This is a genomic window from Streptomyces sp. NPDC050619 (assembly GCF_040654815.1).
GTDB lineage: Bacteria > Actinomycetota > Actinomycetes > Streptomycetales > Streptomycetaceae > Streptomyces.
This window is the reverse complement of the sequence record NZ_JBFAIR010000012.1, coordinates 230,687-282,021: the sequence shown is the minus strand read 5'-3', so window position 1 is coordinate 282,021 and position 51,335 is coordinate 230,687. Positions and strand designations below refer to the sequence as shown.

The window sequence follows — 51,335 nt, the reverse complement described above, 5'->3', positions numbered from 1 at the left end:
GGCGTCCTCGCGGTTCACCTCGGCGTCGGGGTAGGCCACCGGCTTCCCGCCCCGCAGTTCGGCGACGGTGAACGGGACATCGTCACCCCAGCGGGCGGGCAACGACCTCGTAATGACCGGCTGTTGAACCGGAAGGGGATGCGGAGGCGTAGGCGGGTCCGGCGAGTTGGGCGGCGGCCAGCGACGCGGTGGTCGCCATAAGGAACGTACGTCGTTGCATGCGAACGTCTCCTGCTGGGTCAAGTCGCTGGAGAGCGCGGCGAGTTGCCGCATCACCTCGCGCGTGGAGGGGATCGGCCGGACGCTGCTTCTCCTCAAGTCCGCCGGGCGGCCGGCTGGGTCAGCGGGACCACGCGGCGATCCCCGAAGGTGACCATCGCGTGCACGGGCTCGGCGCTGGCGCGCATGAGCGCTCCCACCCGCGCCCGGTAGAACAGCGCGTACGCGTCACCCTCGCCGGTCTCAGTGTGGAAGCGGATGTCCTCGACCGCCGTGAACGCCGAAGTCAGGAAGTCGCGCAGCTGGTCAGGTCCCTCGAAGCGGAACTGCTCCCGGTGCCAACGGCGCGATTGGGTTTGCGGGTGGCGGGCTACGGGTGTCAGCCGGCCAGCTTGTTCAACTTGCGGATCTGCTTGTCCAAGACCCGGGCGGGAACAAAGCGGAGTAGGCGCGCGCGTCCGGCCATGGGGCCGGCGGCGTAGCGCAGTTTCGGCTTCGCGTCGGTCGCTGCCACGACGACAGCCTTGGCGACGACGGCGGGGTCGTCGCCGGCCTTGATCGCCTCCGCCATCAGGCGGTCGAACACGTGCCGCTGATCTGGGACGCCCTTACGTCCTGGGTGAGCCCGGGTTTTGATCGATTGGCCAGGGTTACTGGTTGCGGGTGCGGAGGCCGTTGTACTGCTGGTCGGTGACCGGTTCTGCCCAGGCCGTCTCGGGTGTGCCGTCGCCTGTGCCCTCCCACAGGGCGATGTGCTCCATGAACCGGTCGGGGGCGGCGCCGTGCCAGTGTTCCTCGTTCGGCGGGCAGGCCACGGTCTCCCCGGGGTGTGCTTCGAAGACGGTGCCGTCCCGGGTGCCGATCAGGGCGATGCCGGAAACCACGTGCAGGGTCTGGCCCAGGGCGTGGGAGTGCCAGTTGGTGCGGGCGGCCGGCGAGAAGCGGACCAGGTTGGCGCGCATCCTCGACGGCTCCTGGCCGGCCACGATGACGTCCCACCACACGTCGCCGGTGAACCAGTCCGCCGGGGCCTTGCTGCTGGGCTGCTGCTCGATGAATTCCATGGCGTCTCTCAGCTCTCCTTCGTGCGTGGGCTGTCTTCAGCGGGCGACGTAGCCACCGTCCACCGGGAGGGCGACACCCACGACGAAACTCGCCCCGGGGCTGCACAGCCACAAGACCGCCTGGGCGATTTCCTCAGCGGTGCCGAGCCGGTTGACGGGCTGGTTGGCCTCGGCTTCGGCGCGGTCGAGTTCCCCCTTGGCGATCATGTCGCCGACCATGGGTGTGTCGATGGTTCCCGGGCAGACGGCGTTGATGCGGATGCCGCGCGCGGCGTATTCGAGTGCCGCGCTGCTCGTCAGGCCGATCACTCCGTGCTTGGAGGCATGGTAGGAGGCGCGGCCGGGGAGACCGACCAGGCCGCCGAGGGAGGAGCAGTTGACGATCGCGCCGCTGCCCTGTGCGCGCATGTGCCGCAGTTCGTGTTTCATGCAGGCCCAGACGCCGCGGAGGTTGATGGCGTTGACACGGTCGAACCGTTCGGCGGGTTCGTCGGCGGCGTCGCTGGGCGGGATCTGGATGCCGGCGTTGTTGTAGGCCATGTCGAGGCGGCCGAAGGTCTTTACGGTGTGGTCGACGGCGGCGGCGACCTGGTCCTCGTCGCTGACGTCGCAGGTGAGGGCGAGGACTTGGTGGCCGGCGGCGGTGAGTTCCTTCGCGGCCGCGTTCAGGGCCGCTTCGTCGACGTCGGTGAGGGCGACGGCGGCTCCGGACGCGGCGAACGCGCGGGCGGTCGCCAGGCCCATACCGGCGCCGGCCCCGGTGACGAGGGCGGCCTGGCCGGTGAAGTCGTACGTGGGGTTCACGTCGTGTTGTCCCTTCGGGTGCGGAGGTGTGGCGATGCGAGTGACGTCGAGGCTGCCCGGATGGGCTGCGGCGGCACGCGCCTTGTCATGAGCCGCTGTCAGACGGTTCGGCCGCCGTCGGCGACGAGGGTGTGGCCGGTGGTGACAGAGGCGGCGTCCGAGCAGAGCCAGAGCACGGCGGCTGCTCCCTCCTGTGCGTGGGAGCGCTGCTCCGGGCCACGATCTGGCCCTTGCGGGACGGGCCGTGGACGGCGAGGACGATCAGGGGCAGCAGGGTGAGGGCGGCGATGACGGTGCCGACCAGGGGCGGGCCGGTCAGTCCGAGGGAGGAGCCCAGGGCCGTGCCGGCGAGCGCCGATCCGGCGGCGATGCCGGTGTTGAAGGCGGACGTGGTCAGCGCGGAGGTGAGGGTGGGGGGCGTCGCCCGCGAAGCGCATGGCGAGGACGGTGACGACCGGGTTGACCGTGAAGCCGGTCAGGCCCATGAGGAAGACGAGGAGGGTGGCTGTCACCGGGTTGCCGGACAGCGGGATCATCAGGAGCAGGACCAGGGCGGTGGCCGCGGCGGCCGTGATGGTGGTGACCATCGGACGCCGGTCGCCCAGGCGGCCGCCCGTGGCGGTGCCGCCCAGGGCGCCGACGCCGACGTACTCGTGCCCCATCGGGTGCGGGTCGCCGATGGGTTCCGCGCCCCGGTAGGGCCACAGGTCCGAGCCGCACACACAGGTGGCGACCGTGCGGATCACCGCGTCTGTCGGATTGATGATCTTCGGGTCGTCGAGGTTCTCGAAGCGCACGTCTCCGGGGGCGTAGATGACTGCTCCGCGCATGGGGGGTTGCTTCTTTCGGTGCGAGGTCGGTGTCCCGCAGCCGGGGTCAGGATCGGCTGCTCGACATGGAGCCTCACACGCGAGGGCGAGCGCGAAAAGCGGAGAAAATCATCCTGGGAGGGGAACATCCTGGGAGTAAATTCTCCCCCCTTCCCGAGGTGAGACCGGTGTCATGCTGGGCAGCATGACTGCCAACGTTCCCCTCAACGAGCTGGGAGAATTCCTCAAGAAGCGCCGCTCCGAGCTGAGCCCGCGCACGGTCGGCCTGCCCGAGACCGACAGGCCCCGGCGGGTGGAGGGGCTGCGCCGCGAGGAGGTCGCCCAGCTCGCCAGCATCAGCACCGACTACTACACCCGCCTCGAACAGGGCCGTATGCAGGCATCGGCGCCCGTGCTGGATGTCCTCGCCCGGGTACTGCACCTGGACGACGACGAGCGGGGCTACCTCTTCCAGCTCGCCGGCAAGACCACGACCCGCACCCGGCGTCGCGGCCGGCAGAAGGTCCAGCCGCAGTTGCAGCGGGTCCTGGACGACCTCACCGCCACCCCGGCCATCGTGCAGGGCCGGCGCGGGGACATCCTGGCCTGGAACGCGCTGGCCGCCGCGCTGGTCACCGACTTCTCCCGCGTCCCGGAGAAGCACCGCAACTACCCGCGGATCATCTTCACGGACCCCGCCATGCGCACCCTGTACGCCGACTGGGAGAGCTCCGCGCACATCGCCGTCGCCCAGCTCCGGATGGAGGCCGCGAAGTATCCCGAGGACCCCCGCCTGATCGAGCTGGTCGGTGAACTGTCCCTGCGCGACAAGCAGTTCGCCCGCTGGTGGGGCGATCACCACGTCGCCGCCCGCACCGTAGGCACGAAGACCCTCAACCATCCCGTCGTCGGCGAACTCGTCCTGGACTGGGACACCCTCACCGCCAACACCGACCCCGACCAGCACCTGACCGTCTGGACCGCCGGGCCCGGCTCCCCCACGCACGAACGGCTGCGCATCCTGGCCTCCTGGGCCACCGACCATGAACTGCCGGCCTCCTCCCCCGTCAGCTGACCGCGACGGGCCGCCGCCATGAAGGCGGCTGGAAGAGACAATCCGAACGCCGACGGTGCCTGTCCTGTGACATCGGATCCTGAGCGTCTGCCGCCGGACCTTGACCGGCGCGAGTCTGTGACGCCGAGTTTGAGGACCTGCACCTTCTGCCCGAGGCCGGCCCGTACGCGGTCAATCCGGAGGCGGGCGCGGATTCCACCGGCCTGGCCTTCGTGGCCGAGCGCAGATGTGGACTCCTCCGGGCAGGCCGAGGTGCACGGCCCGCCCGGAGTCCCCGAGCGGACGGGCGATGACCGGTCAGCCGCCCGCGAAGGTCACCTGCCGGATGTCGAGGGTCTCCTGCCCTCTGATCGAGGTACGGCCCGGTGATGCTGGCGGACCGGCCGACCACGGTGTAGGTCCCGCTACAGCAGGTGCCCTTGGAGCCGAAGACGCGACGACTCGCCGATGCCGAACGGCGGCGACGACGGCACCACCAACAGCAGTGGTCGTGGCGATGAAAGTGCGCCGGGTGGGTCCCGGTGACGTCATCTCTCGCACATCGCCTGGAGCCGGGAGCGGTTGGCCGGAAAATGGTGCCCCGATCCGTGGAGTTCCGCGAGGAGTTGCCGCTGACCGCCACGGGCAAGGTGTTGAAGGACCAACTGTGAACCTTCGAACGGAGATGCATCGTGCCGATGAACCACGCCGCCGGGCTGACGGCGGAGATGTCCCTGAGCCGCATAGCCCGTCTCGACGAGGAGATCATCACGCTCCTGGCCCGGCGCCGGGCAATGGCGCAGGAGCTGCCGCCTCCGGCCCGCGCCCGCGCCGTCGACCCCGAATTCGCGGAGGCCGTACGGGAGATCACGACCCGCTACCGGCAGGAACTCGGCGGGGCCGGCGAACTCGTCGCCCGCGCGGTCATGGTGCTGTGCCATCCGGACCGGCGGTCCTGAGGACGGTCGGCCGCTCGCCGCAGTGGTGCCTACAAATATCGTCGCAATGGTGCGCACACATACGGTGCGTACCAGGTACCGGCGACGAGGACCGCCGTTGACACGTTCCCGGATTTGGCCGTACAAATGGGCGCCATGAGCGTCCCGCAGCTTCCCTTGTCCGGGATCACGGTGGTCAGCCTGGAGCAGGCCGTCGCCGCGCCCTTCGCCACCCGGCAGCTCGCCGACCTCGGTGCCCGGGTGATCAAGGTGGAGCGGCCGGGCGACGGCGACTTCGCGCGCCGGTACGACACGACCGTGCACGGCCACTCCAGCTACTTCGTCTGGCTCAATCGCTCCAAGGAGTCCCTCACGCTGGACCTGAAGGACCCGCGGGGCCGGGGGATCCTGCACCAACTCCTCGGCGGCGCCGACGTGTTCGTCCAGAATCTCGCGCCGGGCGCCGCCGACCGCCTCGGCCTCGACACGGCCGCCCTCGCCGAGCGCTTCCCCCGGCTGATCCCCTGCACGATCTCCGGCTACGGCACCTCGGGCCCCTGGGCCGACCGCAAGGCGTACGACCTGCTCGTGCAGTGCCAGACCGGTCTGGTCTCCCTGACCGGAACCGCCGACGAGACCGCCCGCGTCGGCGTCTCCGTCGCCGACATCGCCGCCGGGATGTACGCCTACAGCGGCATCCTCACCGCCCTGTACAGCCGCGCCACCACCGGCACGGCGCATCCGGTGGAGGTCTCCCTGTTCGAGGCGCTGGCGGAGTGGATGGGCCAGCCCGCCTACTACACCCAATACGGCGGCACGCAGCCCGCGCGCCTGGGCACCCAGCACGCCACCATCGCGCCCTACGGCGCTTTCACGGCCGCCGACGGCCTGGACGTGCTGTTCTCCATCCAGAACGAACGCGAGTGGGTCGCCCTGTGCGCCGGCTTCCTCGGCCGGCCCGAACTCGCCGACGACCCGCGCTTCGCCACCGGCTCCGACCGGGTCGTCCACCGCGAGGAGCTCAACGCCGTGGTGGCCGCACGCTGTGCCCGCTCGGACGCCGCGGAGATCCTCAAGGACCTGGAGGACATCGGCATCGCCTGCGCCGGGGTCAACGACGTCGCCGCGTTCCTCGACCACCCGGTCCTGGCCGCCCGCGACCGCTGGCGCGAGGTGGGAGTGCCGGGCGGCGCCACGGTGCGGGCGCTGCTCCCGCCGGCCGACCTCGCGGGTGTGCCCGCGCGCATGGACCCCGTACCGGCCGTGGGCGAGCACACCGGGGCGATCCTCACCGAACTCGGCCGCACCCCCGACGACATCGAGGCGCTGCGCGCCGACGCGGTGGTCTGACACCTGACCGCGGAGGGGACACGAGCGATGAGCGTGACGAGGGCGGCGCGGCCGGTGGGGCGGGGTGGGCCGCATGGCTGAGCCGGCCCAACACGAGAGCACCTACCTGCGGCTGGCCCGGGAGTTGCGGACAGCGATCCTGCGGCACGACTACCCCGAGGGCGTACGGCTGCCCACGGAGGCCGAGCTGGCGGACCGGCACCGGGTCAGCCGGCAGACCGTGCGGCGGGCGTTCCAGGACCTGGTCGCCGAGGGCCTGGTCCACCGGGTGCCAGGCCGCGGCACGTTCGCCGCGCCCCGCGAGGAGCGGTACCTGCGCCAGTTCGGCTCGGTGGACGACCTGATGGGGCTGTCCATCGACACCCGCATGGACGTCGTCACGCCCCTGCACCGGCGGGTCGACGTCGACGCGGCGGGCCTCCTCGGCCTGCACACCGACCGGGTGTACGAGCTCGCCTTCCTCCGGCTGCACGAGGACACCGCGTTCTGTCACACCTCCGTCTTCCTGCCGCCCGACGTCGGCCGGCTGCTGGAGCCGCTGCCGGAGCTGACGGAGCGGGGCACCCCCAGCGCCTTCACCGTCATCGGGCTGCTGGATGAGCGACTGCCGGAGCCGATCGCCGAGGCCGAGCAGAACATCACCGTGGCCGAGGCCACACCACAGATCGCGGGGCAGCTGGGCTGCGAACCGGGCCGGGCGCTGCTGCGCATCGACCGCGCCTATCAGTCGGCCGCCGGACGGCGCGTGGAGCTGGCGATCAGTCACTTCCTGCCCGAGCACTACTCGTACCGCGTACGGCTGCGGCGTAGCGGTCGCTGACAGGGAAACAGCCCTCCGCGAACCCGAACCCGAACTGAGGCTGTCCGGGTCAGTACGACCTGGGCAGCCCCAGCACGGGCTGGGACACGTAGTTGAGCAGCATCTCCTGGCTGGTCGGGGCCAGCCGGAGCAGCCGGGACTCACGGAAGTACCGTTCGACGTGGTACTCACGGGCGATCGGGTTCACCGCCGAGCATCCGCTGCACCGGCAGGTGCGCCGGGCCCTGGTTCTGGGCGGACTGCTGGGCAGCTCACGGAAGTTGACCCGTCAGGCCGGAGCCGCGGCTGCGGGCAGAGGGTGCGGTGCCCCGGCTGGTTCAGCTGTGACTCACCAGGGCAGCGGGCCGTAGGCGTCGAAGTAGCCTCCGGTGGGGCCGTCGGGGCCGATCCGCGCCATGCGGACGATGATCTCGGCCGCCTGCTCGACGGTCTGCGTGCCGGTGTTGCCGTTGAGGTCCGTCTTCGTGAAGCCGGGCTCGACGGCGTTGATCCGCACGTTCGGCAGGCCCTTCGCGTACTGCACGGTGATCGCGTTCACCGCGGTCTTGGACGCCGGGTAGGCGACGCCCGGGTAGAAGTGCCCGGGGTGGTCCGGGTCGGAGAGATGGGTCAGCGAGGCCAGGCCGCTGCTGACGTTGACCACGACCGGTGCGGCCGAGCGCAGCAGCAGCGGCAGGAAGGCGTGGGTGACGCGGACGACGCCGAAGACGTTCGTGTCGAACACCGACCGCATCTGGTCGGCGGTCACGTCCGCGGCGCCGGGCACGCTGTTGCCCTCGCCCCGCACTTCGACTCCGGCGTTGTTGATCAGTACGTCGAGTCCGCCGTCGGCCTCGACGGCCTGGGCGGCGGCCTCGACCGTGGCGTCGTCGGTGACGTCGAGCAGGACGAACCGTGCGCCCAGTCGCTCGGCGGCGAGGCGTCCGCGTTCGGCGTCTCGGGCACCCACGTAGACGGTGTGACCCGCGGCGATGAGCTGACGGGCGGTCTCGTGGCCGATGCCCTTGTTGGCTCCGGTGATCAGTGTCGTTGTCATGCGTCCAGCCTCCGGCGCGGCGCCGCGATCAGCCAGGAGAGCCTTCTTCCTGGGACTACGGGTACCAGGCACGTCCCCGGCCGACGGTGTTCACTGGGGGGCATGACGGCGACGGAACTGGGGCAGGCGCTGCGGCGCTGGCGCGACCGGGTCTCCCCGGACACGGCCGGGCTGCCGGCCGGCGGACAGCGGCGCGCGGCCGGGCTGCGGCGCGAGGAGCTGGCCCTGCTCGCCGGGATCTCCGTCGACTACGTCACTCGCCTCGAACAGGGCCGGGCGGCCAACCCGTCCGGGCAGGTCGTCGAGGCCCTGGGCCGGGCGCTGCGGCTGTCGGGGGACGAGCGGGCGTACCTGTTCCGGCTGGCCGGGCTGGTGCCGCAGGGGCCCGAGATGGTGCCCGCGTACATCCCGCCCAGCGTCCAGCGGATGCTGGACAGGCTGGTGGACACGCCCGTCGGTGTCTCCGACGCGGCCCTGACCCTGCTGCTGGCCAACCCGATGTACGCGGCGCTGATGGGCGATCAGTCGGGCCTGCGCGGCTTGGAACGCAATGGGCTGTGGCGCAACTTCCTGGGCGGGCCCACCAGGGTCCGGCACACACCGCAGGAACGGCGCGCCATGGAGGCCGGCATGGTCGCCGAACTGCGCGCGACCGCCGCCCGGTATCCCGCCGACCGGCAACTGCGGCGCCTGATCGCGGAGTTGCGCGGCGGCAGCGAGCGGTTCGCCGAGCTGTGGGACGCGGGTGTCGTCGGCCGGCTGGAAGCCTCGCGCAAGACGATCGAGCATCCGCAGGTGGGCCTGCTGACGCTGGACTGCGATCTGCTCCGAGTGGAGGGCAGTGACCTGCACATCCTCGTCTACTCGGCCGAGCCGGGCACCGAGGCCGCCGAGAAGCTGCGGCTGATCTCCGTTCTCGGCACCCAGAGCCTGGTCGAGTAGGGCGAGTTCGGACACAGCCGTCGTCAAGTAGTCGGCGTACTTCACGCGCCGGGACGCCGGTAGGCTTCCTGATCATGCTCACAACAGCGCGTAGATCTGCCCTCGGTGCCACCGCTCTCGTCGTGTTCCTGGCCGCCGGCACCGGCTGCTCGTCCGACTCCGGCAGCGGCGACAGTGGTTCGAGAGTGGTGAAGGGGTTGGGCGCCCTCGCCGACGACAACGCCACGAACGGCGTCATCTACCTCGACGCCGCGAGCGTGCGTGAGCTGAGCCAGGGCGACGAGAAGCGGTTCGCCTCCGTCGGGCGGCCCGGCACCAGCCTGCTGGGTGGGTACACGCCCGGGGCGATGGGTGAGGCCCTGAAAGTGACCCAGATCGACACCGCTGTCGACTCCAAGAGCGCGGGCCGCTGGGAGGGTTCGTTCGACACGGCGGCCATCACTGCCTCGCTGAAGTCGAACGGCTACCAGCGCGGCGAAGACGACGAGACCTGGACGCGACCCGGCCGCACGGGGATGTCGTTCCAGGTCTCGAAGGACGAGATCCTCTACTCCGCCCAGGACGACACCCCCATGTCGGCCGTCCACCCGGAGAAGGGAGCCTCGCTGGCCGACCGGAAGGAGTACCAGCGCGTGTCCGAGTGCCTGGGCGACGTCTACCGGGCCGACTTCAGTCCCCTCACCTCCACCGAGCCGGTACGACTGTCCGCCGTCGGCCAGCAGGCCGCCTCCGCCGCCGAGAACACCGAGGTGCTGTGCCTCGTGGTCAAGGACGAGGCGACCGCCAACCGCGCCGCGGGCAAACTGCGTTCGGTCGTCGCCGACAAGTCACCGAAGTACGACGGCACGAAGGTGACGGTGGAGAAGGGCGACCAGCCCTTGGTACGGGCGGTCGTGCCGGACACGGCAACTCAGCGACCAGGACGCCTGATCCTCTTCGACGTGGACCTGTGGATGGCCGTCACGGACCTGTGATGTGAGCCGAGAGGGCCGCTCCGCCAGCGCCCATGAGGATTTCGCCGTGCTGTTCGGTCGATGAGTCGCGTGCGAGGATGTCGCCCGTGACCAGTTCGTCTTCCTTGCCTGTCACCGAGGGCACGCCTGGCAGCTACGGCCTGGGTCCCCGTGCCGCCGCCGTGCTTGTGTTCGGGGCCTCGGCCGCGGTCCTGGTGGTCGAGATCGTCGCTCTGCGGCTGCTGGCTCCCTACCTCGGCCTCACCCTCGAGACCAGCACCATGGTGATCGGCATCGCGCTCACCGCGATCGCCGTCGGCTCCTGGCTGGGTGGGCGCATCGCCGACCAGGTCGATCCCCGCCGGCTCATCGGCCCCTCGCTCGGGGTGTCGGGAGCGGTCGTGGCGCTCACCCCTGCCGTGCTGCGCACCACCGCGGAGTGGGCGGCACCGCTGCTCCTGCTGATCGCGGCGCTGACCATCCTCGTGCCGGGCGCGCTGCTCTCCGCGGTGACGCCGATCGTGACCAAGTTACGTCTGACCAGCCTCGCCGAGACCGGAACGGTGGTCGGCCGGCTGTCCGGCGTCGGCACCGTCGGCGCCATCGTCGGTACCGTCCTCACCGGCTTCGTCCTGGTGTCGCGGTTGCCGGTCAGCGGCATACTGATCGGCCTCGGAACACTCCTGGTGGTCGGCTCGGCGCTGGTCGAATGGCGAACGCGCGGGTGGAGCGGCACCCCTGCGCTCACACTCGTGGTCGTTGCCGGCGGTCTCGCCACCACGGTCGCGCCCGGTGGCTGCGACGCGGAGACCAGATATCACTGCGCACGGGTCCTCGCAGACCCCGACCGGGCGGGCGGTCGCACACTCGTTCTGGACGGCGTGCGGCACTCCTACGTCGACATCGACGACCCGACCTTCCTGAAGTTCGCGTATGTGCGCGCCATCGCGTCGGTGGTGGATGCCGCCTTTCCCGAAGGCGAGCCACTTGCCGCCCACCACCTGGGCGGCGGCGGGCTCACCTTTCCCCGTTACCTGGCGGCCACGCGGCCCGGGACGCGCAGCCTCGTATCCGAGATCGACAGCGGAGTCGTGCGCATCGACCGCGACCAGCTCGGTCTGAGATCAGCAGCCGGTATCGACGTACGCACCGAGGACGGCAGGATCGGCCTGCGGCGGCTGGACGCCGGCAGTCGTGACCTCGTCGTCGGCGATGCCTTCGGGGGCGTCAGTGTGCCGTGGCACCTCACCACGGTGGAAGCGATGACCGACGTACAACGGGTGCTCGACGAGGACGGCCTGTACGTCGCCAACCTCCTCGATCACGGTGGGCTGGCCTTCGCACGTGCCGAAGTGGCCACCCTCAGCGAGACTTTCGAGCACGTCGCTCTCGTCGGCGAACCCGCCGACATCGGCCTCGACCCGACCGCCGGCTCCGATGGCGGCAATCTGGTGGTGCTCGCCGCCGACCGGCCAGTCGACCTCCGCGCGGCCCAGGAAGCGCTGGACGCCCGGAAAACCGGCTGGAAGATCGCCACCGGCGACGACCTCACCACCTGGACCGGCGATGCCCAACTGCTCACCGACGACTACGCACCCGTCGACCAACTCCTTGAGCCCTACAGCCCACCGGCGCGGAGGTGAGCTGACCTTCGACGCCGAAGTCGAGGCCCTCCGCGCCGAGTCACAAACAGAATTACATTCTCCTACCGTGCGACTCTGGGTCTTCCTCAGATCGTCGGAGGTGCCCAGACTGGGCACGCAAGCCTGGTCGGAGGAGAAACGGACGCGCTGATCCGGGTGGACGGCGGGCTGTACTGAGCCTGATTCGGATGGTGGAGCATCGGGGGCCTCGCGTTTGCCTGGCACATGGGCCACCGGCGGCGTCCCAGGACCCGCTCGCGGGGAGCTCGGCGGGCCGGCTTGAAGTCCTCGTACGGCACGTTGCGGTACCACGGCCCGCCGCTGTGCTGCGGCCACTGCAATGGCACGGATGGAGGAGAGCAGCGGGACGGCGACGGGCATCAGGCCCATCGCGACTGCGGCGCAGGCCGCGAGCAGGGTGGGAGCGCCCCACAACGCCCCACACCAGGGTCGCTCACATCGTCCCTGCGGCCACCGCTCCCTCGCCCCGGGGACCTACTTCGTCAGGCCTGTCGCCGCGCAGTCGGCCGCGAGTTCGGGCGTGCATATGTCGGAGGTTTTGTATATGCCGTCCGTGATGACCGTGTCCTTGATGTTGTCCTTCGTCATGGCGACGACGGGCACGAACTGCGCGGGGATGTTCTTGTGGGTGGGGCTGTCGACTCTTTCGCTGGTGAGGGCGTCGAACTGGATGCCCTTGCCCTGGGCCTTCGTCACGGCCATCTCCGCAGCGATCTCGGCCTCCTCCGGGTACGGCTTGTAGACGCTCATGTACTGCTCGCCGGTGACGATCCGCTGCACCGCCGAGAGCTCCGCGTCCTGCCCGGTGATCGGCGGCAGGCGGGTCACGCCTGCGGCCTTCAGCGCCTTGACGATGCCGCCCGCCAGGCCGTCGTTGGCGGCGTAGACGGCCTGGATGTTCTTCTTGCCGATTTCGTTGATCGCCTCGGTCATGTTCTTCTCGGCGTTCTTCGGCTTCCAGTCCTTGGTGTCGAACGACTTGGCGATCGTCACCTGGCCGTCGAGTACGTGGAGCGCACCCGCCTTGAACTGCTTGGCGTTCGGATCGGTGGGCGAGCCGTTCATCATGACGATCTTGTCGGAGACGCCGACGTCCCCACCGAGGGCTTCCAGCAGGGAGCGGCCCTGCACCTCGCCGACGAGCTCGTTGTCGAAGGTGATGTACGCGTCGATCGGGCCCTCGGCCAGCCGGTCGTAGGCGATGACCGGGATACCGGCCTCCTTGGCCTTCCTCACCCCGCCGGCGATGGCGTGCGCGTCGACGGGGTCCAGCAGGATCACGTCGACCCGCTCGTCGATCATCCGCTGTAGCTGCCGGGCCTGCTTGCCCGCGTCCGCATCGGCGTTGGCGTACTCGACCCGGCCATGGCTGCGGGTGAGGGACTCGACCTTCGCCTTGATGATGGGGTAATGGAATCGCTCGTACTGGGGGTTCGACCTTTCCGGCAGCAGCAGCCCCACGGTGATGTCGTCGCCCTTGGCCGGGCTCGCGTCGTCGCTGCTCCCCGTCGCGTTGAGCGCGCCGCAACCGGCGAGCGAGACGGAGATCGTGGTAGTGGCCACGGATATGGCGATACGACGCATCGGGAGCTCACTTCAGGTGCGATCCGGACGTGGGCGCCGCGTTGCGGCCCACCTGACTGAAAAGCCGACGCGGAGACGACCCTCAGCGTGGACGGAACTACCTTACGACATGCGAGATGACATCTCGCTCACTGCTGCGCAGCTGCCGGGAGACCTGAAGGCGGGCCATCCGCAGCCGGTCCGCGAGGTCGGCGGTGGTCATGGCCCGACGGGCGATCAGCCGGTACAGCCGTACCCGGCGCGGACCGGTGAGCCCGAGCATGCGGCTGCGGGCCAGCGTGACACCCACCTCCGGGGTGTCGACCGGGAAGTGCACGACGAGCGGCGGGCCCGGCTCGTCCTTCACGAGCAGGCGCGTCCCCAGCACGGGTCCCGTCGGGCCGGGAGCGGATCGTCCACGAAGGCGCCCACTACCGGATCCCGCTCCCGCCCGAGCAGGGCACCGGACTCGGCAAACCGCTCAAATTCATCAACCACCCGGCGATCGACTCCCGGCCGGCAGTCGCACCGCCTCGATCGCTCCCACTCCTCCCGCAGCTGCTGCGAGGACAGGTAACCGTTCCCTCAGCGGGCGCCGCCGACAGCGCCGTGCGCCTCCAGCGGATCAATGGTCGTGACACGGGCAGGTCGATGGCCGAGCGGGTAGTCGTTGAACATGGTGGGCGAATCAGGTGACGACAGGTCGGCGCGGCGCCAGGGTGAGAGCGGGCACCGGCTGGTGCCGCACACGGCGGACGTGCGCATCGAGGCCTGGGGAGCGAGCCGCGAGTGCTGCCTGGCGGAGGCCGCGCTGGGATTGGTGAGCTCCTTCGCCGCCGTCTCCGCGGTCCGCCCCACCGCCGTGGAGCGGGTTCGCTTCACCGAGGACGCCTCAGACGACGACCTGCTGGCCGCGCTGCTGGACGAGGTGGTCTACCGCCTGGAGGTGCACGGCCAGGTGCCCGTAGACGTGGCGGCGGACGCGGCCGGCGGCGGCCTCGACGTGCGGCTGGCCGTCGCCCCGCTGGCGGACGTGGAGATCACCGGCGCGGCACCGAAGGGCGTCTCGTGGCACGGGCTGCGCATCGGGCCGGACGCGTATGGCTGGTCGTGCGCGGTGACCGTCGACGTATGAGGCACACGGTCGTATGAGGCACACCGTCCGGTCACCTCGGCCGTCGAGGGCGCCGCATCAGCCCTTGACCACGCCGAGCGGAACCAGCCGGGCGACGGTACGGCACAGCCCCGCCGCCTCGCTCGCGGCGACCACTTCGCCGACGTCCTTGTAGGCCTCCGGGGTCTCCTCGGCCAGCCCCCGCCACGATTTCGGGCGCACCGCGATGCCGTCCGCCTCCAGCCGGGCCCGCAGTTCCCTGCCGGTGACCGTACGCCCGGCCTGGTGGCGGCTCATCACCCGGCCGGCGCCGTGGCAGGTGGAGAAGAAGGCGTCGCCGTCGGGCACGCCGGTGAGGACGTACGAGGCCGTGCCCATCGTTCCCGGGATGAGGACCGGTTGCCCGAACTCCCGTAGGTCTTCAGGCAGTTCAGGATGGCCGGGCGGGAAGGCGCGGGTGGCTCCCTTGCGGTGCACGCACAGCCGGCGCCGTGTTCCGGCCACCGCATGGGTCTCGGTCTTGGCGAGGTTGTGGGACACGTCGTACACCAGCGAGAGGCCCACGCCCGCGGCCCGCCGGAAGACCTGGCGTGCGGCGTGGGAGAGCAACTGGCGGTTGGCGCGGCCGTAGTTGGCGGCCGCGGCCATCGCGCCCAGATATGCCTGCCCCTCCGGGGAGTCGACCGGGGTGCAGGCCAGCTGCCGGTCGGGCACGGTGATGCCGTACCGGCTCATGGCGTGATCCATCGCCCGGACGTGATCGGTGCAGATCTGGTGCCCCAGACCGCGTGAACCGCAGTGGATCATCACGCACACCTGGCCGACGGCGAGTCCGAAGGCGGCGGCGACGCTCTCGTCGGACACCTCGGCGACCTCCTGGACCTCCAGGAAGTGGTTGGCGGATCCCAGGCTCCCGACCTGTCCGAGGCCGCGCTCCCGCGCCCGCGGGCTCACCTGCGTCACGTCGGCGTCGGCGACCGCCCCGCCGTCCTCGCAGCGGGTCAGGTCGCGCTGCTCGCCGTACCCCTCCTGAACGGCGTACCGGGAGCCGCCCCGCAGGATCCGCTCCAGCTGTCCGGGCCCGGTCATCCGCCACACGCCGCCGGGGCCCGCGCCGCGCGGGATCGAGTGGTCCAGGCCGTCCATGATCGCGGGCAGCGCGGACGCCACGGTCCGCCGGTCGGCGTCGGCGGCCAGCAGCCGCACCCCGCAGGAGATGTCGAAGCCGACCCCGCCGGGCGAGACCACACCTGAGTCGTCGAGATCGGTCGCGGCCACGCCGCCGATGGGGAAGCCGTATCCCCAGTGGATGTCCGGCATGGCGTACGAGGCCTCGACGATGCCCGGCAGAGTGGCCACGTTGACGACCTGCTCCAGCGACTGCTCGGCGTCGGCGAGGAGGCTCCGGGAGGCGAACACCACACCGGGCACCCGCATGCACCCTTGGGGTTCGATGCGGAAGCGGTAGGGACGCTCCTCGATCAGTTCCATCACGGCCTCCCGGTGGGATCGGTCATCGGATCAGGCCCCGTCGTCTTCCCGTACGGCCCGCCAGCCGCTCCACCGCAGGACGTCGACCACGATCACCGGTCCCTCGGGCGGCCGTTCCCGGTACTGGGGGTACTTCTGCCGCAACAGCGCGACGGCGGCGGCGTGCTCCTCCCGTGCCTCCTCACCGGGGACGCCGGGTGCGTCGGGCGGCACGATCCGGGCGCCGCCGTCGGCCCGCACCCACCACAGGCTGTCCCAGTCCTCGTCGTACGTGTCCACGAGGAGGCTGACGGCCGGGTGGACGGCGATGTTGCGCAGTCGTGCGAGCCGCTGGGACCGCTTCGGCTTCTGGTCGACGGCGGTGACGATGTCGTCGCCGCGCCGCGCGAAGACGACCGGAACCAGGTGCGGGCGTCCCCCGGGGTCGATCGTCGCCAGCCGGGCGATCCGCGCCTCGCCGAACCGCTCGCGCGCCTCGTCCCGCTCCATGTCCGGCACCGTGGGCTCCCCGGACTCAGCGGTACGCCGAGACGGCCTCGGCGTACTCGTCGAGGGTGCGCAGCGTCTGGTCCTCCGGGTGGGTCGGCAGGTACAGCAGCACCCGCTCGACGCCGAGTCCGGCATAGGCCTCGAGCGCCTCCGGGTCGTGCGGGGCGGCGTACACCACCACAGGCGTCTCGGCGCCCGTCACCTGCCGCATCCGGTCGATCTGCGCGCCCAGCTCCTTGGGGTGGACGCCGGTGGGCATCCACACCGATCCGTACTCGGCCACCCGGGCGAAGGTGCGCTCGCTGCCGCCGCCGACGTAGATCGGCGGATGCGGTCGCTGGACGGGCTTGGGCCAGGCGAAGACCGGATCGAAGTCGACGAAGTCGCCGTGGAACTCTGCCTCCTCCTGGGTCCACAGCGCGATGATCGCGCGGATGCGCTCGTCCATCAGCCGGCCGCGGCCGCGCGGATCCGTGCCGTGGTTGCGCATCTCCTCCCGGTTCCAGCCGGCGCCGACCCCGAACACGGCGCGGCCCCCGGAGACCAGATCGAGCGTGGCGACCTCCTTCGCGGTGTGGATCGGATCCCGCTGGACCACTATGGCTATCCCGGTGCCGAGCAGCAGGTCCCGGGTCACGACGGCGGTCGCGGCGAGGGCGACCAGGGGATCGAGGGTGCGGTAGTACACGCGGGGCAGTTCGCCGCCCCCGGGATAGGGGGTCTCACGGGATGCCGGGATGTGGCTGTGTTCCGCGAGGAACAGGGCGTCGAAGCCGCGTCCCTCCAGAGCGGGCCCCAGCGCCGCGGGGCCGATGCCCTCGTCGGTGAGAAAGGTGGACACTCCGAACTTCATCCGTTGTCACTCCACTTCTGGCGTGCGTCTCGCGTGCGCGCGTGCCTCACTGCTGCCGGGCCTGCTGCCGGGCCTTGAGGCGGTCGTCGCACCAGTTCCTCGTGACTTCCGCGACCTGCTCCAGCGCACCCGGCTCCTCGAACAGGTGGGTGGCACCCGGCACCACCCGCAGGGAATGCGGGCCTGCCAGCCGCCGGGCGGCCTGCTGGTTGAGCCGTATCACCTCTCGGTCCTCGCCACCGACGACGAGCAGCACCGAAGCCCGTACGCGCTCCAGGGCGTCGCCCGCCAGGTCGGGCCGGCCGCCCCGGGAGACGACGGTCAGGATCCGGTCCGGCCGCTCCGCCGCGGCGACCAGAGCCGCTGCCGCCCCGGTACTGGCACCGAACAGGGCCACCGGCAGACCCTTGGTGTCAGGCTGGGACGCCAGCCAGTCGATCACTGCGACCAGACGGCCGCCCAGGAGCGGGATGTCGAAACGGTGCTCGGCCGTCACCGCGTCCGTGCGGTCCTCACGCTCGGTGAGCAGGTCCATCAGGACGGTGCCGAGTCCGGCGGTACGCAGCTCTGCGGCGACCATCCGGTTGCGCGGGCTGCGCCGAGAGCTGCCGCTGCCGTGGGCGAAGAGCACCACCGCCCGGGCGTCGTCCGGCACCATGACATCACCCGGGAGCACCTCGCCGTCCACGGGCACCGTGACCAGTTGGGAGATCATCGCCACCATCTTCTTCCTCGGTTCCTCCCCGCCGCGTACCCGCTCCGCCGGGCGTCGATCGTTCGTTCCGACGGCGACTTCACATGGCCGACCGGGCCGCGGGTACCCGGAACCGGTGCAGCACCCCCCCCTTCTGAGGAGATGACTCGGATGCTGTTCCTCGGACTGCTCCTCCTCGCCGCCACGGCCGCCTTCACCGCTCTGGCGATCGCCGACAACCTGTCCGGCGGGCCCGAGTACACGGTGTCGGTGCTCGATCAGCAGATCGCCACCATGAACACGCTCGCCATCTTCAGCTCCGGCCTCGCGCTGGCCCTCCTCTTCTGTCTGGGCCTGGCCCTGGCGAGAAGCGGGGCGGCGCACCGCCGTCGCCGTCACCGGAAGCCACGGCCACGGACCCACGCGCCACGCGGCACCACCGCGATACACGGCTGAGGCGGACTCCGCCTGTGGGCTGCTCCTAAGCCTCCCCCTGCTCCGCGAGGACCTTCACGTCCCAGGGGCCGAGCGGAACCTCGTCCGAGTAGGCCGCGCTGGACAGCACGTCCCGTACGGCGGCCGGAACGGGGACGGAGACCGGCTCCCACGACCAGTTGTGCAGGAAGCGGACCCGGCGGCCGTCGCGGGCGGTGGCCGAGGCCGAGGTCACGCTCGGGTGGGACGGGCGCCAGGCGTCGGCCGGCGCGGCCCACCGCAACAGGGCGCGGGCGAAGGCGGGATCGGGGACGGTGCCGACGTACGTGATCCGCCCGGCGCCGCAGGAGTGCGTGGTGGCGGCGGGCCAGCGACCGTAGTGCGGGTGTTCGTAGGCCGCCAGCGCCTCGGCGCCCCGCGGCTGGAGGCCGTCGGCCCAGTGCAGGGCCCGGGCCTGTGGCGGGAGGGGCAGGGCGGCCGTGCCGGCCACCGCGAGCGGGCCGCTCAGGTTGCTGAACTCGTCGTACGTCACGCCCGCCGCCTCGGCCAGCCGCCCGGGCTGCGCGTCGGTGCGTGCCCTGGCCTCGGTGTCGCCGTAGCCGGTGCGGGGGCCCACTACCAGGTGACCGCCCGCCTCGGCGTAGGACTTCAGCCGGTCCAGCGTCTCGTCGTCGGCGGCGTAGTAGGCAGGGACGACCAGCACAGGAGGCAGGTCACCGTCCGGGAGTTGTCCGGGGTGCAGGATGCGCGACTGGAGGCCCGCGTCGAAGGCGCCCCGGTAGAAGGCGTCGAAGACGGTCTCGTACGACCGCCCGTCCGGACCCCCGTCGGAGGTGACCAGCGGCGGCTGGGCCTGAAGCGCCCACTTGCTGGGGCCGTCGTACAGGAAGGCGACGTCGGCATCGGGGGTCAGGGACGCCACCAGATCGCCCGCCGTCTCCAACTCCTGACCCAGAACGGCGAGTTCGCGGTACACGCGGCCGGGGCGGCCGTTGTGCGGGAGGACGCCTCCCCAGTAGGTCTCGGCGCCGAAGTGCAGGGTGTGCCAGTGCCAGTACTCGATCATCGAGGCGCCCCGGGAGATCAGCGCCCAGGCGGCCTGGCGCCACTGGCCGTCGTAGGCCGGGCGGTTGTTCCAGGGGTAGCCGATGGCCTGGGCGTTGGTCTCCGTCACCAGGAAGGGCTCCTGGCGGGAGGAGTACATGCGGTCGGCGCTGCGGTACAGGGCCCAGGTGCCGTTGGTCGTCCAGCCCTGGTCGTCGCGGTTCCCGTCGGGCAGGGCCAGGGCGTCCTGCATGGTGTAGTACGGGTTGCCCGCCGTGACGTCGAGCCGCTCGGTCAGTTTGTCGTCCTCGACGGCCGGGCGGTCGTAGGAGATGCAGGTGGTGACGAACTGGCCGGGGCGGGCGTACTCGCGCGCGATGTCCGCCTGCCAGGCGATGAACTCGGTGACGAGGCGGGCCTGGAAGCGCCGCCAGGCCAGGTCGTACTGGGGCTGGACGTTGCCGTCCGGAGTCCACAGGTCGGCCCAGGTCGACAGCCGGTGCGACCAGTAGACCAGGCCCCATTCGCGGTTGAGGGTCTCCACGTCCCCGTACCGCTCGCGCAGTTCGTCGGTGAAGCGCTGGAACACGCCGTGGTTGTGCAGGAGATGGAGGCCCGGCTCGTTGTCGACCTGGAAGCCGATCACGGCCGGGTGGTCGGCGTACCGGGCGACGATCTTCCGGATGACCCGCTCGGCGTGGAAGCGGAACGCCGGGTGGGTGAGGTCGACCTCCTGCCGGGCGCCCCAGCCGATGCGCTCACCCGTACGCCCCTCCCCCGCGATCTCCGGGTACTGCCGGGCCAGCCAGGGCGGCACGGCGTACGTCGGCGTCCCGAGGATCACCGAGATGCCCCGCTCGTGCGCGCCGTCCAGGACCGGCTGGAGCCAGTCGAGGTCGAAGCGGCCGTTCTCGGGCTCCCAGGTCGACCACACCGACTCGCCGACCCGGATCACCGTGAAGCGGGCCTCGGCCATCAGATCGAGGTCGTCCTTGAGGCGCTCGTACGGCTGGTACTCGTGGTAGTAGGCGGCGCCGAACAGAACCCGGCGAGGAAGCTCGAACATCCTTCTCCCATACGGTAGTTGACTGTGGGTTGTCAGCCCTTGACCGCGCCCGTGGACAGGCCTTCGAGGAGCTGTTTGCGGAGCACGACGAAGAGGGCGACGGCGGGCACGACGGCGAGGACGGCTCCGGCCAGCACCAGGTCGTACTGCCGGTTCTCCGATACGAACAGGGTCTGGAGGCCGAGCGGGAGGGTGTACTGGGAGCTGTCGGTGACCAGGACCAGCGGCCACAGGAAGCTGTTGTAGCTCTGGAGGAACTGCCATACGGCGAGCGCGCCGAGGGAAGGCCGCAGCAGAGGCAGCACGATCCGCCGGAAGATGCCGAACTCGCTCGCTCCGTCGATGCGGGCGGCTTCGAGCACGGAGTCCGGGATGGACTGCACGATGTACTGCTGCATCATGAAGATCCCGAACGCGGGGGCCACCCACGGCACGATCAGCGCGAACCAGGGACTGCCGAGCCCGGTCTTGACGAGGATCACGAACAGCGGCACGAGGATCACCGCGAACGGGATGGACAGCGAGCTGAACATCACGCCGAACAGCAGCCGTTTGCCCGCGAAGCGGAACTTGGCGAAGCCGTAGCCGGCCAGCGCGCACACGAACACCGACACGACCGTCGCGACGACGGCGACCACCGTGCTCATCACGAACCAGCGCACGAAGGGCTGATCGAACAGCGCGCGGTAGTTGTGCAGGGTGAAGGGGTCGGGAATCGGGTCGGGCGGATAGGCGAAGATGTCGCCGCGCGGCTTGAAGGAGCCGCTCAACGCCCATAGCAGCGGGGCGAGGAAGGCCAGGAGCAGCAGGACGAGCGTGGCGTAGAGCAGGGCGCGCCCGCTTCTCGTTCCGGTGTTCATGAGGCGGCCCTCCCGATGCCGAGGAGACGGTTGAAGAGCTGGCTGAGACCGAAGACGAGGACGAAGAGGACGACGGCCGCCGCGGCGGCGTAGCCGAACTGCTGGCGCTGGAAGGCGGCCCGGTAGATGAACATCGTCACCGACAGCGTCGACTCGGCCGGGCCGCCGCCGGTCAGCAGGTACGGCTCCTCGAAGATCTGGGCCGCTCCGATGAAGGAGGTGACGACGACGAAGGCCGTCACCGGCTTCAGCGCCGGCAGGGTGATCGTCGTGAACGTGCGCATGCGGCCGGCGCCGTCGAGGGCGGCGGACTCGTACAACTCCCTTGGCACGTTCTGGAGTCCGGCCAGGAAGAAGATGGTGAGGTAGCCGGTCCAGCGCCACAGCATCACCAGGCCGATGCTCACCTTGGCCAGGCCCGGGTCGCCGAGCCAGTCGACGCCTCCGGTGCCGAACAGGGCCCGCAGCACCGAGTTCATCAGCCCGAACTGCCGGTCGAAGATCAGGCCGAAGATGAGCGCGACGAGGATCGGGGAGACGACGATCGGCACGAAGTAGGCGGTGCGCCACAGATCGCGGGCGCGCAGACCACGGGTGTTGAGGGCCTGGGCGATCAGCAGCGCGAGCGGCACGACCACGCAGACCGCGATCAGCACGAAGACGGCCGTGTTGCCCAGGGCCCGGTGGAAGCTGATGTCGGTGGCGAGGAGCCGGTAGTTGCGCAGGCCCACCCAGCGCGGGGTGCCGAGGCCGACCCATTCGGTCAGGCTCAGCCACAGCGAGACCCCGACGGGGACCAGCATGAACAGGACGTAGAGGAGGTAGAAGGGCGAGATGAAGAGGTAGGGCGCCCAGGACTTCTTCGGGCGGGTCGGGTGCCTGGTGCTGCCGTGTTCACGAGCGGTGCGTGCCGGGCGGCCGGCGACGGCGGTGGTCATGTGTGGGGCCTCCTAGCGTCCGGCCTGGTCACGGAAGTCCGCCACGGTCTGTTTCAGGGCCTGACGCGGGGTCAGGTCGCCGTGGTAGGCGCGCAGCAGGTTGCCGCCGAGCACGTCGAAGAGGATCGACTGGTCGGGGCTCTGGTGGACGGCGGGCACCTCCGGGAGCAGGGAGCGATAGAGACTGAAGAGGCGCTGGCCGCCGCAGAACTCGTCCTGTATCGCGTTGAGTCGGGGATCCTCGTACACGGACCGGCGGGTGGGCAGATAGCCCGTCTCGGTGAAGCGGCGGACCTGGCCGTCGTGGGTGAGCCAGGTGTTGAGGAGGAAGTCCGTGGCGGCTTCGGTGTTGGCCTTGTCCTTGAGGACGCCGAAGCCGGTGCCGCCGAGCGCGGCCGTCGCCGTACCGCCCTTCGCGAACTTCGGCAGCGCCCTGACCCGCCATTTCCCCTTCTGCTCGGGCACGTTGGGCACGAGGCCGTAGCTCTTGTACCAGCTGGCCATGGGCAGGCCGATGACCTTGCCCTGCTTGAGGGCGGTCTGCATCGAGGCCCCGTAGTAGTCGGAGATGTCGATGACGAAGCCGGTGCGCAGCCCGTCGCACAGGAAGCGCAGTACCTCCTCCGCCTCGGCCGAGTCGAGGACCAGGTTCTGGTCGGCGTCGAAGAAGGCGCCGCCGCGCTGGTAGAGCAGCATCTGGAAGGAGCCGACGAGCTGGCCGACGTCACTTCCGGCGGTGCTGACGACGCAGAGGGAGGCACCGTGGTCCTGGTACACGCGGGCACCGACCTCGGTGAACTCCTCCCAGGTCGGGGTGTCCTTCGGGATGCCGTACCGGGTGAACAGGTCGTCGCGGTAGTAGTAGACGACCATCGGGGTGTCCGAGTCGAGGGCGTACACGTGGCCGTCGGCGCTGTACGGGGCGATGCGGGCCGGGAGCAGGTCCGCCTCGAGGCCGGGTACGGCGGCGATGTCGGCGGTGAAGTCGTGCAGCAGCCGTGGGGCGATGTCGCCGCGCAGCATGCGGGTGAAACCGCTGATCTCGAAGCCCATGGTGTCCGGCGTGCCGCGTCCGGCGACGGCCTGCGCGAGCAGCTTGGTGACGAGGTCGGCGGCTCCGGCGCGGGTGACCTTCAGGCGGTAGCGGAAGTCGGTGAGCCGGTCGGCCTCCGGTATGCCCTGGGTGAAGAAGGCCTGGTACCCGGGGTCGTGGGTCCACAGGGACAGGGTCACGTCTCCGGAGAGGCGGGCGGCGGTGCTTTCGCCTCCGCAGGCGGCCAGTGCGGCGGCCGCGCCGAGGCCGAGGGCGCCGCGCAGCAGTCCGCGGCGGGGCAGGGAGGACTGAGGTGACGGATGGTGTGACGGCTGGCCTGACGGGTGATCTGACGGGGGTGCGGGGGTGTACACACGTGACTCCTCACGTGGTGCGGCTACGGGGTGCGCGTGCGCGGCCGTCCCGGGCGGCGCAGGCGGGCAGGGCGGACCGGGCCCGCGGCGGGTGTCGCGGGCCGTGCCGCCGACGGTTCAGCGGTACGAGGAGGAAGCGGGGGTCAGCGCAGGGGCGGCGGGTCGGGGTCGCGTACCGGTCCGGTGGAGGACCGTACGGTCAACTCGGCGGCGATGTCGGTGGCTTCGGGCGGCCTGGGGCTGCCCTCGATCATGGCGATCAGCACGTCGACGGCATGCTCGGCGACGGCGCTGAAGTTCTGCCGGACCGTGGTCAGGGGCGGTGAGAGGTAGGCGGCGGCGGGGATGTCGTCGTAGCCGACGACGCTGATGTCGCCGGGAACGGACACACCCGCCTCGGCGAACGCTCGCAGGGCGCCGATCGCCATGTCGTCGTTGGCGGCGAACACGGCCGTGACGTCCGAGAGTTGGGCCAGCTGCCGGCCGGCGGCATGGCCGGAGGCCGGGCTCCAGTCGCCCTCCACCGGCAAGGGCGGCTCGGGCGCTCCGGCGGCGGCGAGGGCCTCGCGCCAGCCGCGCGCGCGGTCACGGGCGGCCCACCAGTCGTGCGGGCCGGGGAGGTGCCAGACGGTGCGGTGACCGAGGGAGAGCAGGTGCTCGGTGGCGGCACGGGCGGCGGCGACGCCGTCGGCGCCGACCACGGCGGCGCCACCCTGGGTGAGCTCAACGCCGTCGCCGAGGCTGACCACCGGCACGTCCGCGCTCAGCCTCAACGGCGTCCCGTCGTCGATCGGTTCGGACAGGACGATCCCGTCCACGCCCTGCTCCAGCAGCGCCTCCACGGCGACCGAGACCGGCTGGCCCTCCAGGGTGCCGGCCAGGGCGAAGGAGTATCCGGCTCGCTGCATGGCCCGTTCCAGGGCGATGAGCAGGGTGGACGGCCCGTAGAGCGCGGTGCCCAGCGAGACGACGCCGATCCGCCGGTACCGGCCAAGGAGCAGGGCGCGTGCCGCGTTGTTCGGACGGTAGTCCAGCTCGCGGATGACGCGCAGCACGCGGTCGCGCACTTCCGGGCTGACGTGCGGCTCGTCGTTGACGACGCGCGACACCGTCTTCTGCGAGACGCCGGCGGCCCGCGCGACCTCGGTCATCCCGGGCCCGCGCCGCCGACGCCCGGACCCGCCCGGGGGCCCGTCGGCTCTGCTGGTCGCCATGCGCTCCCCCAGGGTGGCCTCGGTCTGGACTACGTAGTCAATGCGGCTCGCAGATGTACGACTGAGGCCGGATGACTACGTAGTCGGGACAATGGCAGTACCTCTGGGCCGAGTCAATGGTTCCTACGACATCAACTCGAAACGACGCGCTCCCTCACCCGGTCTCGTCGACCACGATGGCTGCCGCGGGGCAGACACTCGCGGCTTCCTGTGCGGCCGGGTGGAGTTCCGTCGGAGGCTCGGCGTCCAGCAGGACGACCACGCCGTCCTCGTCCCGCTGGTCGAACACGTCCGGTGCGACCATGACGCACTGGCCGGCGCCGCAGCATTTCGCCTCGTCAACGGTGATCTTCATTGCCGTGCCTCCTCGACAGAGCAGTGGTGGGGGGGAGGTTGGGGGGGGCGGACGCAGCGCGCGGGGCGCTCTCACCACCGCACCGGAAGCTCCTCCAGCCGGCCGACGACGAGCCCTTCGACCCGGCGCAGTTCGCCCGGCTCGACGGCCAGGTCGAGGGTGGGCAGGCGGCGCAGCAGGACGTCGAGCACGACCTGTAGTTCGGTGCGGGCCAGCGGCTGTCCGAGGCAGGAGTGCGCTCCGGCGCCGAAGGCGATGTGCGTGTTGGGGCTGCGGCCGAGATCCAGCTCGCCGGCGCCCTCGAACGCGCTCTCGTCCCGGTTGGCGGCGGCCATGCTGCACACCACGGTGGTCCCGGAGGGCACCACACCGCCGGAGATCTCGGCGTCCTCGGACAGGAACCGCGGGAGACCGAAGCCGCCGTTGGGGTCGAAACGGAGGATCTCCTCGACGGCCGTACGCACCAACGACCGGTCGGCGAGCAGCCGTTCCCAGTGCCGCCGGTCGGCCAGCAGCAGCGCGACCATCTTCCCGATCATGCTCGCGGTGGTCTCGTGTCCGGCGACCAGCAGCGCCTGGGCGGTGGCCACCAGGCCCGGGGCGGACATCGGCCGTCCCTCGGCGTCGGTGGCGACCAGCAGTTCGCTGAGCAGGTCATCCCCGGGCGTCTCGCGTTTGCCGTCGACGAGGTCGGTCAGGTAGGCGGTGAACTCCTGCTGCGCGGCGTCGATCTCGGCCTCGGTGTGCCCGGTCAGGCTGAAGGCGATGTCGGACCAGTGCGCGAACTTCTCCCGGTCGCTCTCCGGGGCACCGAGCATGTCGCAGATCACCCACACCGGCAGCGGGAAGGCCAACTGCGTGACGAGGTCGGCCGTTCGGCCGTGCTCCAGCATCCCGTCGACGAGCCGGTCGGCCGTCGCTTCGATGCCGGGCCGCAGGGCGGCCATGCGCCTGGCCGTGAACCACTTGCCGACCATCCTGCGCCACCGCTCGTGGCCCTCGGCGGCAAGGATGTTGCCCACCGGGCTGTTGAACAGTCCGCCCGACTCGGTGTCGATGATCCGGGCCGCGCCGGGGTCGTTCAGATTGCGGCTGAACCGGGGGTCGGCCAGCACACTCTTGACATCGTCGTACCGCGTGACCAGGGCGGCCTCGTCCCCGCTGGGCAGCTTCACCCGAGCGACCGGGCACTTCTGCCGCAGCTCCGCCCACTCCGGCGGCGCCTCCAGCGCGGAGGGCATGGAGAGGGGGTAGTCCAGCGGCTGCTCGATGCGTACGTCGCTCACGGTGGGCCTCCTGTGGGGGTGCGGCTCCGGAGGTCCAGCCAAGCCGATTCCGCGAAATAAAGTCAAGCAACTGACTTAAAACGCGCCAGCACGTCACAGGCCTTCACACATCGAGCCGAGGCGACCGCCCCGGAGTACGTCCCACTTCCGGGTGTCGCGCGGTTCGGTGTACGGCTCGGCCTCGGGTGGAAGTCCCTCGATGCGCTCGTCCTCACGTCGTTCCATCAAAGTCCCCTGCCCACGGCCCTGTTGTTGCGGCTGACCGGCGTCGGGCGGATCGGCGCCGACAGCGTCGACCACCCTGGCAGCCTCCTCGACGTACGGCATCAGCGGCTCCCCGGCCCCACGAGGCCGGGGCCGCGCTCGACACCGCCACCGCGATGGGCTTCCTCCCGCACGCCGGGGACGACGGCCGCCTGCGTGTCCTGCCACCACCGACACGGTCGCGCTGACCGGCAACGGCCCGTACGTCGTCGTCCACCCCGGAGCCGGCGCGCCCGCCCGGGCCTGGAGTCCGGAACGCCGCGCCGAGGCCGTGGCCCTGCTCGTCGACGCGGGGCACCGTGTCGTCGTCACCGGGACCCCCGGCGAGGCGGGCCTCACCCGGCGGGTGAGCGGGGCGGCGGCGGTGGACCTCGGCCGCAGGACCGCCCCGCGCACCCTGGCGGGCGTTCCGCGCTCGGCCGACGTCGTGGTGAGCGGCAACACCGGCCCCGCGCATCTGGCCACGGCCGTCGGGACCCCCGTCGCGTCTGCGTTCGCCGCTGTCGTTCCGGCGGAGTTCGCCCCTGTCGTTCCGGCGGAGCGCTGGGGGCCCTACGGCGTCCCGAACGTCCTTCTCGGCGACCAGACGGGGCCCTGCGCGGACAGCAGGGCCCGCCACTGCCCCGTCCCAAGTCACCCGTGCCTCGACGAGGTCACGGGCCAGGACGTGGTGCGCGCGGTGCGGAAACTCCGCAAGGAGCATGCGTGATCACCGAACTCGGCATCCTGGCTCACGACGGCCTGGGCGAGGACTGCGCCTGACCGCCGTACGCCCGGGGGTGACCGCCGACCAGGTACGGGCCGCCACCGGCTGGGACCCCCAGTTACTCAGGCAGGGGGAGCCAGCGATCGAGGTATGCGCCCAACCCCGCGAGATACGCGCCCCGGGCCACAAATCCGAGGTAGCCGTCGGGGCGTACGAGCCCGTGGACGACCCCGGGCCAAGGGCCCCGATCCTCGACGCGGTGGACGCCGACGAGGTGGTCACGGCCGCGCAGGAGCGGGGCGATCCGTTCGTCGCTCCACAGGTGGGGCGGTCCGGTGAGCAGCAGGTGATACCCCGGGCCGGCGCAACGGGACTGGATCCCGTGCGGAAGATCGGGCAGCCGGTCCCCGGCCCGCGGACCGCGCCCCGGCGGGCGCGAGCCTGCCGTGGCGGCGGGGCTGCTCCGGTAGTGGATGCCGAGCTCGGAGACGGTGCGGAAGACGCGCCCCCGCAGTGCCGTCGCACGCAGCGCCAACGGGGCCAGACGCGGGGCGAGTTGCGTGCGGGCGACGCGGAGGGCCGGGTTGCCGCTGGTGCCGATGGTGAAGGCGCGGTCGGTGAGGCGCCGGACGGCGCGGCCCACCGGGGCACGCTCGGCCTCGTACGTCTCCAGCAGTCCCTCCGGCGCGGCGCCCTGACAGACGAGGGCGAGCTTCCAGCCCAGGTTGAGCGCGTCCTGGATGCCGGTGTTCATCCCCTGTCCCCCGGCCGGGCTGTGGATGTGGGCCGCGTCCCCGGCAAGGAAGCAGCGCCCGGCGCGGTAGTGGGCGGCGCCGCGGTTGTGGAGCCGGAAGTCGGTCATCCACGCCGGATCCCGCAGCATCAGGCGGTCGTCGGTGTAGCGGTCGGTGATCTTCCGCAACAGCGACAGCGTGACCTCGGTGTCCGGAGCACCGGGCGGCCGCATCGCGAGCATGCGCCAGGTGGCCGGCGAACCGAGCGGGAAGAAGAACAGCACCCCGGCCCCGGTCAGGTACGTGTGCACGGCGTCCGGCTCCAGCCCGTCGACCTCCAGATCGGCGAGCAGGAACGTCTGCGGATAGGCGTAGCCGTCGAAGGCGATGCCCGCCTGGGCGCGCACGGTGCTGTGGGCGCCGTCGCAGCCCACGACGTACCGCGCCCGCACGGTCTCCTCCCTGCCGTCTCGGTCCCGAAGCCGGCAGGTGGAATGCGGGCCCTTCTGCTCCAGCCCGACCAGCTCTGTGCCGCGCTCGACCACCACGTCCCGCGCGGCGAGGTGCTCGGCGAGGACCGTCTCGGTCTCGGCCTGGGACAGGAACAGCAGGAAGGGGTACGAGGTGTCGGCCATCCCGATGTCGAACAGCGCGAGCCGCACCACCCGCCGGGGCAGGTGCAGCCGCAGCCGCATCGCCGTGTTGCCGCGGGCGACGAGCTCGTCGCTCACGCCGAAGCCCGCCAGCGCCTCGAGGGTGCGGGGCTGAATGACCAACGCCCGCGACTCGTGCACCCGGTCCAGGGAGCGGTCGACGATCCGGAACCGGGTTCCGTACGCACGCAGCTGCGCGGCGAGCGCGAGCCCGGTCGGGCCGCCGCCGACCACCAGTACATCCAGCAGGGCCGTCATGAACCCACGGTAGTGCCGGCGAGCAAGCCGGCACCGAGTCGCACTCGGTCGTGGAGCACCAGCCCGCAGGTCTCCTCGGGAAGGTCTCCTGGGGAGTACGAGGGGCCGGTCAACGGCCTCGGGTCACTCCGTGCCGTCGCGGGGCAGGCGCGGAGGGGGGCAGGAAGCCGTCTTCCTCCTCGTCCAGCGGCGGCAGCTCGACGGTGTAGCGCGGCTGGAGAAAGAGATCGAGGTGCTTCGGCGTAGCCGGCGACCCTTCGGTGTCCTCCGCGGGGCAGGCGGGATCAGGGTGGGAAAAGACATCAGTCATGCACAAACCATCCAGGGTTGAGGGCCGCGCGAATCCCAGCGGAGCTGTCGACCCATGATGATCGACGTCGCTTGCTCCGCATGCGCCTGCTCATTAGATCCTACGCGGGCAGGGCCCTGGTGGACGGCGCCGACCAGCCGCTACAGGCGGGCCGGCGGTCTGGATCTCGACGCGCCGTTGACATTACCCCCTCACGGAAATAGTTTCTAACCGAAGCATTGATCGGATCAAGCCATCCCTGGCTGCGGGCAGCGTCGGCCGCGCGCCACGACCGGGTCCCCGCACGGTGGCGACCCCACACCCCGCCGCCCACGACCGCCAATACACACGGGCAATTCCGCTGCACGTGATCGAGTTATCAGCGACTTAATTATTCCCTTTAATCTATGCGCGTCACATCAAGGTTTTCCAAGGTATTTTCATTTAAAGCCTGTGAAACGCTCAGGAAATCACGCGGCGGGAATCTTCCGTCACCACCCCGGGCCGTCCGGGAGGGGATCTGGTGTACGGAAGAAGGAAGAACCGTGACGGAGATTGTCGACAACGAGGCACTGAACTCCAGCTCGACGGCCCCTCGGAAGTACAACAACTGGACGAAGAACGACACACTGGAGGACTACTCGCTGCGCTACGCGCCGAAATCCTTCCGCCGCTGGTCGCCCTATGTGGTGGCGACCACGGCCCTCGGCGGCATCGCCTATCTGGCGGACTTCGCCATCGGCGGTTCGATCGCCATCTCGCACGGCTTTTCCAGCGCGATGGTGGCGATCCTGGCCGCCGCAGTGGTCATCTTCCTGACCGGAATGCCCATCTCGTACTACTCGGCGAAGTACTCCATCGACATGGACCTGCTGACCCGGGGCGCGGGTTTCGGCAATCTGGGCTCGACGCTCACGTCGGTGATCTACGCCAGCTTCACCTTCATCTTCTTCGCCCTCGAAGGATCCATCATGGCGCAGGCCCTGGAGGTGGGCATGCACATACCGCTGGGGGTCGGCTACCTCCTCTGCTCGCTGGTCATCCTGCCGATGGTGATCTACGGGATGACGGCGATGTCGAAGATGCAGGTCTGGACCCAGCCCGTCTGGCTGGTCCTGATGGTCGCTCCGTTCGTCTCCATCGCCATTCAGGACCCGGGCAAGTACGCACAGTTCACCCACTTCGCCGGTGACTCGTCCACCGGCTCCAGCATCAGCATGCTCGGCATCGGCGCGGGCGCCGGTGTGGCCCTGTCCCTGATCGCCCAGGTCGGCGAGCAGGTCGACTATCTGCGTTTCATGCCGGACAAGACGCCCGAGAACGCGAGGAGTTGGTGGGCCGCGGTGCTCTCGGCCGGTCCCGGCTGGGTGGTGCTGGGAGCGTCCAAGCAGATCGGCGGTGCCTTCCTGGCCTTCTTCATCGCCGGCAGCGTGGGCCTGTCCAAGGCCAACGAGCCCATCCAGATGTACATTTCCGGCTTCAAGACCTTCGCGGCGCCGGTCGCGCTGGGGCTGGCCACGTTCTTCGTCATCCTGTCCCAGATCAAGATCAACGTGACGAACGCCTACTCGGGCTCGCTGTCGTGGTCGAACTTCTTCTCCCGGCTCACCCACCGCCACCCCGGCCGCGTCGTCTACATCTTCCTCAACGTCGGCATCGCGCTGGCCCTGATGGAAGGCGGCGTGTTCGGCTTCCTCAACACGGTCCTGGGGTTCTACTCCAACGTCGCCATCGCCTGGATCGGCGCGGTCGTCGCCGACCTCGTCATCAACAAGCCGCTGAAGCTCAGCCCCTCGTACGTCGAGTTCAAGCGGGCCCACCTGTACAACTTCAACCCGGTCGGCTTCGGCGCGATGCTCATCGCCTCGGCCGTCTCCATCCCCGCCTACTTCGAGGCGTTCGGCGCCTTGGGCAAGGCGTACTCGCCGTTCATCGCGTTGTTCCTGGCCATGGTGTTCTCCCCCTTGCTCGCGCTGCTGACCAAGGGCAAGTACTACATCGCCCGCCTCGACGACCTCGACGAGCCGCTGCTCGGCGCGGACGGCCTGCCGTCGGCGGTCACGCTGACCTGCTCGGTGTGCGCGGACGCCTTCGAGCGCCCCGACATGGCGAACTGCCCGTTCCACGAGGGCGCGATCTGCTCACTGTGCTGCTCTTTGGAGAAGGACTGCCACGACTCCTGCAAGAGCGGCAACGGCGCGGGCCCGGTCGACCTCGCCCTGCCCACCGTGCGATCCGCCGGCTGAGCAGCGCTCACCGCTGCGCCCCACACCGTCGTACGGCTGTCCCGGCCCGCGTCCGCGCCTCGGGCCCTTCTTCCACGGAGATCCATCAGAAGGGCCCGAGGGCCGGGACAGCTCCGCGCCGACCGGTCAGGAGTCGAGGTCGTCGGCGAAGTGCCTGAAGCCGTGCCGGTCCTGGTGCATGCCCCACAAGGTGTCAGCCAGGACGGCCGGGTCCTTGCGGTGATGGCCCGGGATGATCGCGCCGGGGACGATCAGCTGCGCGACGTGGATGCCCTCGGGGGCGAGCGTCTCGTGCAGCAGCCGGCCGTAGGCGCTCTCGGCGGCGAACGCGATCGAGGTGCCCGCACGGTCGGGGTGCGGGAGCACGGCGGTGCCGCCGTTGACGAGCAGGATCGTGCCGCGGCCGAGCGCCCGCATGTCGGGCAGTACCTGCTGTACGGCGGCGACCGGGCCGTGGACGGAGAACTCGAGGGGGCCGATGAGGTCCGCCGGCGTCGTCTCCAGGACCGGCCGCATGAAGTCCCGGTGTGGGACCGGACTGTACTGAAGGATCTCGATCGGACCCAGCGTGGCGTGCGCGGCGTCCAGAGCTGCCTGAAGGGCGTTCGGGTCGCGTACGTCGGCGGTGAAACCGCGCGCCGTGACGCCGTCGCCCGCGAGTTCGGCGGCCAGGGCGTCCAGCCGGGCCTGGTCACGCGCGATGAGCGCGACGTCGTGGCCCGCGCGGCCGAATCGGCGGGCGACCGCGGCTCCGAGACCTGGTCCGGCTCCGATGACGGCGATCGTGGTCATGATGTGGTCCCGGGTGTGGAGGTGTCGTGGGTGGAGGTGCCGAGCGTAGAGGTGTCTCTCACGAAGCGGTGGAGCACGTCCGAGGCGAGGACGCGATCGTACGCCTCGTTGATCTTCTCAGCCGGCATGGAGCCTTAGGGCCGCAGGGCGGACGGACTGTTACGGATGCGTTCCGGACTCTTGACGGCCGCCGTATGACTGCGTAGACATGACAGCGCAGTCAGACAAACGGCGTCTGACATCATTGGGCTCGATCGTGCGGCCATCGGGAGACGTCATGACGCGAGGAACAGGACGGGACGGGACCCCCCTGCCGCCGCGCAGCGTGGACGTGGCCCGACTGGCCGGGGTCTCGCAGAAGACGGTGTCGAGGGTCTTCAACGACGAGCCGTATGTCTCCGCCGAGGTACGCCGGCGCGTCCTCGAAGCCGCCGAACAGCTCGGCTACCGGCGCAACAGCGCCGCCCGGGCGCTGGCTTCCGGACGAACCCGCTCGATCGGCGTGGTGACGCTGGGCACGGCCCTGTACGGTCCCGCCTCACTGCTCATGGGTGTGGAGCGGGTCGTCCGGGACATGGGCTACGCCCTCCGCGTGGTCAACACGATGGAAGGCGACCCGGCGGGCCTCGCCGGTGCCGTGGACTCGCTCCTCGACCAGGGCGTGGACGGCATCGTCATCTCCGAGCCGATCGAGGAGGAAGGGGACGAGGGAGACCTGTCCGTCCGCGTCAGCGTGCCGGTTCTGGTCCTCGGCGCGCCGCCGCCCTTCTCCGCCTCCACAGTGCTGGCCGCGGGAGGCGGCGCCGACCTGATGGCACGGGCGGCCGTCGAGCATCTGCTGGACCTGGGGCACCCGACCGTTCATCACCTCGCCGGTCCCGGGCGGTGGTACGCCGCCAAGGACCGTCTTCAGGGATGGCGGGCGGCGCTGGCCGCACACGGCAGGGCCGAACCGCCGGTCACAGCCGGCGACTGGTCGGCCGCTTCCGGCTACGCGGCGGGCCGGGAACTGGCCGCCGACCCGGAGGTGACGGCGGTGTTCGCCGCGAACGACGACATGGCCATCGGGCTGATCCGTGCCCTGACGGAAGCCGGCCGGCGCGTGCCTCAGGACGTCAGTGTCGTCGGCTTCGACGACATCCCCGTCGCCGCCTATGTGACTCCGCCGCTGACCACGGTGCGGCAGCCGTTCGACACCGTGGCGCAAGAGGGGCTCAAGCGACTGGTACACGCCATCGAGAACCCCCGAGCAGAGGCTCTGCCGACGAGCGACCCACCGGTCGACCTCATCGTCCGCGCTTCGACCCAGCCTCCGCCGCCCCGGACGCCCCCGGGACGTGGACGACGCCCGCGTTCCCCCCTCACCCAACGGCCCTGAAACCGCATACACCAGCACTCTCCGGCCTCTCCCGTGCTCATACCTGTGTGCCGCCATTGCCGGTATGTGACCGCATATGACGGTATACGCCAGTAAATAGCACTCGCAGCCGGGCTCCCGACCCGTCGGCTTCGCCGCCCGGTCGTCACATCCGCGCCTGCGCCTTCCCTCCCCTTCACCACCTTCATCACCTTCATCACCCCTCTTCCGCACGCCCTCGCCCGGCGTGCCATCCCCTTCGCCATCGGCGGGAGTTCACCATGCCCACATCCAGATCCTTCGCCAGCTCCTCCTCCATGAACCGTCGGCTCTTCCTCACCGCGACGGGAGCCCTGTCGCTGAGTGCCGCGCTGTCCGCCTGCGGCGGCAGCGACTCCGGCGGCTCCTCCGCCGCCGCCGAGCCGGTCGGCCAGGCCGACATCGACAAGGCGATGAAGACGCCAACCGAGCTGACGTTCTGGACCTGGGTCCCGAACATCGACAAGGAGGTCGCGCTCTTCGAGAAGAAGTACCCGGCCATCAAGGTCAAGGTCGTCAACGCCGGCCAGGGCACCCCGCAGTACACCAAGCTGCGTACGGCACTGAAGGCGGGCAGCGGCGCACCGGACCTGGTGCAGATCGAGTACCAGGCCATCCCGACCTTCACCATCACCGACAGCCTGCTGGACCTGCGCCCTTACGGCGCCTCCGCGCTCAAGGGACAGTTCGTCGACTGGACGTGGGGCCAGGTCAGCGGCAGCGACGGCGAGGTCTGGGCGATCCCCCAGGACACCGGCCCGATGGGCATGCTGTACCGGAAGGACATCTTCGACCAGCACGGCATCGAAGTCCCGGGAACCTGGGACGAGTTCGCCGAGGCGGCACGCAAGCTCCACAAGGCCGACCCCGACGTCTACCTCACCAACCTCGCGGCGAACCAGCCGGCCGCGTGGCACGGCCTTCAGTGGCAGGCGGGCGCCAAGCCCTATGTCACGCCCGGCAAGAGCGACATCGCCATCAGCGTCGACGACGCGATCTCCAGGAAGCTCGGCGAGTACTGGGGCGGGCTCGCGAAGGAGGGGGTCATCGGCGTCGAGCCGGACTTCACCGACGCCTGGTACGCCGCGCTCAACAAGGGCAAGTACGCCACCTGGCTCACCGCGGCCTGGGGGCCCGTCTTCCTCTCCGGTTCCGCCAAGGCCACCGCGGGCAAGTGGCGGGCGGCCCCGCTGCCGCAGTGGGACGCGGCCAAGCCCAGCTCGGGCAACTGGGGCGGCTCGACCACCGCGGTCATCCGGTCCACCAAGAACCCCATAGCGGCGGCCCGGTTCGCGCAGTTCCTCAACACCGACCCGGCCAGCGCGCGGATGTTCACCACCGAGCAGTTCTTCTTCCCCGCGACCAGGTCCCTGCTCACGGACGCCGACTTCGTCGGCCAGGCGCCGTCGTTCTACGGCGGCCAGAAGGTCAACCAGCTGTTCGCCGACATCAGTTCCACGGTCAACTCCTCCTTCCAGTGGCCGCCGTTCCTCGACCAGGCGGCGACGGACTGGACCGAGACCGTCGGCAAGTCCCTCGCCGACAAGACCGACTCCGTCCGCGCGCTCGGCACCTGGCAGTCGCGGCTGACCACGTACGCCAAGGACCAGGGCTTCACCGTCAAGGGGAGCTGACATGACCGCGACCTCCGTCGCGAGGAAGCGCCGGGCGGCAGGGCCGCTGTTCGTCGCACCGTTCATGGTGCTCTTCCTCCTGCTCTTCCTCGCCCCGCTCGGCTACGCCGCCTACCTCAGCCTGTTCGAGGAACGCCTCATCGGCGGAACGGCGTTCGTCGGGCTGGACAACTACGTCAAGGCCGTCCAGGACCCGCTGCTCCTCCACGGTGTCGGACGGGTCGCGCTGTTCTTCGTGATCCAGGTCCCGGTGATGCTGGTACTGGCGCTGCTGTTCGCGCTCGCTCTCGACAGCGGTCTGCTGCGGCTCGCCCGGGTGATCCGGCTGGGCATCTTCGTGCCGTACGCCGTCCCGAGCGTGGTCGCCGCGCTCATGTGGGGATATCTGTACGGGCCGGACTTCGGCCCGTTCGCCCAGCTGAGCCGGAAGCTCAGCCTGCCGGTCCCCGACTTCCTCAGCGACGGCTGGATGCTCGCCAGCCTGGCCAACGTCGTGACGTGGGAGTTCGTCGGCTACAACATGATCATTCTGTACGCCGCCCTGCGCACCATCCCGCAGGAGCTGTACGAGGCGGCGGCGATGGACGGGGCCGGCGCCTGGCGCGTCGCCTGGTCCGTCAAGCTTCCGGCGCTCAGGCCCGCGCTGCTGCTCACTCTGCTGTTCTCGGTGATCGGCAGCTTCCAGCTGTTCAACGAGCCGAAGCTGCTGATGAGCATCGCCCCGGACGTGATCAGCAGCTCCTACACGGCGAACCTCTACTCCTACTCCCTCGCCTTCACCGGCCAGAAGCTCAACTACGCGGCCACGGTGTCCTTCCTCCTCGGCCTCGTCATCGTGATCGCCTCCTACGCCGTCCTGCTCACCGCGAACCGCAGGAGGACCCCGTGACGACCACGATCCCGACAGCGAAGGCCGCTGCGGCGCCGGCTCCGCCTCCCGCCGCGCCGGCCCGGCGCCGGTCCGCCTCCCGGCGCCGCAGCACCCCGCTGACGATCGCCATGCTGGCCGCCCTGGCCTACTTCCTCCTCCCCCTGTTCTGGCTGCTGGTCGCCTCGACCAAGAGCACCCAGGACCTGTTCAACAGCTTCGGCCTGTGGTTCTCCCGCACCCCGCAACTGCTGACGAACATCAAGGAGACCTTCACCCAGGACAACGGGGTCTTCGTCCACTGGCTGCTCAACACGGTGATGTACGCCGTCGTGAGCGCGCTCGGCGCCGCCCTCCTCGCGGCAGCCGCCGGTTACGGCTTCGCCAAGTTCCGCTTCCGCGGCGACCGGGCGAGCTTCAACCTCGTCCTCGGTGCCGTCATGGTCCCGGCCACCGCCCTGGCCATCCCGACCTACCTGCTCTTCGCCGAGGCGGGCCTGGTCAACACCCCTTGGGCGATCATCCTGCCCTCCCTCGTCAACCCCTTCGGCCTCTACCTCATGCGCGTCTACGCCCAGGACGCCGTCCCCGACAGCATCCTGGAAGCCGCGCGCATCGACGGCGCCGGGGAGGCCCGGATCTTCTTCACGATCGCGCTGCGCCTGCTCGCGCCGGGCCTGGTGACGGTCCTGCTGTTCACGCTCGTCGCGACCTGGAACAACTACTTCCTGCCGCTGATCATGCTCAACGACCCGAGCCTGTACCCCATCACGGTCGGGCTCTCGTCCTGGGCCGCGCAGGCGCAGAACGGCGGGGCCGGTGCCAGCAGCGACATGCTCGCGCTGGTCGTGACCGGCTCCCTGATCTCGATCCTTCCGCTCGTCATGGCCTTCCTGCTGCTCCAGCGGTACTGGCAGAGCGGACTGGCCGCGGGCGGCGTCAAGCAGTAGGGCACGCAGTCCTCATTCCACTCCCCACTCGCTCTGGAGGCTCCCTTGGCAGTTCTTCCTGCCCGCGTCCTGTTCGGTGCCGCGTACTACCACGAGTACCAGCCCGCCTACGCCCCCGAGTCGCCGTCCGACGAACGGCTCAAGACCGACCTCGACCTGATGGCCGACGCCCACTTCACGGTGATCCGGGTCGGCGAGTCGGTGTGGTCGACCTGGGAGCCCGAGAACGGCCGCTTCGACCTCGACTGGCTCCAGCCGGTCCTCGACGGCGCCCACGAGCGCGGCATCTCGGTCGTCCTCGGCACCCCGACGTACGCCGTCCCGCCGTGGCTGGCCCGGCAGTACCCGGAGATCACGGGCGAGCGGCGCACCGGCGAGCGCATCGGCTGGGGCGCCCGCCAGGAGGTCGACTTCACGCACCCCGCGTTCCGCTTCCACGCCGAGCGGGTCATCCGGGAGATCGTCGCCCGGTACGCCGGCCACCCCGCGGTCATCGGCTTCCAGGTCGACAACGAGCCGGGCAACGAACTGCTCCACAACCACGGCGTGTTCCAGCGCTTCGTCGACCACCTGCGCGACAAGTACGGCGACGTCGAGACCCTCAACCGCGAATGGGGCCTGGTCTACTGGTCCCACCGGCTGTCGACGTGGGCCGATCTGTGGACGCCGGACGGCAACGCCCAGCCCCAGTACGACGTCGCCTGGCGCGCGTTCCAGGCCCGTCAGGTCACCGAGTTCATCGGCTGGCAGGCCGACATCGTCCGCGAGTACGCCCGCCCCGAGCAGTTCGTCACCACCTGCATCTCCTACAAGCGCCCGGCGGTGGAGGACGACGAGCTGACCGACCGCCTCGACATCGCCTCCGGCAACCCGTACTACGACATGCAGGACGGCCTCCTGCTCCCCGACACCACACCCGACGACCACGAGCAGACCTGGAAGACCACCGGCGTGTGGTCGCTGTACCAGACCGCCGACTGGATGTTCTCCTCGCGCCAGGAGCCGTTCCTGGTCACCGAGACCAACGCCGGCTCGATCGGCTTCCCGTGGGACAACCGCCCCGGCTACGACGGCCAGTGGCGCCAGGCGGCCTGGGCGCTGGTCGCGCGCGGGGCCCGCATGATCGAGTACTGGCACTGGCACACCCTGCACTTCGGCGCGGAGACCTACTGGGGCGGCATCCTGCCCCACACCGGCCGGCCCGGCCGCACGTACGCCGAACTCGCCCGTCTGGGCGGCGAGTTGGAGAAGGCGGGCCCGCTCGTCGCCGGGCTGGAACCGGACGCCGACATCACGATGGTCTACTCGACGCCGAGCAAGTGGCTCATGCGGAAGTACCCGCCGCTGGCCAGGCCGGACGGCGAGCCGGACCCGGAGGCCTACCACCGCGTCTTCGACCCCTTCTACCGCGGCGCCTTCGACGCCGGCCGCCAGGTCCGTATCGTCCACGCCCGCCAGCTGCACGACCCGCGCGGGGAACGAGAGGGCCTGACCCCCGAGGAGGCCGTACGACGCCACCCCGTCCTCGTCGTCCCGGCGTTGTACCTCGCCGCCGACTCGACGCTCGACTGGCTCGCGGCCTACGCGGAGGCGGGCGGTCACCTGGTTCTCGGCCCGCGTACCGGCTACGCCGACCACGAGGCCAGGGCCCGGCGGGAACCGGCCCCCGGGCGGCTGGCGGAAGCGGCGGGCGTGACGTACGACGAGTTCAGCAACCTCGTACGGGAGATCTCCGTGCGGTCCACGTCCGGCGGTCCGCTCGACCTGCCCGAGCAAGCGACGGCGACGCGCTGGGCGGACGGTCTGACCGTCACCGACGCCGAGGTACTCGCCGTGTACGACCACCCGCACTTCGGCCGCTGGCCCGCGGTCACCACCCGCCGCCACGGCGCGGGCCGCGTCACCCGCGTCGGCACCGTCCCCGGCCGCGACCTCGCCCGGGTACTGGCCGCCTGGCTGACACCGGCCTCCCGCAGCACGTGGCGGGACCTCCCGGCGTCCGTCACCGCGACGACCGGCACCTCCCCCGACGGCCGCCGCGTCCACATCGTCCACAACTGGAGCTGGGAGCCCGCCCGCGTCCAGACCCCGGTGGACCTCTTCGACGCCCTGAACGACACGTCCCTTCCCCTGGGCACGGCGCTGGAGCTCGGCGCCTGGGACGTACGCGTGCTCGTCTCCTGATCCGACGTGATCCACGTGATCCACGTGATCCAACCCTTGTGACCATCACCGTGGTCGTCCCCCGAGGAGGGGCTATGCACAGAAGAAGACTGGGTAGAGCGCTGGGAACCTTCGCCGCGGCATCCGCGATGCTGGCGATGCCCATGACCAGTGCGCAGGCGTACAACCCCACGGGCGGCATCCTGTACCAGCTCGGGAACGAACCGTGCCTGAAGGGGCGGGGCAACTGCGCGGTCTACCCGAAGTCGGCGCAACTGCCCAGCGGACGCCTGGTCGCGTCGTTCGAGAAGTCCACGGTCGTGCCGGCGACGGGCAGCGCCGACCGGCAGACGCTCCCCGTGTACAAGAGCGACGACCACGGTACGTCGTGGCAGCCGCTGTCGGAGGTCAAGGCTCCGGCGTACCTCTCCAGCGACGCCAAGTACGCGAAGTACACGAGCAACTGGACGAACCCGTACCTCTACACGCTGCCGCAGGACGTCGGGAACCTGAAGCAGGGCACGCTGCTGCTCGCGAGCGTCGTATCCGGCGACGACGCCTACTACCGCGAGCACAAGGCGGCCGACCCGAACTGGACGCCGTCCAACGACGGAGACCGCCGGGACATGGCGATCGCCCTGTACTCCAGCACCGACGAAGGCGTGACGTGGAAGGTCGTCAACGTCGTCGCGACGGGCGGCTGGCAGGGCGGCAGCGCGGGTGCGGTGGGCCAGAACATCGCTGCCGCGAACACGAACAAGCAGGTGGATCCCCTCTGGGAGCCGTACCTGATGGTCTACAAGGGCCGACTCGTCTGCTACTACTCCGACGAGAACGACTACATCGGCTTCGACCCGGCCACCGGCGTGCCCACCGCGGACCCGGCGAACGACACGGCCACGGACTCGCACGGGCAGATCCTCGTCCACAAGACCTGGGACGGGCGCGCCGCGCAGTGGAGCGCTCCCGTCGTCGACCTCGCGGGGCTGACCCAGGACATGGGAGGCGGCAAGACGGAGATCGGCGGCGGGCGTCCGGGCATGACGAACGTCGTCCGGACGACGGACGGCAAGTGGCTCCTCACGTACGAGTACTGGGGCGGCGGAGCCAACACCAGGTACCGGGTCGCCGCCAGTCCGCTGGAGTTCTACCGCGGCTCCCCCACCGGCGAGTCCGTCACCTCACTGCCGGTCGACACCGGCTCCCGTCCGCTCGCGACCGGCGGCAGCCCGGTGATCATCAGGCTTCCCGGCGGGCGCCTGGTGTACAACGCGGCCGGCAGCGGCAACGTCTGGGTCAACGAGAGCGGACGCAGCGACGGCGTGTGGAAGGAGTACCAGACGACCTTGGGCTCCGGGTACAGCCGCAACCTCCAGTACGTCGAGGGCACCGGCCGCATCGCGATCCTGCGGAACCAGGGCATATCGACGATCGCCCACGCCGAGGTCGATCTCGGTCACTCGAAGGGCCCCTACCACCAGTTGGTGAACCGGAAGACCGACCAGGTGATCGGCACCGGGAACAAGACCAACGACGCGAACATCGGCAACGGGGACGTTCCTGACGTCGTCCTCGAGGACCCCGGTTCGGTGACGAACGTGGACACCCAGTACTGGCACGTGGTGACCGAGCCGCAGGGCGGTGTCACGCTGCTGAACAAGTCGGGCGGCCGCGCGGCAGCCATCTGGACCGGCAACGCGACAGCCGGCCAGAGAATCGGGCAGTGGGTCGACAACAGCGCCACCGGCAGCTGGAATCTCGTCAAGACCGCTGACGGGTTCTACAAACTCCAGGCAGTCAAGAACACGAGCTTGTATCTGACGGGCGCGTCCGACGGGGCGCCGCTGACCCTTCAGAACGCGGCCACGGACGGCTCACAGGAGTGGGAGCTCGTCGAGTAGGCGCAGGCGCTGCTCCGCCTGGCTGAGGGTCGTCTGCTCGGGCAGTGAGGCACGCAGGGCGCGGGCGGCACCCGCCGGGCTCGCGTCCTGCACGGCCGCCGATGTGGCCCTTGTGGGCTCGCTGTACGTCAGCGTGTACAGGGCGGGACTGGCCAGACCGAACTCGCCTGACCTTGCTCGGATTACCTGCCGACCGAACCGGTACTGCCCGAGAAAAGCACGGTGGCCAGTTCGTCGTCCAGGCAGTCGCGGATCTTCTCCGTCACACGTCCCTGCACCGCCTCGCCGACGACCTCGATGACCGAACGGGCATCATGAATCGCCTTGGGCATCCCCTTGCCCTCCCGCTGGGCGACCCGGTCGAAGAATTCCTGGCGGCTCATGCGCAACCCGGTGGTCAGCTCGTCGGGCGCCGCCTCGACCCGCCGGATATGCTCGCCGATCTCCTGGGGCAGCTGAGCGGTGAGCTTCTCCGCCAGCCCGGCCGGGATGCGTTCGGCCAGCGTCTCCAACGTCGCCCGGGTCGCTCGCTCGGCGGCACCCCGGCTGTCCAGCCGGGCCCGGGACTGCACCTGACCGATGAACTCGTCGTGCTGCACGGTCGCCCACCTCCTTGCCTTGTCGAGGGGTCCCGAGTAGCCCGCGTCGGCGCGACAAAACGACCGGCGCCGGTCACTTCCGGGGCGGCACGAGCACGGTGCGTACGTCCTGGCTGCTGAAGAGCACGTCATCGGGATGGCCGAGGTCGATGGCGAGCGACAGCTCCTCGTCGGTGGGCCAGTTGGCTGCCAGCAGGCCGAGCTGCACCTGATGGCCGACGCGTACGTCGGGGAGCGCGTGGATCATCCGCTCCACCGACGTGAAGACGGGAACCGTACGGGGCTGCGGTGGATCGTCGATCACCGGCAGGGTCAGCCGACCGTCCTCCAGGTCGTTGTGGGCGACGAACTCGACGGGCTCCGGAACCAGAATGTCGCAGGCGACCAGTGTGTCCAGCGCCGCCTGGTCGTCGGGCGTGCGGTTGAGGTCGCGCAGTGCGTCCTGAGCGGCCGCCACCAGCAGTTCCTCGGGAATGCTGTCGTCGCGCATCGCTTCGTCCCATCGTGACGCCGACAGGACCGCCCGATGCGGAATGCGCCAGGCGGGTGGTGCTTCACTTCCCGGTACCCGCGCCTGGTTCGCTCATACGCTTTGCCTGGAGTTCGTCCGTTGTACGTCCGTCCTTGCTTCCATCGGACAATGGATCATGAGGGCGAGATGACCGAACTGATATCAGGACTGCGGGTCGACTACACCGACCACGACGACCCGGTGCTGATCCGGCCGGACGGCACTCCCATCGACACCTGGCGGGAGAACTACCCGTACGACCAGCGCATGGAGCGCGGGGAGTACGACCTGCACAAGCGGCTCCAGCAGATCGAACTGCTGAAGCTGCAGAGCTGGATCAAGGAGACCGGCCGCCGCCTCGTCATCGTCTTCGAAGGGCGCGACGCGGCCGGCAAGGGCGGCACCATCAAGAGGTTCACCGAGCACCTCAACCCGCGCGGCGCCCGCGTGGTGGCGCTGGAGAAGCCGACCGAACGCGAACGCGGGCAGTGGTACTTCCAGCGGTACGTCGAACATCTGCCGACCGCGGGCGAGATCGTGCTGCTCGACCGGTCCTGGTACAACCGGGCCGGTGTGGAACGCGTGATGGGCTTCTGCACGGACGACGAGTACCGCCGCTTCATGCGGCAGGCGCCCGCCTTCGAGCGGATGCTGGTCGACGAAGGCATCGATCTGATCAAGTTCTGGTTCTCCGTCTCGCAGGGCGAGCAGCGCACCCGCTTCACGATCCGCCAGGTCGATCCCGTACGGCAGTGGAAGCTGAGCCCCATGGACCTGGCGTCGCTGGACCGCTGGGACGACTACACCGCCGCCAAGGTCGCCATGTTCCGCGAGACGGACACCGAGCAGGCGCCCTGGACGGTGGTCAAGAGCAACGACAAGAAGCGGGCCCGGGTGGAGGCCATGCGCAGCGTCCTGGCCCGCTTCGACTACGCGAACAAGGACGAGGAGGTCGTCGGCAGCCCCGATCCCCGGATCGTCGGCGCGGCGGCCACACTCCTGGAAGCGGGCGAGGACGACACCCCTCGCGGGCATTGACCACTGCGGCCCAGGTCTATCGGGTCAGGCCGGCCTCCTCGCAGGCGGGCCGAAGTTCCCGGGTGCAGATCTGGTCCACGGTGTACACGCCTTCGTCGACGAGGGTCCGCCTGATGGTGTCGACCGTCACCGCGGTCGGGGTGAGCAGGACGGAGGGAATGTCCTGGGTGGTGGGGCTGTCGGTCGTCGTCGTGGCGACCTCGCGGGGATCCTCGCCGCGCCCCAGGGTGACGGCCATGGCGGCGGCCGCGGCGGCTTCCGCCCGGAAGGATTTGTACACCGTCATGTACTGCTCGCCCTTGACGATGCGCCGCACCGCGTCGAGATCGGCATCCTGGCCGGTGACCGGAGGGAGCTCCGCGACCCGGGCGCCCTTGAGGGCGGCGATGACGCCCGCGGCCATGCCGTCGTTGGCGGCCAGGACCCCGCCGATCCGGTCCGGGCCCAGAGCCGCCAGGGCGGCGGACATGTTGGCGTGGGCGTTCGCGGTGCTCCAGCCCAGGGTGTCGTACGACTTGGCGATCTTCGTCTTGCCCTTGAGGACGGACAGCGCGCCCTCACGGTAGAACGCCGCGTTGGGACTGGTGGGATCGCCGTTCATCATGACGACGTTCGCGTCCTTCGCCCCGTCGCCCATCGCCTTCAGGAGCGCCTCGCCCTGGAGCCTGCCGACCTGCTCACCGTCGAAGGAGACATAACCCGCGATCGGACCCTCGGCGAGCCGGTCGTAGGCGACGACCGGGACGCCCTCCTGCCGCGCCTCCCGGATCGAGGAGCGCATCGCCCTGGTGTCGGCGGCATCGAGGATCAGGACTCCGGCCCCGTTGGTGATCATGGAGGTCATCTGCTGCCGCTGCCTCGTCGCGTCGTTCTCGGCGTTGGCGTACTGCATCGTGCAGCGGGGACAGAGTTCCTTCACTTGCTGCTCGATGAAGGGTTTGTCGGACTGCTCCCAGCGCGGAAGCGCCCGGCTGGGCAGCAGCAGGCCGACGGTGAAGCCGTCCGTGTCCGCCTTGTCGCCGCCCGCCCCGTCGTCTCCTCCGCAGGCGGACAGGAGGATCATCATGAGTCCGGCGAGGAACGCCGCCACGGTTCGCCAGGTACGTGTCCTCACGGCAGACCCCCTCGTTCCGCTCGGGGCTCCGAGCCCGCGGGGGCCTGCTCGCGCCGCGGCACGATGATCTCGCTGTACACCTGCTTGCCGCCGGCCACGGGCACCGTGCTGAAGGACTCCGACATCGCCTCGACCAGGAGCAGGCCTCGACCGCCGGTCGACTCCCAGTCCACGATCACCGGCTTGGCGGGCGCACGCGGTGAGGAGTCGCTGACACAGATCCGCACCCGGTCACCGCGGAGCGTCAGGTCCAGCCGGACCGGGCCCTGCGTGTGCACCAGCGCGTTGGTGACCAGCTCGGACACGACCAGGAGCACCGTGTCGGCCGCTTCCTCGGCGCTCCACCGGCGCAGCGTGCGCGCGGTGAAACGGCGGGCGTGCATGACGGCGTCGGGCAGCCGCCACACCACCCAGCCGGCCCGGATCGGCCGGGTCTTCATGCCGTCGTAGCGCAGCAGCAACAGCGCCACGTCGTCGTCGCGTCGGCCGACGTCGCCGAGCAGTTCGTCGGCCATGCGTCCCGGGTCCGCCGGGTCGGCCGCGGCGAGTGCGGTGCGCGTTCGGCGCATGCCCTCGTCCAGGGGCAGGTCGGAGGCCTCGACCAGGCCGTCGGTGACCAGGGCGAGCACCGTGCCGGGGGCCAGCGCGAGCGCGGTCATGGGGAACTCGGCCTCCGCGAGGATGCCGAGCGGAAGCCCGCCCTCGACGTGTATCTCCTCGGTACTTCCGTCGGGATGACGCACCAGTGGTGAGAGATGGCCGGCCCGGACGAAAAGGGTGTTGCCCTCCTCGATGTCCAGCTCCACATAACAGCAGGTCGCGAACAGGTCGGTCTCCATGCCGACGAGGAGGCGGTTGGCGTGGGACACGACCACGTCGGGCGGGTGCCCCTCCACCGCGTACGCCCGGACCGCGGTACGCATCTGACCCATGATGGTCGCGGCTCCGGCGCTGTGTCCCTGCACGTCACCGATGACCAGCGCCACCCGGTCCTCGGAGAGGGCGATGACGTCGTACCAGTCACCGCCCACCTGCAAGCCCCGCCTGGCGGGCAGATACCGTGCCACGGCCGTGCACCCGGGCAGCTCGGGAAGGCGTCGGGGCAGCAGACTGCGCTGAAGCATCGTCGCGAGTTCCTGCTCCGCGTCGTACGCGTGCGCGCGTTTGAGGGCCTGTCCGACCAGCGCGGCGGTGGCGGTGAGCAGGGTCCGTTCCTCGGGGACGAACTCGTGCGCCTGGTCCCAGCCGACCAGACACACACCGGCGACCCCGCCCTTGGCGGGAAGCGGCAGCACGGCCAGACCTCCGTTGCCGACGCCCGCGAGGCCGGGTTCGAAGGCCGAACCGGCGGGCCACAGGTCCATACGTCCGTCCTGGAGGGCCCGCTGGAGGGTGGGCAGGGCGCCGACCGGCACGTCGGGCCATTCCGAGCGCCACTCCGAACGCCACAGCTCCGGCCAGGCGGTGGGCTGCGGCGGATCGAGCACGGTGACCATGAGCCGGTTGTCCCGCAGCTCGGCGAGCGCCACGTGGTCGGCGTCCAGCGGCTCACGCAGCGCGGTGACCGCCACTCGGCCGACGTCACGGACCGACGCGGCGGCGTCGAGCGCGGCGGTCAGCCACTGGATCCGGGAGACGTCGTCGGCGCTCCGGCTCAGGACAGAGGTCGCCGTCACCACGCCCAGTACCTGCTCCGGCCTGGCCTCGGTGCCCGCCGCCACCCGGCAACTCAGACTCAGCCAGCGCATCTCGCCGGTGGGGCGCCGGACCCGGAACTCCAGCTCCCGCCGGCCGTACGTCTGGCTGGTGGGCTCCACGATCGACATCAGCGCGTGCATGTCCTCGGGGAAGGCGTGCGCGAGCAGGGTGTCGGCCTTGCCGTCGAAGTCGTCCGGCGCGATGCCGACGAGTTCGAGCAGCGTCTCGTCCGCCTCGATCAGGCCGGTGTCCGGCACCAGGGCGAAAGAGCCGACGTGCAGACTCCGCAGGGCGGGATACAGCACCGGCGAGGGATCGGGCCGACCGGTCCGGGCCTGGAGTATGCCGGCGAGCGCGTCGGCGTACCGCGTGAGGAAGCGGCGTTGCTCGGCCTCGAAGCCGTCCACGGAACCGCCCATGACGACGAGGCAGCCCAGTCGCCCGCCGTCCGCTGAGAGCGGCAGGGCGCCGAGCGACACCTCCGCTCGCGGTGGCGTGGGCACACCCTCGGAGTAGGAGGTGAGTGCGGCGGGCGTGAGCCACAGGGGCCGGTCGGCGCGGAAGGCGTGCGCCGCGGGCGAGCCACCGGACAGCGGCAACCTCTCCGGCAGCCCGTACCAGGAGGTGGCACATCCGGCCGTCTCCGCCAACCGAAGCTCTTCGTCCCCGGCGTCGAGCACGTAGAGCGCCGCCAGCTCCGCTCCGGCGAAGGTCAGGGCCCGTTCGCTCACGGCCGTCTCCGGCATCGGAGGCGGCCAGTCGCTGCCCGCCGTGCCGGCCTCGGATGCCCGCAGCTTCGTGCCTGAGGCTTGGGCATGGCCGTCGTGAGGCATGTCCGCAACGTACCTCCCGTCCATGCCGCAGGTGCCGGCACACTGAGAGAGCTGAGCAGTCACCCACCAGAATCTCATATGCGGAGTAAACGGACAGATCTCTTTTTCTGCCGCCGACTCTTTGCCGCCTCTGCGCGCCGACGCCGGATCCGATTCCCCGCCGCTCCCCGCCGCCGATGGCCGGTGTCGCTGCGCTCGCAGATCACCGCGGCCGGTGCCAAACTGACCACGTGGTCGTCCTGCCGCTTCCACGCGGCGCGTTCGAGGCGGACGTCCGGCTCCGGTGCGTCCAAGGCCCGTCAGGGGTAACCGGGCAAGGGAGGTCTTTCCCATGAAGGCCCGCACACGGGAGGCGGCCCTCACCGTGACCGCCGTCTCCACCGCCGTCGCGCTCGCGGCCTGCGGGCCCGACGCCGGGAACGACGCCGGCGGGGACGACGCGCCGAGGATCGGTCTGCTCCTGCCGGACGCCACCACAGACCGCTGGGAGGCACAGGACAGGCCCCTGCTCGAGGCGAAGATCGAGGAGCTGTGTGCCGACTGCGAGGTCGAGCACGCCAACGCCAAGGGCGATGTGGCCATCCAGCAGGAACAGATGGAATCGATGATCACCAAGGGTGTCGATGCCATCGTGCTCGTGGCCGTGGACGCCCGATCGCTCGCCCCCGCCGTCAGGAAGGCCGACGCGGCGGACATCGCGGTCATCGCCTACGACCGCCTGGCCGAGGGTCCGATCGCGGGCTACGTCTCCTTCGACGGCGAGGAGGTCGGCAGGCTCCAGGGCAGGGCACTCCTGAAAGCCATGGGCGACAGGGTGCGCGGCGGCCAGATCGTCATGATGCATGGCGATCCCAGCGACCCCAACGCGGATGCGTTCAAGAAAGGTGCGCTGTCCGTGCTCGAGGGGACAGTGAAGATCGGCAAGGAGTACGACACGCTCCAGTGGAGGTCGGAGACGGCGAACATGAACATGTCCAGCGCCATCTCGGCCCTCGGCGTCGACACCTTCCACGGGGTCTACGCCGCCAACGACGGCCTGGCAGCAGGCAGCATCGCCGCCCTCAAGGCGAACAAGGTCGACCCGCTGCCTCCTGTCACCGGGCAGGATGCCGAACTCGGAGCCGTACGGCGCATTGTCGGCGGCGATCAGTACATGACCGTCTACAAGCCCTTCCGGCCCGAGGCGTCCGCCGGAGCCGCCCTGGCCGTGGCCGCGGCCCGCGGTGAGAGCTTCGCCGGGATCGCCACGGACACGGTGCGGACCGCCGGTGACGGGGAGGTTCCGGCCGTCCTGCTCACCCCCGTGTCCGTGACCGTCGCCACCATCGAGGACACCTTGGTGAAGGACGGCGTGTACACGATCCAGCAGATCTGCGCCTCCGGGCTCGAAGCCGCCTGTGCCGAGGCCGGACTGACCTGACGGGCCGGTTCCCACCAGGTCCGGCTCCGGGAAGGAGACGTTCTTCGTGCCGACTCTCCCCTCCTCCATCGGGACGCAGGCCGTCGTCCGCACGGTGGAGGGCTGGACCGCCGTCTTCCGGCGCAAGCTGAGCGCCGGTGAACTGGGCTCACTCCCTGTCGTCCTCGTTCTCGCCGTGGTCTGGATCATCTTCCAGGCCCTCAACGACAAGTTCCTCTCGCCCCGGAACCTCTCCAACCTCAGCGTGGACATCGTGGGCACGGGGCTGATCGCGGTCGGCATCGTCTTCGTGCTGCTGCTCGGTGAACTCGACCTGTCGGTCGGCTCGATCAGCGGCTTCGCGGCTGCCGTGTTCGCCGTCCTGAACGTGAACAACGGCGTGCCGGAATGGCTCGCTCTCATCATCGCGGTGCTCGTGGGCACCGTGACGGGCACCGTTCAGGGCTTCTCCGTCGCCAAGACCCGAGTACCGGCGTTCGTCGTCACCCTCGCGGGACTGCTCACCTGGAACGGCCTCATGCTCTCCATCCTCGGGACCAGCGGGACCATCAACCTCGACGAGGACGGGCTGGTGGCCAAACTGACCAGCTACTACTTCAGCGACGACGGGGTCGCCTACGGCGTGGCGGCGGTCGGAGCGGGTCTGGTCTTCCTCGTGGCCCACCAGGACAGACGTCGCCGCAGGGCCTTCGGCATGCCGCACCGCTCGCTCCGGGGAATCTGGATGCGTACGGGAGTCCTCGCGGTGATCGCGTTCGCCACCGCGTATCTGCTCAACCGGTTCCAGGGTCTGCCGCTCGCGCTCCTGCTCTTCCTTCTGATCGTGGCCGGTCTCGACCTCGTGCTCCGCCGCACCCGCTACGGGCGGCAGGTCTACGCGCTGGGCGGCGGCGTCGAGGCGGCCCGGCGCGCCAGCCTCAGTGTGACGTGGGTGCAGACCGCGGTGCTCGCCGTCTCGGGCACCATGGCCGCGGTCGGCGGACTGTTCCTGGCCTCGCGCATCACCTCGGTGAGCCAGAATTCCGGCTCCGGCGTCCTGTTGCTCAACGCCATCGCCGCGGCCGTCATCGGGGGCGCGAGCCTGTTCGGCGGACGCGGTACGACCTGGAACGCGGTGCTCGGCATCCTGGTCATCCAGTCGATCGCCTCAGGCATGGCGATCACGGACACACCCGCCGCCGTCCAGTTCGTCATCACGGGCGGAGTGCTCTTCGCCGCGGTGGTCATCGACTCACTGGCACGACGTTCGCAGGAGGCACACGGGCGGGCTTGAGGGGGGTGGAGCCGTTCAGCCGTCCCAGGTCCAGTCGGCGACCTCGGGCAGGTCCGTGCCGTGCTCGCGGATCCACGCGTGGTGGCGCAGCCGGGCGTCCTCCATCCGCTGGCGTACGACGGCCGCGCGCACCGCGAGGCCCGGGACGCGGTCGATGACGTCCATGACGAGGCGGTAGCGGTCCAGATCGTTGCGGACGACCATGTCGAAGGGCGTGGTCGTGGTGCCGATCTCCTTGTAGCCGCGCACGTGCAGGTGCGCGTGGCCGTTGCGCCGGTACGCGAGGCGGTGGATCAGCCACGGGTAACCGTGGTAGGCGAAGATGACGGGCTTGTCGGCGGTGAACAGGCCGTCGTACTCGAAGTCGCTCATGCCGTGCGGGTGTTCCTCGCTCGGCATGAGGCGGGCGATGTCGACGACGTTCACCACGCGTACGGACAGCTCGGGCAGGTGGCGGCGCAGCAGTTGCGCGGCGGCCAGTACTTCCTGGGTGGGCACGTCGCCGGCGGCGGCGAGCACGACGTCGGGTTCCCGGGTGCCGTTCTCGGTCCCGGCCCAGTCCCAGATGCCGGCGCCGCGGGCGCAGTGGGCCTTGGCCTGTTCCATGGACAGCCAGTCGAAGCTGGGCTGCTTGCCGGCGACGACGACATTGACGTAGTCGCGGCTGCGCAGGACGTGGTCGGCCACGGACAGCAGGGTGTTGGCGTCCGGCGGCAGGTAGACGCGTACCGCTTCGGGACTCTTGTTGAGGATGTGGTCGACGAAGCCGGGGTCCTGGTGCGAGAAGCCGTTGTGGTCCTGGCGCCACACATGCGAGGTGAGCAGGTAGTTGAGGGAGGCGATGGGGGCGCGCCAGGACAGGCGGCGGGTGACGCGCAGCCACTTGATGTGCTGGTTGACCATCGAGTCGACGATGTGCGCGAACGCCTCGTAGCAGGAGAAGAGGCCGTGCCGGCCGGTCAGCAGATAGCCCTCCAGCCAGCCCTGGCAGGTGTGCTCGGACAGGATCTCCATCACCCGGCCGTGCCGGTCGAGGTCTTCGTCCACCTGGAGCATCTGTGCCTGCCAGGCCTTGCCGCTGGCCTCGTACACGGCCTGGAGCCGGTTGGAGGCGGTCTCGTCGGGGCCGACCAGGCGGAAGTCGCGGCGGTCGGAGGTGGCCCGCATGACGTCCCGCAGCAACTCGCCGAGCACGCGGGTCGGTTCGTGCAGGCCGGCGCCCGGCTTGTCGACCTCGACGGCGTACCGCTCCAGCGGCGGCAAGGGCAGCTCGCGCAGCAGCAAACCGCCGTTGGCGTGCGGGGTCGCGCCGAGGCGTCGTACTCCCTCCGGGACGCAGGCCAGCACCTGTTCCCGGGGGCGGCCGTCTTCGTCGAACAACTCCTCGGGCCGGTACGAGCGCAGCCACGTCTCCAGCTGCCGCAGGTGCTCGGGGTTGTCCCGGACGGCGGACAGCGGGACCTGGTGCGAGCGCCAGGTGCCCTCCACCGGCTCCCCGTCGACCTGGGCCGGGCCGGTCCAGCCCTTCGGCGT

At 70.3% G+C, this 51,335-nt stretch carries 45 protein-coding genes and 3 pseudogenes (1 of these 48 cut by a window edge); 20 read left to right on the top strand and 28 right to left on the bottom strand.

Annotation, left to right across the window (positions count from 1 at the left end):
• Window positions 1–598 precede the first annotated feature (598 nt).
• The 4 genes and pseudogenes from AB0I77_RS21720 to AB0I77_RS21705 form a co-directional block, all read right to left on the bottom strand.
• Window positions 599–799 (bottom strand): annotated as a pseudogene (locus AB0I77_RS21720) (short-chain dehydrogenase/reductase); the annotation flags it as partial.
• A 70-nt stretch (window positions 800–869) separates the two neighbouring features.
• Window positions 870–1,283 carry a cupin domain-containing protein gene (locus AB0I77_RS21715; protein WP_363284274.1) on the bottom strand — a complete coding sequence of 138 codons (414 nt, stop codon included), beginning with the start codon at window positions 1,281–1,283 and terminating at the stop codon, window positions 870–872.
• A gap of 36 nt (window positions 1,284–1,319) precedes the next feature.
• Window positions 1,320–2,087 carry a glucose 1-dehydrogenase gene (locus tag AB0I77_RS21710; protein ID WP_363284273.1) on the bottom strand — a complete coding sequence of 256 codons (768 nt, stop codon included), beginning with the start codon at window positions 2,085–2,087 and terminating at the stop codon, window positions 1,320–1,322.
• Between the two features lie 641 nt (window positions 2,088–2,728).
• A pseudogene (locus AB0I77_RS21705) lies at window positions 2,729–2,917 on the bottom strand (alcohol dehydrogenase catalytic domain-containing protein); the annotation flags it as partial.
• Between the two features lie 172 nt (window positions 2,918–3,089).
• On the opposite strand from AB0I77_RS21705, the gene AB0I77_RS21700 reads away from it, so the two are divergent.
• From AB0I77_RS21700 to AB0I77_RS21685, 4 genes are all read left to right on the top strand, one after another.
• On the top strand, window positions 3,090–3,971 hold the full coding sequence (locus AB0I77_RS21700) for a helix-turn-helix transcriptional regulator (protein WP_363284271.1): 882 nt from the start codon (window positions 3,090–3,092) through the stop codon (window positions 3,969–3,971).
• Between the two features lie 677 nt (window positions 3,972–4,648).
• Window positions 4,649–4,909, top strand: coding sequence for a hypothetical protein (locus AB0I77_RS21695; RefSeq protein ID WP_363284286.1), 261 nt, complete (start codon window positions 4,649–4,651; stop codon window positions 4,907–4,909).
• Between the two features lie 135 nt (window positions 4,910–5,044).
• Window positions 5,045–6,238, top strand: a complete 1,194-nt coding sequence (locus AB0I77_RS21690; protein ID WP_363284270.1) for a CaiB/BaiF CoA-transferase family protein — start codon at window positions 5,045–5,047, stop codon at window positions 6,236–6,238.
• Window positions 6,239–6,311: 73 nt separating this feature from the next.
• Window positions 6,312–7,058, top strand: a complete 747-nt coding sequence (locus AB0I77_RS21685) for a GntR family transcriptional regulator (protein ID WP_363284269.1) — start codon at window positions 6,312–6,314, stop codon at window positions 7,056–7,058.
• Between the two features lie 49 nt (window positions 7,059–7,107).
• Here AB0I77_RS21685 and AB0I77_RS21680 read toward each other — a convergent pair whose 3' ends face one another.
• Together AB0I77_RS21680 and AB0I77_RS21675 are read right to left on the bottom strand one after the other, a co-directional pair.
• On the bottom strand, window positions 7,108–7,245 hold the full coding sequence (locus AB0I77_RS21680; protein ID WP_363284268.1) for a hypothetical protein: 138 nt from the start codon (window positions 7,243–7,245) through the stop codon (window positions 7,108–7,110).
• A gap of 141 nt (window positions 7,246–7,386) precedes the next feature.
• On the bottom strand, window positions 7,387–8,094 hold the full coding sequence (locus tag AB0I77_RS21675; RefSeq protein WP_363284267.1) for an SDR family NAD(P)-dependent oxidoreductase: 708 nt from the start codon (window positions 8,092–8,094) through the stop codon (window positions 7,387–7,389).
• 102 nt (window positions 8,095–8,196) lie between these two features.
• Here AB0I77_RS21675 and AB0I77_RS21670 point away from each other — a divergent pair, with 102 nt between their 5' ends.
• The 3 genes from AB0I77_RS21670 to AB0I77_RS21660 all read left to right on the top strand — a co-directional run bounded on the left by AB0I77_RS21670 (window position 8,197) and on the right by AB0I77_RS21660 (window position 11,632).
• Window positions 8,197–9,036 carry a helix-turn-helix transcriptional regulator gene (locus tag AB0I77_RS21670; RefSeq protein ID WP_363284266.1) on the top strand — a complete coding sequence of 280 codons (840 nt, stop codon included), beginning with the start codon at window positions 8,197–8,199 and terminating at the stop codon, window positions 9,034–9,036.
• A 74-nt stretch (window positions 9,037–9,110) separates the two neighbouring features.
• Window positions 9,111–10,010, top strand: a complete 900-nt coding sequence (locus AB0I77_RS21665; RefSeq protein ID WP_363284265.1) for a hypothetical protein — start codon at window positions 9,111–9,113, stop codon at window positions 10,008–10,010.
• Between the two features lie 86 nt (window positions 10,011–10,096).
• Window positions 10,097–11,632: a fused MFS/spermidine synthase gene (locus AB0I77_RS21660; RefSeq protein WP_363284264.1), complete on the top strand. Its 1,536-nt coding sequence runs from the start codon at window positions 10,097–10,099 to the stop codon at window positions 11,630–11,632.
• A 495-nt stretch (window positions 11,633–12,127) separates the two neighbouring features.
• Here AB0I77_RS21660 and AB0I77_RS21655 read toward each other — a convergent pair whose 3' ends face one another.
• Together AB0I77_RS21655 and AB0I77_RS21650 are read right to left on the bottom strand one after the other, a co-directional pair.
• Complete coding sequence (locus tag AB0I77_RS21655; protein WP_363284263.1) at window positions 12,128–13,237, bottom strand: substrate-binding domain-containing protein; 1,110 nt, start codon at window positions 13,235–13,237, stop codon at window positions 12,128–12,130.
• A gap of 97 nt (window positions 13,238–13,334) precedes the next feature.
• Window positions 13,335–13,604, bottom strand: coding sequence for a hypothetical protein (locus AB0I77_RS21650; protein ID WP_363284262.1), 270 nt, complete (start codon window positions 13,602–13,604; stop codon window positions 13,335–13,337).
• Window positions 13,605–13,892: 288 nt separating this feature from the next.
• Here AB0I77_RS21650 and AB0I77_RS21645 point away from each other — a divergent pair, with 288 nt between their 5' ends.
• Entirely contained in the window at window positions 13,893–14,351 is a 459-nt protein-coding gene (locus tag AB0I77_RS21645) for an archease (protein WP_363284261.1), read from the top strand.
• Between the two features lie 57 nt (window positions 14,352–14,408).
• Here the strand turns inward: AB0I77_RS21645 and AB0I77_RS21640 are convergent, their stop codons facing one another.
• The 4 genes from AB0I77_RS21640 to AB0I77_RS21625 are packed head-to-tail and all read right to left on the bottom strand — an operon-like array spanning window position 14,409 to window position 17,878.
• Window positions 14,409–15,821 (bottom strand): RtcB family protein, encoded by a 1,413-nt coding sequence (locus tag AB0I77_RS21640; protein WP_363284259.1) that lies wholly within the window; start codon window positions 15,819–15,821, stop codon window positions 14,409–14,411.
• Between the two features lie 30 nt (window positions 15,822–15,851).
• On the bottom strand, window positions 15,852–16,319 hold the full coding sequence (locus AB0I77_RS21635; RefSeq protein WP_363284258.1) for a TIGR03668 family PPOX class F420-dependent oxidoreductase: 468 nt from the start codon (window positions 16,317–16,319) through the stop codon (window positions 15,852–15,854).
• Window positions 16,320–16,335: 16 nt separating this feature from the next.
• Window positions 16,336–17,163 (bottom strand): LLM class F420-dependent oxidoreductase, encoded by an 828-nt coding sequence (locus AB0I77_RS21630; protein ID WP_363284257.1) that lies wholly within the window; start codon window positions 17,161–17,163, stop codon window positions 16,336–16,338.
• A 46-nt stretch (window positions 17,164–17,209) separates the two neighbouring features.
• Window positions 17,210–17,878, bottom strand: a complete 669-nt coding sequence (locus AB0I77_RS21625) for a dienelactone hydrolase family protein (RefSeq protein WP_363284285.1) — start codon at window positions 17,876–17,878, stop codon at window positions 17,210–17,212.
• Window positions 17,879–18,028: 150 nt separating this feature from the next.
• Here AB0I77_RS21625 and AB0I77_RS21620 point away from each other — a divergent pair, with 150 nt between their 5' ends.
• Window positions 18,029–18,313 carry a hypothetical protein gene (locus AB0I77_RS21620; protein ID WP_363284256.1) on the top strand — a complete coding sequence of 95 codons (285 nt, stop codon included), beginning with the start codon at window positions 18,029–18,031 and terminating at the stop codon, window positions 18,311–18,313.
• A 25-nt stretch (window positions 18,314–18,338) separates the two neighbouring features.
• Here AB0I77_RS21620 and AB0I77_RS21615 read toward each other — a convergent pair whose 3' ends face one another.
• The 8 genes from AB0I77_RS21615 to AB0I77_RS21580 form a co-directional block, all read right to left on the bottom strand.
• Window positions 18,339–20,402, bottom strand: coding sequence for a beta-galactosidase (locus AB0I77_RS21615; RefSeq protein WP_363284255.1), 2,064 nt, complete (start codon window positions 20,400–20,402; stop codon window positions 18,339–18,341).
• Window positions 20,403–20,434: 32 nt separating this feature from the next.
• Window positions 20,435–21,262: a carbohydrate ABC transporter permease gene (locus AB0I77_RS21610; RefSeq protein ID WP_363284254.1), complete on the bottom strand. Its 828-nt coding sequence runs from the start codon at window positions 21,260–21,262 to the stop codon at window positions 20,435–20,437.
• Complete coding sequence (locus AB0I77_RS21605; protein WP_363284253.1) at window positions 21,259–22,200, bottom strand: sugar ABC transporter permease; 942 nt, start codon at window positions 22,198–22,200, stop codon at window positions 21,259–21,261. The genes AB0I77_RS21610 and AB0I77_RS21605 overlap by 4 nt, the downstream gene beginning before the upstream one ends.
• A 12-nt stretch (window positions 22,201–22,212) precedes the next feature.
• Window positions 22,213–23,607, bottom strand: coding sequence for an ABC transporter substrate-binding protein (locus AB0I77_RS21600; protein WP_363284252.1), 1,395 nt, complete (start codon window positions 23,605–23,607; stop codon window positions 22,213–22,215).
• Between the two features lie 143 nt (window positions 23,608–23,750).
• Window positions 23,751–24,758 (bottom strand): LacI family DNA-binding transcriptional regulator, encoded by a 1,008-nt coding sequence (locus tag AB0I77_RS21595; protein ID WP_363284284.1) that lies wholly within the window; start codon window positions 24,756–24,758, stop codon window positions 23,751–23,753.
• A 217-nt stretch (window positions 24,759–24,975) separates the two neighbouring features.
• A complete protein-coding gene (locus AB0I77_RS21590; RefSeq protein ID WP_363284251.1) occupies window positions 24,976–25,176 on the bottom strand; it encodes a ferredoxin in 201 nt (66 codons plus the stop codon).
• Between the two features lie 71 nt (window positions 25,177–25,247).
• A complete protein-coding gene (locus AB0I77_RS21585; protein ID WP_363284283.1) occupies window positions 25,248–26,417 on the bottom strand; it encodes a cytochrome P450 in 1,170 nt (389 codons plus the stop codon).
• Window positions 26,418–26,555: 138 nt separating this feature from the next.
• Window positions 26,556–26,687 (bottom strand): hypothetical protein, encoded by a 132-nt coding sequence (locus AB0I77_RS21580; protein ID WP_363284250.1) that lies wholly within the window; start codon window positions 26,685–26,687, stop codon window positions 26,556–26,558.
• Here AB0I77_RS21580 and AB0I77_RS21575 point away from each other — a divergent pair.
• Window positions 26,661–27,435, top strand: a pseudogene (locus AB0I77_RS21575) (glycosyltransferase family 9 protein); the annotation flags it as partial. The gene AB0I77_RS21580 and the pseudogene AB0I77_RS21575 sit on opposite strands and share 27 nt — an antisense overlap.
• A 115-nt stretch (window positions 27,436–27,550) precedes the next feature.
• On the opposite strand, the gene AB0I77_RS21570 reads toward AB0I77_RS21575, so the two are convergent.
• Window positions 27,551–29,077, bottom strand: coding sequence for an FAD-dependent monooxygenase (locus tag AB0I77_RS21570; protein ID WP_363284249.1), 1,527 nt, complete (start codon window positions 29,075–29,077; stop codon window positions 27,551–27,553).
• A gap of 109 nt (window positions 29,078–29,186) precedes the next feature.
• Complete coding sequence (locus tag AB0I77_RS21565) at window positions 29,187–29,387, bottom strand: hypothetical protein (RefSeq protein ID WP_363284248.1); 201 nt, start codon at window positions 29,385–29,387, stop codon at window positions 29,187–29,189.
• A 524-nt stretch (window positions 29,388–29,911) separates the two neighbouring features.
• On the opposite strand from AB0I77_RS21565, the gene AB0I77_RS21560 reads away from it, so the two are divergent.
• Entirely contained in the window at window positions 29,912–31,612 is a 1,701-nt protein-coding gene (locus AB0I77_RS21560) for a hypothetical protein (RefSeq protein WP_363284247.1), read from the top strand.
• Between the two features lie 126 nt (window positions 31,613–31,738).
• On the opposite strand, the gene AB0I77_RS21555 is transcribed toward AB0I77_RS21560, so the two are convergent.
• Window positions 31,739–32,404, bottom strand: a complete 666-nt coding sequence (locus AB0I77_RS21555; RefSeq protein ID WP_363284246.1) for an SDR family NAD(P)-dependent oxidoreductase — start codon at window positions 32,402–32,404, stop codon at window positions 31,739–31,741.
• Window positions 32,405–32,681: 277 nt separating this feature from the next.
• Between AB0I77_RS21555 and AB0I77_RS21550 the strand changes: the two genes are divergently transcribed.
• The 6 genes from AB0I77_RS21550 to AB0I77_RS21525 all read left to right on the top strand — a co-directional run bounded on the left by AB0I77_RS21550 (window position 32,682) and on the right by AB0I77_RS21525 (window position 41,316).
• Complete coding sequence (locus AB0I77_RS21550) at window positions 32,682–33,782, top strand: LacI family DNA-binding transcriptional regulator (protein ID WP_363284245.1); 1,101 nt, start codon at window positions 32,682–32,684, stop codon at window positions 33,780–33,782.
• Between the two features lie 260 nt (window positions 33,783–34,042).
• Complete coding sequence (locus tag AB0I77_RS21545) at window positions 34,043–35,434, top strand: extracellular solute-binding protein (RefSeq protein WP_363284244.1); 1,392 nt, start codon at window positions 34,043–34,045, stop codon at window positions 35,432–35,434.
• Between the two features lies 1 nt (window position 35,435).
• Window positions 35,436–36,323: a sugar ABC transporter permease gene (locus AB0I77_RS21540; protein WP_363284243.1), complete on the top strand. Its 888-nt coding sequence runs from the start codon at window positions 35,436–35,438 to the stop codon at window positions 36,321–36,323.
• Entirely contained in the window at window positions 36,320–37,252 is a 933-nt protein-coding gene (locus AB0I77_RS21535) for a carbohydrate ABC transporter permease (protein WP_363284241.1), read from the top strand. The genes AB0I77_RS21540 and AB0I77_RS21535 overlap by 4 nt, the downstream gene beginning before the upstream one ends.
• A 45-nt stretch (window positions 37,253–37,297) precedes the next feature.
• Window positions 37,298–39,436 (top strand): beta-galactosidase, encoded by a 2,139-nt coding sequence (locus AB0I77_RS21530; protein WP_363284240.1) that lies wholly within the window; start codon window positions 37,298–37,300, stop codon window positions 39,434–39,436.
• A 74-nt stretch (window positions 39,437–39,510) separates the two neighbouring features.
• Window positions 39,511–41,316 carry an RICIN domain-containing protein gene (locus tag AB0I77_RS21525; protein ID WP_363284239.1) on the top strand — a complete coding sequence of 602 codons (1,806 nt, stop codon included), beginning with the start codon at window positions 39,511–39,513 and terminating at the stop codon, window positions 41,314–41,316.
• Window positions 41,317–41,498: 182 nt separating this feature from the next.
• On the opposite strand, the gene AB0I77_RS21520 is transcribed toward AB0I77_RS21525, so the two are convergent.
• A complete protein-coding gene (locus AB0I77_RS21520) occupies window positions 41,499–41,915 on the bottom strand; it encodes a DUF2267 domain-containing protein (protein WP_363284238.1) in 417 nt (138 codons plus the stop codon).
• Between the two features lie 73 nt (window positions 41,916–41,988).
• Entirely contained in the window at window positions 41,989–42,405 is a 417-nt protein-coding gene (locus AB0I77_RS21515; RefSeq protein ID WP_363284237.1) for an SseB family protein, read from the bottom strand.
• A gap of 168 nt (window positions 42,406–42,573) precedes the next feature.
• Between AB0I77_RS21515 and ppk2 the strand changes: the two genes are divergently transcribed.
• Window positions 42,574–43,464 carry a polyphosphate kinase 2 gene (ppk2, locus tag AB0I77_RS21510; RefSeq protein WP_363284236.1) on the top strand — a complete coding sequence of 297 codons (891 nt, stop codon included), beginning with the start codon at window positions 42,574–42,576 and terminating at the stop codon, window positions 43,462–43,464.
• A gap of 16 nt (window positions 43,465–43,480) precedes the next feature.
• Here the strand turns inward: ppk2 and AB0I77_RS21505 are convergent, their stop codons facing one another.
• Window positions 43,481–44,578 (bottom strand): substrate-binding domain-containing protein, encoded by a 1,098-nt coding sequence (locus AB0I77_RS21505; RefSeq protein ID WP_363284234.1) that lies wholly within the window; start codon window positions 44,576–44,578, stop codon window positions 43,481–43,483.
• Window positions 44,575–47,022 carry a SpoIIE family protein phosphatase gene (locus AB0I77_RS21500; RefSeq protein ID WP_363284282.1) on the bottom strand — a complete coding sequence of 816 codons (2,448 nt, stop codon included), beginning with the start codon at window positions 47,020–47,022 and terminating at the stop codon, window positions 44,575–44,577. The genes AB0I77_RS21505 and AB0I77_RS21500 overlap by 4 nt, the downstream gene beginning before the upstream one ends.
• Window positions 47,023–47,440: 418 nt before the next feature.
• Here AB0I77_RS21500 and AB0I77_RS21495 point away from each other — a divergent pair, with 418 nt between their 5' ends.
• The gene (locus AB0I77_RS21495) at window positions 47,441–48,529 is read left to right on the top strand and encodes a substrate-binding domain-containing protein (protein WP_363284233.1); all 1,089 of its coding nucleotides are present in this window, start codon (window positions 47,441–47,443) and stop codon (window positions 48,527–48,529) included.
• A 67-nt stretch (window positions 48,530–48,596) separates the two neighbouring features.
• Entirely contained in the window at window positions 48,597–49,802 is a 1,206-nt protein-coding gene (locus AB0I77_RS21490) for a sugar ABC transporter permease (protein WP_363284281.1), read from the top strand.
• Between the two features lie 15 nt (window positions 49,803–49,817).
• On the opposite strand, the gene AB0I77_RS21485 is transcribed toward AB0I77_RS21490, so the two are convergent.
• On the bottom strand, window positions 49,818–51,335 hold the 3' portion of the coding sequence (locus AB0I77_RS21485; protein WP_363284280.1) for a phosphoketolase family protein. Its footprint extends 867 nt past the window's final position; the window shows 1,518 of its 2,385 coding nt (coding positions 868–2,385); its start codon lies beyond the right edge, outside the window; the stop codon is at window positions 49,818–49,820.

What these genes read in the sequence shown, in the direction of transcription:
- AB0I77_RS21715 (WP_363284274.1), bottom strand. Translation starts at nt 1,283, where the DNA reads ATGGAATTCATCGAGCAGCAGCCCAGCAGCAAGGCCCCGGCGGACTGG.
- AB0I77_RS21700 (WP_363284271.1), top strand. Translation starts at nt 3,090, where the DNA reads ATGCTGGGCAGCATGACTGCCAACGTTCCCCTCAACGAGCTGGGAGAA.
- AB0I77_RS21695 (WP_363284286.1), top strand. Translation starts at nt 4,649, where the DNA reads ATGAACCACGCCGCCGGGCTGACGGCGGAGATGTCCCTGAGCCGCATA.
- AB0I77_RS21690 (WP_363284270.1), top strand. Translation starts at nt 5,045, where the DNA reads ATGAGCGTCCCGCAGCTTCCCTTGTCCGGGATCACGGTGGTCAGCCTG.
- AB0I77_RS21685 (WP_363284269.1), top strand. Translation starts at nt 6,312, where the DNA reads ATGGCTGAGCCGGCCCAACACGAGAGCACCTACCTGCGGCTGGCCCGG.
- AB0I77_RS21675 (WP_363284267.1), bottom strand. Translation starts at nt 8,094, where the DNA reads ATGACAACGACACTGATCACCGGAGCCAACAAGGGCATCGGCCACGAG.
- AB0I77_RS21670 (WP_363284266.1), top strand. Translation starts at nt 8,197, where the DNA reads ATGACGGCGACGGAACTGGGGCAGGCGCTGCGGCGCTGGCGCGACCGG.
- AB0I77_RS21665 (WP_363284265.1), top strand. Translation starts at nt 9,111, where the DNA reads ATGCTCACAACAGCGCGTAGATCTGCCCTCGGTGCCACCGCTCTCGTC.
- AB0I77_RS21655 (WP_363284263.1), bottom strand. Translation starts at nt 13,237, where the DNA reads ATGCGTCGTATCGCCATATCCGTGGCCACTACCACGATCTCCGTCTCG.
- AB0I77_RS21645 (WP_363284261.1), top strand. Translation starts at nt 13,893, where the DNA reads ATGGTGGGCGAATCAGGTGACGACAGGTCGGCGCGGCGCCAGGGTGAG.
- AB0I77_RS21640 (WP_363284259.1), bottom strand. Translation starts at nt 15,821, where the DNA reads ATGGAACTGATCGAGGAGCGTCCCTACCGCTTCCGCATCGAACCCCAA.
- AB0I77_RS21630 (WP_363284257.1), bottom strand. Translation starts at nt 17,163, where the DNA reads ATGAAGTTCGGAGTGTCCACCTTTCTCACCGACGAGGGCATCGGCCCC.
- AB0I77_RS21625 (WP_363284285.1), bottom strand. Translation starts at nt 17,878, where the DNA reads ATGATCTCCCAACTGGTCACGGTGCCCGTGGACGGCGAGGTGCTCCCG.
- AB0I77_RS21620 (WP_363284256.1), top strand. Translation starts at nt 18,029, where the DNA reads ATGCTGTTCCTCGGACTGCTCCTCCTCGCCGCCACGGCCGCCTTCACC.
- AB0I77_RS21615 (WP_363284255.1), bottom strand. Translation starts at nt 20,402, where the DNA reads ATGTTCGAGCTTCCTCGCCGGGTTCTGTTCGGCGCCGCCTACTACCAC.
- AB0I77_RS21610 (WP_363284254.1), bottom strand. Translation starts at nt 21,262, where the DNA reads ATGAACACCGGAACGAGAAGCGGGCGCGCCCTGCTCTACGCCACGCTC.
- AB0I77_RS21605 (WP_363284253.1), bottom strand. Translation starts at nt 22,200, where the DNA reads ATGACCACCGCCGTCGCCGGCCGCCCGGCACGCACCGCTCGTGAACAC.
- AB0I77_RS21595 (WP_363284284.1), bottom strand. Translation starts at nt 24,758, where the DNA reads ATGACCGAGGTCGCGCGGGCCGCCGGCGTCTCGCAGAAGACGGTGTCG.
- AB0I77_RS21590 (WP_363284251.1), bottom strand. Translation starts at nt 25,176, where the DNA reads ATGAAGATCACCGTTGACGAGGCGAAATGCTGCGGCGCCGGCCAGTGC.
- AB0I77_RS21585 (WP_363284283.1), bottom strand. Translation starts at nt 26,417, where the DNA reads ATGCCCTCCGCGCTGGAGGCGCCGCCGGAGTGGGCGGAGCTGCGGCAG.
- AB0I77_RS21580 (WP_363284250.1), bottom strand. Translation starts at nt 26,687, where the DNA reads ATGGAACGACGTGAGGACGAGCGCATCGAGGGACTTCCACCCGAGGCC.
- AB0I77_RS21570 (WP_363284249.1), bottom strand. Translation starts at nt 29,077, where the DNA reads ATGACGGCCCTGCTGGATGTACTGGTGGTCGGCGGCGGCCCGACCGGG.
- AB0I77_RS21565 (WP_363284248.1), bottom strand. Translation starts at nt 29,387, where the DNA reads ATGACTGATGTCTTTTCCCACCCTGATCCCGCCTGCCCCGCGGAGGAC.
- AB0I77_RS21555 (WP_363284246.1), bottom strand. Translation starts at nt 32,404, where the DNA reads ATGACCACGATCGCCGTCATCGGAGCCGGACCAGGTCTCGGAGCCGCG.
- AB0I77_RS21550 (WP_363284245.1), top strand. Translation starts at nt 32,682, where the DNA reads ATGACGCGAGGAACAGGACGGGACGGGACCCCCCTGCCGCCGCGCAGC.
- AB0I77_RS21545 (WP_363284244.1), top strand. Translation starts at nt 34,043, where the DNA reads ATGCCCACATCCAGATCCTTCGCCAGCTCCTCCTCCATGAACCGTCGG.
- AB0I77_RS21540 (WP_363284243.1), top strand. Translation starts at nt 35,436, where the DNA reads ATGACCGCGACCTCCGTCGCGAGGAAGCGCCGGGCGGCAGGGCCGCTG.
- AB0I77_RS21525 (WP_363284239.1), top strand. Translation starts at nt 39,511, where the DNA reads ATGCACAGAAGAAGACTGGGTAGAGCGCTGGGAACCTTCGCCGCGGCA.
- AB0I77_RS21515 (WP_363284237.1), bottom strand. Translation starts at nt 42,405, where the DNA reads ATGCGCGACGACAGCATTCCCGAGGAACTGCTGGTGGCGGCCGCTCAG.
- ppk2 (WP_363284236.1), top strand. Translation starts at nt 42,574, where the DNA reads ATGACCGAACTGATATCAGGACTGCGGGTCGACTACACCGACCACGAC.
- AB0I77_RS21500 (WP_363284282.1), bottom strand. Translation starts at nt 47,022, where the DNA reads ATGCCGGAGACGGCCGTGAGCGAACGGGCCCTGACCTTCGCCGGAGCG.
- AB0I77_RS21495 (WP_363284233.1), top strand. Translation starts at nt 47,441, where the DNA reads ATGAAGGCCCGCACACGGGAGGCGGCCCTCACCGTGACCGCCGTCTCC.